The 55,230-nt window shown below is 56.7% G+C and carries 46 protein-coding genes; 30 read left to right on the forward strand and 16 right to left on the reverse strand.

From position 1 onward, the window contains the following. The first annotated feature begins 67 nt into the window (after window positions 1–67). The gene (locus QP982_RS02260) at window positions 68–2,335 is read left to right on the forward strand and encodes a polyribonucleotide nucleotidyltransferase (RefSeq protein WP_070866751.1); all 2,268 of its coding nucleotides are present in this window, start codon (window positions 68–70) and stop codon (window positions 2,333–2,335) included. Window positions 2,336–2,492: 157 nt separating this feature from the next. Next, a complete protein-coding gene (locus QP982_RS02265) occupies window positions 2,493–3,449 on the forward strand; it encodes an aldose 1-epimerase family protein (protein ID WP_016422596.1) in 957 nt (318 codons plus the stop codon). 103 nt (window positions 3,450–3,552) lie between these two features. Here QP982_RS02265 and QP982_RS02270 read toward each other — a convergent pair whose 3' ends face one another. Further along, entirely contained in the window at window positions 3,553–4,941 is a 1,389-nt protein-coding gene (locus tag QP982_RS02270) for an MDR family MFS transporter (protein WP_284870151.1), read from the reverse strand. 264 nt (window positions 4,942–5,205) lie between these two features. Here QP982_RS02270 and dapB point away from each other — a divergent pair, with 264 nt between their 5' ends. From dapB to QP982_RS02325, 11 genes are all read left to right on the forward strand, one after another. Then, a complete protein-coding gene (gene dapB / locus QP982_RS02275) occupies window positions 5,206–5,958 on the forward strand; it encodes a 4-hydroxy-tetrahydrodipicolinate reductase (protein ID WP_070595167.1) in 753 nt (250 codons plus the stop codon). Window positions 5,959–5,978: 20 nt separating this feature from the next. After that, a complete protein-coding gene (gene thyX, locus QP982_RS02280; RefSeq protein ID WP_016422599.1) occupies window positions 5,979–6,731 on the forward strand; it encodes an FAD-dependent thymidylate synthase in 753 nt (250 codons plus the stop codon). A 58-nt stretch (window positions 6,732–6,789) separates the two neighbouring features. Beyond that, on the forward strand, window positions 6,790–7,695 hold the full coding sequence (gene dapA, locus QP982_RS02285; RefSeq protein WP_069358743.1) for a 4-hydroxy-tetrahydrodipicolinate synthase: 906 nt from the start codon (window positions 6,790–6,792) through the stop codon (window positions 7,693–7,695). Continuing rightward, complete coding sequence (locus QP982_RS02290; protein WP_070429435.1) at window positions 7,695–9,776, forward strand: ribonuclease J; 2,082 nt, start codon at window positions 7,695–7,697, stop codon at window positions 9,774–9,776. The genes dapA and QP982_RS02290 overlap by 1 nt, the downstream gene beginning before the upstream one ends. 89 nt (window positions 9,777–9,865) lie before the next feature. After that, window positions 9,866–10,483, forward strand: a complete 618-nt coding sequence (locus QP982_RS02295; RefSeq protein WP_070429436.1) for a TIGR03085 family metal-binding protein — start codon at window positions 9,866–9,868, stop codon at window positions 10,481–10,483. Window positions 10,484–10,588: 105 nt separating this feature from the next. Beyond that, window positions 10,589–13,885, forward strand: a complete 3,297-nt coding sequence (locus QP982_RS02300; protein WP_284870153.1) for a DNA translocase FtsK — start codon at window positions 10,589–10,591, stop codon at window positions 13,883–13,885. 236 nt (window positions 13,886–14,121) lie between these two features. Further along, entirely contained in the window at window positions 14,122–15,255 is a 1,134-nt protein-coding gene (locus QP982_RS02305; protein WP_016422604.1) for a TerC family protein, read from the forward strand. A gap of 31 nt (window positions 15,256–15,286) precedes the next feature. Continuing rightward, window positions 15,287–15,853 carry a CDP-diacylglycerol--glycerol-3-phosphate 3-phosphatidyltransferase gene (gene pgsA / locus QP982_RS02310; protein ID WP_016422605.1) on the forward strand — a complete coding sequence of 189 codons (567 nt, stop codon included), beginning with the start codon at window positions 15,287–15,289 and terminating at the stop codon, window positions 15,851–15,853. Between the two features lie 24 nt (window positions 15,854–15,877). Then, on the forward strand, window positions 15,878–16,420 hold the full coding sequence (locus QP982_RS02315) for a CinA family protein (protein ID WP_016422606.1): 543 nt from the start codon (window positions 15,878–15,880) through the stop codon (window positions 16,418–16,420). 51 nt (window positions 16,421–16,471) lie between these two features. After that, on the forward strand, window positions 16,472–16,906 hold the full coding sequence (locus QP982_RS02320; RefSeq protein ID WP_016422607.1) for a helix-turn-helix domain-containing protein: 435 nt from the start codon (window positions 16,472–16,474) through the stop codon (window positions 16,904–16,906). A gap of 141 nt (window positions 16,907–17,047) precedes the next feature. After that, window positions 17,048–17,875, forward strand: coding sequence for a PspA/IM30 family protein (locus tag QP982_RS02325; protein WP_005509356.1), 828 nt, complete (start codon window positions 17,048–17,050; stop codon window positions 17,873–17,875). A gap of 5 nt (window positions 17,876–17,880) precedes the next feature. On the opposite strand, the gene QP982_RS02330 is transcribed toward QP982_RS02325, so the two are convergent. Genes QP982_RS02330 through QP982_RS02340 form a run of 3 tightly spaced genes read right to left on the reverse strand, consistent with a single transcriptional unit; the run spans window position 17,881 to window position 19,851 of the window. Beyond that, the gene (locus QP982_RS02330; protein ID WP_049170855.1) at window positions 17,881–18,501 is read right to left on the reverse strand and encodes an energy-coupling factor transporter transmembrane component T family protein; all 621 of its coding nucleotides are present in this window, start codon (window positions 18,499–18,501) and stop codon (window positions 17,881–17,883) included. Further along, a complete protein-coding gene (locus QP982_RS02335; RefSeq protein ID WP_284870155.1) occupies window positions 18,498–19,199 on the reverse strand; it encodes an energy-coupling factor ABC transporter ATP-binding protein in 702 nt (233 codons plus the stop codon). Before QP982_RS02335 ends, QP982_RS02330 begins: the two co-directional genes overlap by 4 nt. A 34-nt stretch (window positions 19,200–19,233) precedes the next feature. Further along, window positions 19,234–19,851, reverse strand: coding sequence for a biotin transporter BioY (locus QP982_RS02340; protein ID WP_049170862.1), 618 nt, complete (start codon window positions 19,849–19,851; stop codon window positions 19,234–19,236). An 80-nt stretch (window positions 19,852–19,931) separates the two neighbouring features. On the opposite strand from QP982_RS02340, the gene QP982_RS02345 reads away from it, so the two are divergent. The 5 genes from QP982_RS02345 (at window position 19,932) to QP982_RS02365 (ending at window position 24,633) form a co-directional block, all read left to right on the forward strand. After that, the gene (locus tag QP982_RS02345) at window positions 19,932–20,165 is read left to right on the forward strand and encodes a DUF3046 domain-containing protein (protein WP_005509697.1); all 234 of its coding nucleotides are present in this window, start codon (window positions 19,932–19,934) and stop codon (window positions 20,163–20,165) included. A 316-nt stretch (window positions 20,166–20,481) separates the two neighbouring features. Then, window positions 20,482–21,585, forward strand: coding sequence for a recombinase RecA (recA, locus tag QP982_RS02350; protein ID WP_049170952.1), 1,104 nt, complete (start codon window positions 20,482–20,484; stop codon window positions 21,583–21,585). 43 nt (window positions 21,586–21,628) lie between these two features. Next, complete coding sequence (locus tag QP982_RS02355) at window positions 21,629–22,237, forward strand: regulatory protein RecX (RefSeq protein ID WP_049193012.1); 609 nt, start codon at window positions 21,629–21,631, stop codon at window positions 22,235–22,237. Between the two features lie 106 nt (window positions 22,238–22,343). Continuing rightward, window positions 22,344–23,891 (forward strand): tRNA (N6-isopentenyl adenosine(37)-C2)-methylthiotransferase MiaB, encoded by a 1,548-nt coding sequence (gene miaB / locus QP982_RS02360; protein WP_049170866.1) that lies wholly within the window; start codon window positions 22,344–22,346, stop codon window positions 23,889–23,891. After that, window positions 23,884–24,633 carry an Rv2732c family membrane protein gene (locus QP982_RS02365; protein WP_016422614.1) on the forward strand — a complete coding sequence of 250 codons (750 nt, stop codon included), beginning with the start codon at window positions 23,884–23,886 and terminating at the stop codon, window positions 24,631–24,633. The genes miaB and QP982_RS02365 overlap by 8 nt, the downstream gene beginning before the upstream one ends. Before the next feature lie 164 nt (window positions 24,634–24,797). On the opposite strand, the gene QP982_RS02370 is transcribed toward QP982_RS02365, so the two are convergent. Beyond that, the gene (locus tag QP982_RS02370; protein WP_284870156.1) at window positions 24,798–26,162 is read right to left on the reverse strand and encodes a DUF349 domain-containing protein; all 1,365 of its coding nucleotides are present in this window, start codon (window positions 26,160–26,162) and stop codon (window positions 24,798–24,800) included. A gap of 161 nt (window positions 26,163–26,323) precedes the next feature. Here QP982_RS02370 and QP982_RS02375 point away from each other — a divergent pair, with 161 nt between their 5' ends. The 3 genes from QP982_RS02375 (at window position 26,324) to dapF (ending at window position 28,953) form a co-directional block, all read left to right on the forward strand. Further along, window positions 26,324–27,028: a class III extradiol ring-cleavage dioxygenase family protein gene (locus QP982_RS02375; RefSeq protein ID WP_284870157.1), complete on the forward strand. Its 705-nt coding sequence runs from the start codon at window positions 26,324–26,326 to the stop codon at window positions 27,026–27,028. A 67-nt stretch (window positions 27,029–27,095) separates the two neighbouring features. Next, window positions 27,096–27,998 (forward strand): tRNA (adenosine(37)-N6)-dimethylallyltransferase MiaA, encoded by a 903-nt coding sequence (gene miaA / locus QP982_RS02380; protein WP_070856759.1) that lies wholly within the window; start codon window positions 27,096–27,098, stop codon window positions 27,996–27,998. Window positions 27,999–28,029: 31 nt separating this feature from the next. Next, window positions 28,030–28,953: a diaminopimelate epimerase gene (gene dapF, locus QP982_RS02385; RefSeq protein WP_284870159.1), complete on the forward strand. Its 924-nt coding sequence runs from the start codon at window positions 28,030–28,032 to the stop codon at window positions 28,951–28,953. Window positions 28,954–29,013: 60 nt separating this feature from the next. Here the strand turns inward: dapF and QP982_RS02390 are convergent, their stop codons facing one another. Further along, window positions 29,014–29,793, reverse strand: coding sequence for a hypothetical protein (locus tag QP982_RS02390; RefSeq protein WP_284870160.1), 780 nt, complete (start codon window positions 29,791–29,793; stop codon window positions 29,014–29,016). A 280-nt stretch (window positions 29,794–30,073) separates the two neighbouring features. Between QP982_RS02390 and QP982_RS02395 the strand changes: the two genes are divergently transcribed. From QP982_RS02395 to QP982_RS02415, 5 genes are all read left to right on the forward strand, one after another. After that, a complete protein-coding gene (locus tag QP982_RS02395; protein WP_016422620.1) occupies window positions 30,074–30,331 on the forward strand; it encodes a FeoA family protein in 258 nt (85 codons plus the stop codon). 43 nt (window positions 30,332–30,374) lie between these two features. Next, entirely contained in the window at window positions 30,375–32,360 is a 1,986-nt protein-coding gene (gene feoB, locus QP982_RS02400; RefSeq protein ID WP_284870161.1) for a ferrous iron transport protein B, read from the forward strand. A 102-nt stretch (window positions 32,361–32,462) separates the two neighbouring features. Continuing rightward, window positions 32,463–32,780, forward strand: a complete 318-nt coding sequence (locus QP982_RS02405; RefSeq protein ID WP_141739556.1) for a FeoC-like transcriptional regulator — start codon at window positions 32,463–32,465, stop codon at window positions 32,778–32,780. A gap of 75 nt (window positions 32,781–32,855) precedes the next feature. Beyond that, window positions 32,856–34,463, forward strand: coding sequence for a GTPase HflX (hflX, locus tag QP982_RS02410; RefSeq protein WP_284870162.1), 1,608 nt, complete (start codon window positions 32,856–32,858; stop codon window positions 34,461–34,463). A gap of 116 nt (window positions 34,464–34,579) precedes the next feature. Continuing rightward, on the forward strand, window positions 34,580–35,923 hold the full coding sequence (locus QP982_RS02415; protein WP_224433128.1) for a uracil-xanthine permease family protein: 1,344 nt from the start codon (window positions 34,580–34,582) through the stop codon (window positions 35,921–35,923). A gap of 91 nt (window positions 35,924–36,014) precedes the next feature. Here the strand turns inward: QP982_RS02415 and QP982_RS02420 are convergent, their stop codons facing one another. The 5 genes from QP982_RS02420 to lexA all read right to left on the reverse strand — a co-directional run bounded on the left by QP982_RS02420 (window position 36,015) and on the right by lexA (window position 41,165). Continuing rightward, a complete protein-coding gene (locus QP982_RS02420; protein ID WP_016422625.1) occupies window positions 36,015–36,287 on the reverse strand; it encodes an HPr family phosphocarrier protein in 273 nt (90 codons plus the stop codon). Between the two features lie 140 nt (window positions 36,288–36,427). Beyond that, window positions 36,428–38,587 carry a PTS fructose transporter subunit IIABC gene (locus QP982_RS02425; protein ID WP_016422626.1) on the reverse strand — a complete coding sequence of 720 codons (2,160 nt, stop codon included), beginning with the start codon at window positions 38,585–38,587 and terminating at the stop codon, window positions 36,428–36,430. Window positions 38,588–38,622: 35 nt separating this feature from the next. Then, entirely contained in the window at window positions 38,623–39,594 is a 972-nt protein-coding gene (locus QP982_RS02430) for a 1-phosphofructokinase family hexose kinase (RefSeq protein WP_016422627.1), read from the reverse strand. Next, a complete protein-coding gene (locus tag QP982_RS02435) occupies window positions 39,591–40,370 on the reverse strand; it encodes a DeoR/GlpR family DNA-binding transcription regulator (protein ID WP_284870163.1) in 780 nt (259 codons plus the stop codon). Before QP982_RS02435 ends, QP982_RS02430 begins: the two co-directional genes overlap by 4 nt. A gap of 93 nt (window positions 40,371–40,463) precedes the next feature. Then, window positions 40,464–41,165, reverse strand: coding sequence for a transcriptional repressor LexA (lexA, locus tag QP982_RS02440; RefSeq protein WP_016422629.1), 702 nt, complete (start codon window positions 41,163–41,165; stop codon window positions 40,464–40,466). Window positions 41,166–42,030: 865 nt separating this feature from the next. On the opposite strand from lexA, the gene nrdR reads away from it, so the two are divergent. Continuing rightward, complete coding sequence (gene nrdR, locus QP982_RS02445; RefSeq protein WP_042388651.1) at window positions 42,031–42,513, forward strand: transcriptional regulator NrdR; 483 nt, start codon at window positions 42,031–42,033, stop codon at window positions 42,511–42,513. Here the strand turns inward: nrdR and hrpA are convergent. From hrpA to QP982_RS02460, 3 genes are all read right to left on the reverse strand, one after another. Continuing rightward, window positions 42,510–46,529 carry an ATP-dependent RNA helicase HrpA gene (gene hrpA, locus QP982_RS02450; RefSeq protein ID WP_284870164.1) on the reverse strand — a complete coding sequence of 1,340 codons (4,020 nt, stop codon included), beginning with the start codon at window positions 46,527–46,529 and terminating at the stop codon, window positions 42,510–42,512. The genes nrdR and hrpA overlap by 4 nt on opposite strands. Before the next feature lie 94 nt (window positions 46,530–46,623). Beyond that, window positions 46,624–47,556, reverse strand: a complete 933-nt coding sequence (gene trhO / locus QP982_RS02455) for an oxygen-dependent tRNA uridine(34) hydroxylase TrhO (protein ID WP_016422632.1) — start codon at window positions 47,554–47,556, stop codon at window positions 46,624–46,626. A 61-nt stretch (window positions 47,557–47,617) separates the two neighbouring features. Next, window positions 47,618–49,120 carry a DUF1846 domain-containing protein gene (locus QP982_RS02460; protein WP_016422633.1) on the reverse strand — a complete coding sequence of 501 codons (1,503 nt, stop codon included), beginning with the start codon at window positions 49,118–49,120 and terminating at the stop codon, window positions 47,618–47,620. Window positions 49,121–49,337: 217 nt separating this feature from the next. On the opposite strand from QP982_RS02460, the gene QP982_RS02465 reads away from it, so the two are divergent. Both QP982_RS02465 and QP982_RS02470 read left to right on the forward strand, forming a co-directional pair. Next, the gene (locus QP982_RS02465) at window positions 49,338–51,440 is read left to right on the forward strand and encodes a neutral/alkaline non-lysosomal ceramidase N-terminal domain-containing protein (RefSeq protein ID WP_016422634.1); all 2,103 of its coding nucleotides are present in this window, start codon (window positions 49,338–49,340) and stop codon (window positions 51,438–51,440) included. Window positions 51,441–51,582: 142 nt separating this feature from the next. After that, complete coding sequence (locus QP982_RS02470) at window positions 51,583–52,800, forward strand: hypothetical protein (protein ID WP_284870165.1); 1,218 nt, start codon at window positions 51,583–51,585, stop codon at window positions 52,798–52,800. Between the two features lie 127 nt (window positions 52,801–52,927). Here the strand turns inward: QP982_RS02470 and ahpD are convergent, their stop codons facing one another. Further along, the gene (gene ahpD / locus QP982_RS02475; RefSeq protein WP_016422636.1) at window positions 52,928–53,452 is read right to left on the reverse strand and encodes an alkylhydroperoxidase, AhpD family; all 525 of its coding nucleotides are present in this window, start codon (window positions 53,450–53,452) and stop codon (window positions 52,928–52,930) included. A gap of 5 nt (window positions 53,453–53,457) precedes the next feature. Continuing rightward, on the reverse strand, window positions 53,458–54,054 hold the full coding sequence (locus QP982_RS02480; RefSeq protein ID WP_016422637.1) for a peroxiredoxin: 597 nt from the start codon (window positions 54,052–54,054) through the stop codon (window positions 53,458–53,460). 105 nt (window positions 54,055–54,159) lie between these two features. Between QP982_RS02480 and QP982_RS02485 the strand changes: the two genes are divergently transcribed. Beyond that, the gene (locus QP982_RS02485; RefSeq protein ID WP_049193018.1) at window positions 54,160–55,092 is read left to right on the forward strand and encodes a hydrogen peroxide-inducible genes activator; all 933 of its coding nucleotides are present in this window, start codon (window positions 54,160–54,162) and stop codon (window positions 55,090–55,092) included. Window positions 55,093–55,230: the final 138 nt, after the last annotated feature.

The following is a 55,230-nucleotide window of genomic DNA, read 5'->3' on the forward strand; positions in this document are numbered from 1 at the left end:
ACGAAGTTCATTCGATCTTTTACAGGCGACATCGATGATCGCCGCTATTTCTAGGAGTAAGAAACCTATGGCCAACAGCAAGGCTGTTGAATTTTTCTTTGATGAGGATTTCGGTATTACCGAGGCCGTTGCCACCATCGACAATGGTGATTTCGGCACCCGCACCATTCGCTTTGAAACGGGCCAGCTGGCTCGTCAGGCCGATGGTTCGGTGACCACCTACTTGGACGAGGAGACCATGCTCCTGTCCACCGTCACCGCTTCCAACCAGCCCCGCGAGGGCTTTGATTTCTTTCCGCTGACCGTCGACGTTGAAGAGCGTATGTACGCTGCGGGCAAGATTCCGGGTTCGTTCTTCCGCCGTGAGGGCCGCCCGTCCACCGATGCCATCCTGGCATGTCGTCTGATTGACCGTCCGCTGCGTCCGACCTTCGTCAAGGGCCTTCGCAACGAGGTACAGGTTGTCGTCACCGTCATGTCCTGGGATCCGAAGGACCGTTATGACGTTGTCGCAATCAACGGCGCGTCAGCTGCAACTCAGCTTTCCGGGCTGCCGGTTTCCGGCGCTGTCGGTGGCGTCCGCATCGCGCTCGTTGCTGATGACAAGCACCCAGAGGGTGCATGGGTCGCTTTCCCGACCGAGGAGCAGCACGAGCAGGCTCTGTTCGAGATGGTCGTCGCTGGCCGTATCGTCACCCGCAAGCGTCGCGGCAAGAACGTCGAAGATGTCGCCATCATGATGGTGGAGGCCGGAGCAGGGGAGACCGTCGTCAAGCGTATTGCTGACGGTGCACCGGCGCCGACCGAGGACATCGTCGCCGCTGGCCTCGAGGCAGCAAAGCCGCACATCAAGGTTCTGTGTGAGGCACAGAAGGGTCTGGCTGAGCGCGCAGCGAAGGAAACGCAGGAGTTCCCGCTGTTCCCGGCATACAGCGATGAGATTTTTGACGCAGTCGAGAAGAAGTCCGCTAAGAAGCTGGTCAAGCTGCTCACCATCCCGGGTAAGCAGGAACGAGATGACGCCACCAATGAGTACATGGAGGACGTCGAGGGGCAGCTGCTGGAGCGCTTCGTCTCCGATGATGTCGACGAGCAAGCTGCATCTAAGCAGATTCGCGCTGCATACAACGCAGTGATGAAGCAGATTGTCCGTGAGAAGATTCTCGCTGAGGGCTTCCGCATCGATGGTCGCGGTGTCACCGACATTCGTGACTTGGGCGTTGAGGTCGGCTTGATTCCGCGTGCCCACGGCTCTTCGCTGTTTGAGCGCGGCGAGACCCAGATTCTGGGTGTCACCACTTTGGACATGCTGAAGATGGAGCAGCAGATTGACTCGCTGACTCCTGTTACCTCCAAGCGCTACATCCACCACTACAACTTCCCGCCGTACTCCACCGGCGAGACCGGTCGTGTTGGCTCTCCGAAGCGCCGCGAGATTGGTCACGGGGCACTGGCTGAGCGCGCTCTGCTGCCGGTCGTGCCGTCCCGCGAGGAATTCCCGTACACCATTCGCCAGGTCTCCGAGGCTCTTGGATCCAATGGTTCGACCTCCATGGGCTCGGTCTGTGCTTCGACTCTGTCGCTGTACAACGCCGGTGTGCCGCTGAAGGCTCCGGTTGCCGGTATCGCCATGGGCCTGGTTTCCGGCGAGGTTGACGGTGAGAACCGCTTCGTCGCACTGACCGATATTCTCGGTGCCGAAGACGCATTCGGTGACATGGACTTCAAGGTCGCTGGTACTGCGGACTTCATTACCGCACTGCAGCTGGACACCAAGCTCGACGGTATTCCGTCGAAGGTTCTGGCCGATGCTCTGTCCCAGGCTCGTGATGCACGTCTGGCCATCCTGTCCACCATGGCTGAGGTCATCGAGTCTCCGGACGAGATGAGTGGTCTCGCTCCGAAGATCACCACCGTTAAGGTTCCGGCTTCGAAGATCGGTGAGCTCATCGGTCCGAAGGGCAAGACCATCAACGGCATCACCGAGGAAACCGGTGCTGATATCTCTATCGAGGACGACGGCACCGTATTTGTCTCGGCAACTTCCGGTAAGGCCGCGGACGCTGCAATCGAGCAGATTAATGCCATTGCTAACCCGCAGCTGCCGAAGGTCGGCGAACGCTACCTGGGCACTGTCGTGAAGACTGTCGCTTTCGGTGCTTTCGTCTCCCTGACTCCGGGCCGTGACGGTCTGATCCACATCTCCAAGCTCGGTGGCGACAAGCGCATCGAGAAGGTCGAGGATGTCATCAATGTCGGCGACAAGATTCAGGTCGAAATCGCTGATATCGACAACCGCGGCAAGATCTCGCTGGTTCCGGTCGAAGACGATTAATGCTTGACGACGGAGGATGTGCTGTAGGTAGCCTCCGACAACGCGTGTAGCGATGGCGCGGTTAGGTCACAAATTGACCTAACCGCGCTTTTGTTTTGGGTTAATCTCGGGTTTCGAACGGATTAATTTTCGAACCCACGTGGAAGGTGATTTGCGCATGCAACTTGTCGCGCACGATCATGAATTCATTGACATTGCGGCCGGTGACTATGTCGCAAGTATTTCCCAGTTCGGTGGTGGTCCGAGATCACTGGAGTACTGTGGCCTGCCACTGCTGACTGACTATCCCAAAGGGTTCAATCCACCGTTGTCCGCAGGTACGCTCCTGGCTCCGTGGCCGAACAGGGTCGCTGACGGAGTATTCATCTTTGATGGGGAAGTACATCGGCTAGATATTTCGGAGCCGTCCCGGGCGAATGCTATTCACGGGTTTGTTGCAGATCGCGTTTGGTCTGTGGTCGATTCTGATGACAGCAGCGTCACCTTGGGCGTGGAAGTTGAGCCGCAGCCGGGCTGGCCTTGGGAACTCGGTCTGACCGTGCGTTGGCAAGTCACAGCCTCAGATGGCCTATCGGCGGAGTTCACAGTGCATAATCGCAGCGATAGGGAGTGCCCGTTTGGTCTGGGCTGGCATCCCTATTTAAGCGCGTTGGGCGCTGACTTCGGCAGTTGCACACTGCGGTTGCCCGTTGATAAAAACCTGCCACTGGAGCCAATTCGAAACTTGCCCGCCGGCCCAGCGGTGCCAGCCGAGACGGTGGTTCCCAGCCTTCGAGAGGGAGTATCCCTGGATGGACTGTGGCTGGATCACTGCTTCTTTGCTGCCGAGGAGACAGCGGGGAGTGACTCGCCGCGCCGTCGTGAAGCGCATTTGGTTGGGCCAAATGGCAAGGGTGCTGTGCTCTGGGCCGATGATGAATTCAGGTTTTTCCAGGTCTATGTTGCGGACGCCGGACGACGAGAAGGATTTCCTGGGCACGGGAATGCGATTGCGGTGGAGCCAATGACATGTCCGCCGGATGCGCTACGCTCCGGTACCGGTTTGCTGCGAGTTCAGGCTGGAGAGACAACAACTCTTGCCATGGGACTGCGCGCGGAAACGGGCGGAAAATAGTTTTCCCAGCGCAGAAGAGTGCAGCCCCCTCAATGGAAATCCCGGGCCGGGAGCAAGCCGCCTAGTTTAGGCGGTATTCCCCCCCCCGGTCTTGGGGGGGGGGCTACTGTAATGCAATCTTCTTCCGCTGCGGCTTGAGCAGCGTGGTGAGGAAGATTAGCACCACGGCAAATCCCGCGGCGGTAAACATCGCAATGCTATAGCCACGAATCAAGTCGTCGGCGGCAGGAGCTGCTGCACCAGTGCCGGACAGGCCAGTGGCAATAACAGCTGACAGCGCCACAAACAGTGCGGTACCGACAGCGCCGGCAACCTGCTGTAGCGTGTTCATGATTGCTGAGCCATCCGGGTAGAGGCGCTTCGGAAGATCACCAAGACCGAATGTGAACAGCGGAGTAAACAGCAGCCCCAGGCCAATCTCAAGGACGATGTGGCAGGCGACAATCCACCATAGCGGAGTCGATGCTGAGATGAAGCCGAGCCCGAAAAGACCGAGGGCAAGGACAATGGAGCCGGGAATTGCCAGTGGGCGCGGACCATAGCTGTCAAAGAGCCGGCCGACAGCCGGTCCCATCAGACCCATAACCAGTGGACCAGGCATCACAATCAAACCAATAGTCTTGACGTCGACACCTCGCAGATTGAGGTAGAGCGGCAAAATGATGATCGCACCGAACATCAGCATGAAACCAATGGTCAGAATGATTGTGGACAGCCTAAAGCTCTTTGTGCGGAAGGTTCGAAGATCCAGCAGAGCTCGGTTGTGCGGTGCCAAACGGCGCTGGCGCATGATGAAGAACACCAACAGCACGATGCCGACTGCGCACAGGATTCCGTCGATAAGCGAAAACTCTGCGCCTACGCGGCTCAGCGCGTACACCAGCGGGCCGAATGCGCCGGCACTGAGGAACACCGAGAGGATATCGATGGGCTTCGCGGAGTTTTCCTCAATATTGGGAACGAGGATGACGCCCACTACCAGCACAATTAGGCCGAGCGGCAACATCGTGTCGAAAAGCGCATGCCAATTGTTATTGGCAATCTCCAGAATGAGACCGGAGATGGTCGGTCCGATAGCAGGCGCGACAGCGATGACCACGCTCATTCGTCCCATCATGCGCCCGCGCTCATGCTCCGGTACTACGTTGAGCACCGTGGTCATCAGCAGCGGCAGCAGCACTGCGGTACCGGACGCTTGGACAATGCGTGCGAGCAGAACGATCGCGAAGTTTGGCGCGAAAGCACCGATGAGAGTGCCCACGACGAATAGTCCTTGACTGACCGCGAAAAGAATGCGGAACGGCACTGCCGAAATGAGAAATCCAGTGACCGGAATGACAACTGCCATGGTCAGTAGGAACGATGTTGTCAGCCAGCCTGCGGTAGCTGCGCTGATTCCGAGGTCCGCCTTGACGACGGGAATTGCGACGCTCATGACCGTCTCGTTCAAGATAGCCATGAATGCCGCAGCTAGTAGCACGTAAATGGCCATATAAGCACTTTTGGGCGCATCGGCCTGTGGTGCCTCCGAACTTGGGCTGAGTTCGGAATCTTCAGATTCAGAAACCAATTGAAGTCTCTTTCTATATATCGGTACAGAAATAGGTAATTGTCGAAGATATGGAATCTTAGCGCAACAAAAACCCCGTCGTAAGTCGACAAAAAGGCAAAGCGGACGGGGGCATTGGCACACAAGTTGGCCAACACATTCTAAGGTAAGGGAGAAAGATAAACCCGTTGGGAAAGGACAATAGCTGTGAGCAATATCAAGGTCGGCGTACTTGGCGCCAAGGGCAAGGTAGGGTCCACCATCTGCGAGGCAGTCGAAGCCGCCGACGATTTGGAGCTGGCAGCGGGTCTCGACTCTGGCGATGACCTGAATGAACTTGTCACCGCTGGTGTGCAGACCATTGTTGACTTTACTCAGCCCGACGCTGTGATGGGCAATCTTGAGTTCTGCATTAAGAATGGCATCAACGCCGTCGTGGGTACTACGGGTTTTACCAAGGAGCGCCTCGATCAGGTGCAGCGCTGGCTTGACGACGCCGCCGGTGAGGCCAATGTTCTTATTGCACCGAACTTCGCAATCTCCGCGGTACTGACGATGAAGATGGCGGAGCTAGCCGCTCCGTACTTCGATTCCGCTGAAGTTATCGAAATGCACCATCCTTTTAAAAAGGATGCCCCCTCGGGCACCGCTATCCACACTGCTGAGGCTATTGCCCGTGCTCGCAAGGAAGCAGGCATGGGGGAGCAGCCCGACACCACTGAGCAGACTCTGGATGGTGCTCGCGGCGCCGATGTCGAGGGCATTCCGGTGCACGCAGTCCGTATGACCGGTTCGGTGGCTCACGAGACCGTTATCTTCGGTGCTGAAGGACAGTCGCTTACCATTAAGCAGGACTCCTACTCGCGTACCAGCTTCGTACCGGGCGTACTGCTGGGAGTGCGTAAGATTGAGGATTTTCCGGGTCTGACTGTGGGACTGGAGCCGTTCCTGGGTCTTTAATAGCCGGGAGTTAACTAAAAATGTCTGAAAATGTCACTCTCAAGGCGCAGCTAATCGCCGCGACCAACTTCTTCCCGCCGGAGGACATCGACTTTGATAGCGATGCCGATGGTGGGGAAGCATTGATTGAGTTCTCCGGCAGGGCTTGTTATGAAACGTGGGACAAGCCTAATCCGCGAACTGCGACGAATAGGGGATATCTGCGGCATGTGCTCGAGGTAGGCCACACCTCACTTTTTGAACACGCAAGTGCAAGCATCTATGTTCGTGGCCTGTCGCGCTCGTGTGCACATGAACTCACGCGGCACCGTCACTTTTCCTTTTCGCAGTTGTCGCAGCGGTTTGTGCCGGCCAGTTCCAACAATGTTGTGGTTCCTCCCGCAATTGCGGAGGACCCGGATCTGTTGCGAGTTTTCGAAAGCGCGGTTGATCAGTCCCGTTTCGCCTATGGTGAGTTATTAGACGCACTGGAAGAAAAGTGGGCCGACGAGCCCAACGCTATCTTGCGGCGAAAGCAGGCACGCCAGGCAGCCCGGGCGGTTTTGCCCAATGCCACCGAAACTCGAATCGTGGTTACTGGTAATTTCCGGTCTTGGCGCCACTTCATTTCGATGCGTGCGACCGAGCATGCCGATGCTGAAATTCGGGAGTTGGCAGTGGCATGTCTGCGGGAGCTGCAGCGCTGCGCTCCTGTTGCTTTTGGGGATTTTGAGATCAACACTCTGAAGGATGGGTCGGTCGTCGCGTCGAGTCCTTACGCCTTCGAGGGGTAATCGCACGTACAGTGTGAAGATATAGTCGATTGAGATTTTTAAGAAAAGGTAGTCAACAATGAGCACAGGAATTGCGTCAACTCGCGGTGCTGACATTTTCGGCACTGTCGCCGTAGCTATGGTGACCCCTTTTGATAAGGACGGAAGCCTCGATGTCAAGGCAGGTGTGCAGCTCGCTGGGCACCTTGTAGACGGCGGCTGCGATGCACTCATTCTGGCCGGTACTACTGGCGAGTCGCCTACTACGACCGTTGAGGAGAAGCTTGAGCTTCTCCGAGCTGTCCGCGCAGAGATGGGCGATAAGGTCAAGCTTGTGGCCGGTGCCGGTACCAATGACACGGCCGAGTCTATTGAGCTGGCAAAGGCTTCTGTGGAGGCGGGCGCGGATGCGCTGCTCGTCGTCACGCCGTATTATTCCAAGCCGTCCCAGGAGGGCCTGTACCGCCACTTTACGGCGGTGGCCGACGCAACCGAGGCTCCGGTGTGCCTGTATGACATTCCGCCGCGTTCGGTTATTCCGATTGAAGTTGATACCATTTACCGGTTGGCGGAGCACCCGAGAATCCAGGCTGTTAAGGACGCCAAGGGGGACTTGGGAGCTGCCGCCGGCATTATCGCTAATACTGATTTGGCGTGGTACTCCGGTGACGATGTGCTGAACCTTCCGTGGCTGTCGATTGGCGCCACCGGGTTCATTTCCGTTATTGGACATGCAGCCCCGCAGCTGCTGGCCGAGGTGCGCTCTTGTTTTGACAAGGGTGACCTTGCTGGTGCGCAGGCAGCCCACGCGAAGATGACTCCGCTGTTTGCCGCTCAGGCTGCACTTGGCGGTGTAAGTTTTGCTAAGTCCGCTCTGCGTCTGCAGGGCATTGAGATAGGAGATCCACGCTTGCCGCAAATTGCAGCAAATGACCAGCAGCTTGAGGTGCTTGAAGAAGCTATGCGGAAGGCAGGTGTTCTGTAGTGGCTGAAGGACGCAATCGCGCCCGCAAGGTAACTCGTAAGGCCGGTCCGCCTTCCGAGTCTGACGTGGCTGCAGCAGAGCAGTCCAAGAACTCTGCATCCAAGGGCTCCGACAAAGGTCGAGCTAACTCGAACGGCTCGAAGTCCTCGCAGCGTTCCGGTGATCGTAAGAACGCCGGCAACGCTAAGAAGTCCCAAGGTTCGTCGAATTCTTCCAACCGCGGTTCTCGTGGTGGTCGCGGTGGCCGTGGCGGTAACCGCGGAAATAATTCGCGGGGTGGCCGTGGCGGGCGTGGCGGCAACCGTCGTAACGTAGTGCAGTCGATGCAGGGTGCAGACTTGACGCAACGTCTGCCCGCGCCGCCGAAGGCCCCCAAGGACGGTCTGCGTGTGGTCGCGCTGGGTGGTATTTCCGAAATCGGTCGCAATATGACCGTGTTGGAGTACAAAAACCGACTGATTATCGTCGACTGTGGCGTGCTGTTCCCGAGCTCGGATGAGCCGGGTGTTGATCTGATTCTGCCTGACTTCTCCTACATGGAAGACAAGTGGGATCGCGTGGAAGCTCTCGTGGTCACCCACGGTCACGAGGATCACATCGGTGCTATCCCTTGGTTGCTCAAGCAGCGCGCGGACATCCCGATTATTGCTTCCCGCTTTACCTTGGCACTGATTCAGGCCAAGACACAGGAGCACCGTCAGCGCCCGAAGGTCATCGAGGTCAACGACACCAGCCACATTCAGCGTGGTCCGTTCGATCTGCGTTTCTTCAACGTCAACCACTCGATTCCGGAGTGCCTTGGCATCGTCATTAAGACCGGAGCTGGCATGGTTGTCCACACCGGTGACGTGAAGATGGACCAGACCCCGCCGGACGGAAAGCCGACTGACCTGCCGGCGCTGAGCCGCTACGGTGATGAGGGAATCGACCTCTTCTTGTGTGAGTCCACCAACGCCACAATCCCGGGCTTCTCCGGTTCCGAGGCGGAGTTGGCTCCGACCCTGCGTCGTCTGATTATGGACGCAAAGCAGCGCGTTATCGTTGCGGCTTTCGCGTCGAATGTCTACCGCGTTCAGGCTGTTATCGATGCAGCTGTCAAGGCTGGACGAAAGGTCGCGTTCAACGGCCGCTCCATGATTCGCAACATGCGTATCGCGCAGGAGTTGGGTCTGCTGACCGCGCCAGAGAACACCATCGTGGAGATGAACGAGGCCGCTCGCATGGCGCCCCACAAGGTCGTGCTGGTGACTACCGGTACGCAGGGTGAGCCAATGGCTGCGCTGTCTCGCATGGCCCGTCGTGAGCACCGTCAGATTACCGTCCGTGATGGCGACCTGATTATCCTCAGTTCTTCGCTGGTACCGGGTAACGAAGAGGCGGTCTTCGGCGTTATCAACATGTTGGCCCAGATTGGTGCCACGGTTATCACTGGCAAGGATGCCAAGGTTCACACCTCCGGTCACGGGTTTGCTGGCGAGCTGCTGTTCCTCTACAACGCAGCCCGTCCGTCGAATGTCATGCCAATTCACGGTGAGTGGCGCCACATTCGTGCCAACAAGGAACTGGCTGTGTCCACTGGCGTGAAGCCAGAAAACGTTGTCCTCGCTCAGAACGGTGTGGTTGTCGACCTCGTTGACGGCCGCGCTCGTGTAGTTGGCCAGGTTCCGGTCGGTAACCTCTACGTTGATGGCGTCACCATGGGTGACGTCGACGCTGACGTGCTGGCAGACCGTGCTGAAATGCGTGAAGGTGGTCTTATCACCGTCACAGCCGTCATCGATAACCGCACTGGTCGTCCGTTGGAGAAGCCGCGGGCTCAGGCTCGCGGTTACTCGGACGACGCCAAGGAAGTGCTCGCAACCGTCGAGCAGGTCGTTGACGATACTCTCTTTGACCTGGCTGGCAGTGGCGAGAACAATCCATACCGTATGGCTCAGGAAGTTCGTCGCCGCACCGAGCGCGTCATTAACCAGAAATGGCGTCGCAGTCCGATGGTTGTTCCGACCATCGTGCCGATGTCCTCAGAGGCAGCCGAAGAGGTCACCGATGAGGAAATCAAGGAGTCGCGCGAAAGCATCTAAGTTTCTAGAGCGTCGTTTAGCGTAAGAGCCCGCATCCACCTAAAGCCGTGTGGATGCGGGCTTCTCCGTGCCTGGTCTAGTCTGGAGCTATGACTTTTGCTGAACGGGAACGTGAAGACCTAGCTAATCTACTGCTCAGCGTCGGCCCCGACGCACCGACCTTGTGCGAGGGCTGGACAACCCGGGATTTGGCCAACCACCTTTACATTCGCGAAAACCGTCTGGATGCCGCTGGCGGGATGTTCGTCAAGGCGCTTTCGGAACGCCTCGTTGCTGTTACCGCTGAGGTCAATCGAATGCCCTACGTCGAAGTGGTGGGGAAGTGGGGCAGTGGTGCTCCGCGATGGAATCCAATGAACTGGGCAGACCGCTATGTCAACACTGCGGAGAACTTCGTTCACCACGAGGACGTCCGTCGTGCCCAGGAAGGTTGGACCGTTCGTCAGCTGCCACCCTCCGGAGTTTCAGACCTGTGGCGCCTGGTCACTACTGCCGGCCGTATGATGTTGCGCGGTTCGACCTCGACCGTGGTGCTAATGCGCGACGACGGGGTTGCGGTGACCCTAATCGACAACAGTGCTAAGGGTGCTCCGGTTGTGACTGTCCGCGGAAGCGTCGGGGAACTGGTGTTGTGGCTCTATGGCCGTGACGAGGTACGCGTCACCATCGACGGCGATGAATCGGGCATCAAGCGCAACAGCCTTTAAGATCACGTTCTCAGTTCTGGACAGTCGTGGCAGCCCGCCTGTTAAACAATGACACGCGTGTGACTAATGTGAAAACGATCCGGTGTTAGCTGTAAGGTTATGGTCATGTCTGCGACCAGCCGAACCAGAACTGACAATCGTCGTGGATCTTCCCGCTCTGCGGAGACAGATGCCACGCGGCGATACCCCGTGCACAGTGCCACGGAGGAATTCGAGCGCACTCCTAGCGCCATGTCGTTCGTGGGCAATAGCTTGGCCAGCGCCTGGACTGAAACTGCCCGCGGCGTGGCCGGTCTTGCCCGTCGGGTAGGCGGTCGCAAAAATAAGCGAGATGAAGAGGAGAATATGTCGCGGCGCGAAAGTGACGCCGATTTTTCGACGAAGCCCCGTAGGAAGCGTCGTAAAGCAGCTAGTGGCTATGACGATGTAATTGAACCGCCGGCACCGGCCTCCGTGCCAGCTGACGAGTTCGACGCAGACTTCGATGAGGGTGGCGAACCGGGATCGAAGGATGGCCTCGCACTACTCGTGCTGGCGTTGGCGATTGTGCTCGCTGGCTCGACATGGTTCCACCTGGCAGGGCCAGTGGGGGAGTTCATTGAAACGGCAGTGCGCACGCTCATTGGTATCGGCGCTTTTGTACTTCCGGTGCTGCTCGGTGTTGTTTCCGTATTAATGATGCTGGATGCTATGCCGCGCCGTGAACGTCTGACACCTACCATCACTGGAGCTTCGCTGATCGTGGTGGGGCTGCTCGCAATTGTGCATATCGGCTCGGGTCGTCCTGCGGACTGGCAGGGGCGACGTGCAGCTGGTGGCGCAATTGGTGGTTATATCGGTTCGCCGCTAGCAGCCGGGTTTACCTCGTGGGTCGCCGTGGTTTTGTTGCTGGGTATCGTTTTTTACGGCGCTCTGGTGCTCTCTGGCGCGACGGTGCGCCAGCTTATCGATGCCACTAAGGAATACTTCAACTTTTCCGAGTGGTCTTCGCGTCGTGCCGGCGACGAGCCGGAATCGGACGATCCCTACGGCAATGTCGATGACATGCTGGAACGTCGTGCGAGCTGGGATTCCGATACCGCATATGCCGATGAGGACTTTGACCAGCCGACGCAGCTAATTGAGCGTCGCCCAAGCCACAGCAGCCGCACGCAACATTCCTCGTCTCGTTCGACCGGTCGCCCTGCTTACCGAGCGTCCCGCCGTGGCGCGGATAGCCGTATATCCGCACCCGAACCCGCGCCTTACGACGAACCGGATACTGACGGTAACCTCTACGATCTTTTGGACGAAGAGCCGCAGAGGAACCGACAGGCTCCGCGACATGCCCGTCAGGTTGAGGATGTCGACTACGATTCGGCAAAGACCACAGTGTTCGATGTCCGGAATGGGGCACCGCACTCCAATCGAGTTTCCCCAGTGGAGCCGGCGTTTCCGGCAGCTGAGTACGTGGAGGAAGCTCAGTCGGATGCAGTACATCGCGACACCGCTGAGACAGAATCGACTATTCCAGCTGTCGGGGGCACGAACTACCACGCTGTCGACGAGGATTATGACGAGTACTCCGAGTACCCGACGCAGGAGGCTGCTGCAGCTAATAACAGCGAACGGAATTGTGTTTCCGATTCCCGAGCTCCGAAACAGCCCGCTGTTCAACCTGAGGCCGTAGAGCCGGCGAGCGCGCCGCAGGGCGAGTCGTCTGTCGATGATTCGCGGGATGCAGTGTCTGAGGCTACCCGCCGCACAATGGATGCCATTGCCGCTCGTTCTGGTATCGATGCCTCTAAGATTCCGGCCACAACTCCGAAGTCTGAATTGGAAAAGGATGCCGAGGGTACTTCCGGTTCGTCGGCACGCACGCCGGAATCTGACTACCACCTGCCATCGACTAATTTGTTGATTCCAGGTGAGCGTCCCAAGACACGTACGGCGACGAACGACCGCATGATTGAGGCGATTACTGAAGTATTCGCAGAATTCAAGGTCGATGCTGCGGTGACTGGTTTCTCTCGCGGTCCGACGGTGACTCGCTACGAGGTCGAGCTTGGCCCGGGCGTGAAGGTCTCGAAGATCACGAACCTGCAGTCCAACATTGCCTACGCGGTAGCGACCGACAATGTCCGCTTACTGACTCCGATTCCGGGAAAGTCGGCCGTTGGTATCGAGGTGCCGAACAACGACCGTGAGATGGTTCGGCTTGCCGACGTACTCAACGCGCCCAAGACCGTTGCGAACGATGACCCGATGCTGATCGGTCTCGGTAAGGATATTGAGGGCGAGTTTATCTCGCACTCCATCCAGAAAATGCCGCACCTTCTCGTTGCCGGTTCGACCGGTTCGGGTAAGTCCGCGTTCGTAAATTCGATGTTGGTTTCGCTGCTGACTCGTGCGACCCCGGAGGATGTCCGCCTGATTCTGGTGGACCCGAAGATGGTCGAGCTGACTCCATATGAGGGGATTCCTCACCTGATTACGCCAATCATCACTCAGCCGAAGAAGGCCGCGGCGGCTCTGCAGTGGCTGGTTGAAGAGATGGAACAGCGCTACATGGACATGAAGGCCGCCCGCGTCCGTCACATCAAGGACTTCAACCGTAAGGTCAAGTCCGGTGAGATTACGACCCCACTTGGCTCGGAGCGCGAGTACCGTCCGTACCCGTACATTGTCTGTGTCGTTGACGAGTTGGCAGACCTGATGATGACCGCACCCCGCGATATCGAAGATGCGATTGTGCGCATCACGCAAAAGGCCCGTGCTGCCGGTATCCACTTGGTGCTGGCTACGCAGCGTCCGTCTGTGGATGTGGTCACCGGCTTGATTAAGACGAACGTGCCATCGAGACTGGCATTCGCTACCTCGTCGCTCACGGACTCCCGCGTCATTCTTGACCAGGGCGGTGCTGAAAAGCTCATTGGTATGGGCGATGGCCTGTTCATCCCACAGGGTGCAGGCAAGCCGCGACGTCTTCAGGGGGCCTTCGTCACAGACGAAGAGATTCAGGCAGTAGTCGATGCAGCTAAGGCGCAGGCCGAGCCGGATTACACCGAGGGTGTCACGGAGGATAAGAGTGCTGAGGCTGAGCGCAACATTGACCCCGATATCGGAGATGACCTGGAAGATTTGCTTCAGGCAGTCGAGCTGGTGGTCACCGCACAGCACGGATCGACCTCGATGTTGCAGCGCAAGATGCGAGTCGGTTTCGCCAAGGCCGGTCGACTGATGGATCTGATGGAAACTCGCGGAGTGGTTGGACCGTCAGAGGGATCTAAGGCACGTGAGGTGCTGGTCAAACCAGAGGAGCTCGAAACCATTAAGTGGATGATCAAGGGCGCAAACCCGGAGGATGCTCCTAAGGAAGAAGTAAACGTAGTCGACGCTGATCCGAATCAGTCTATGGCGTAGGACGACCCAGCCTTACCGCCGTTTCTGATTGCGTGTATAGTCGGCACACGTGGAGGGGAGTATCCCCGGTAAAAGTGGATGTTTTCCGCTAGCCCGTGACGGTTATCGTCAGCACGGATTGGACGCACAGACTCGTCTTGCGCACATCGAATCCCGGTGCCGTCACTTTTGCCACTATGGCAGAAGCAGGAGAGACCTCCGGTTCATGTTCGCACGACCGGAGGTCTTTTTTTAATATGCATGTCCCCGCATTGGTATGGATTATCACCATTGTGGTCGTCATGGGTTTTATCGCCTTTGACTTCTATGCACACGTTCGCACGCCGCATAACCCAACTATGAAGGAAGCCGGCATCTGGACCGCTTTCTACGTAGTCTTGGCATTAATTTTCGGCGGAATGGTGTGGTTGTTATGGGATCACCACCGAGGCATTGAGTTTCTATCGGGCTATATCACCGAAAAGGCGCTCAGCGTAGACAATCTATTTGTCTTTGCACTCATCATCGGCGCATTCAAGATTCCGCGCCAGTACCAACAAAAGGTTTTGCTGTTCGGTATTGCGATGGCGCTGGTATTCAGAGGCCTGTTCATTTGGGCTGGTGCGGCAGTTATTGCCAAGTGGTCTGACGTTTTCTACCTGTTTGCAATCTTCCTGATTTACACGGCTATCAAGACGGTGTACGACGAAGCCGTCGATAAGCCGGAACCCGATCCGTCGGATATGAAGCTGATTCAATGGCTGCGTCGAATCGTCCCAATTTCGGACCATTACAACAAGGACAAGCTGACCGTTAAGGAAAACGGCAAGCGTTACTTGACTCCACTTGCCATCGCGCTGGTGTCCATCGGTTTTATCGATGTGATGTTTGCGTTTGACTCTATCCCGGCTATCTACGGCCTGACGGATGAGGCATATATCGTCTTTACTGCAAATGCCCTTGCTCTCATGGGGTTGCGACAGATGTACTTCCTGCTCGACGGTCTGCTGGATCGCTTGGTGTACCTGGCTTATGGCCTGGGTGTCATCCTGGCCTTTATTGGTGTGAAGTTGCTGTTGCACGCACTGCATGAAAACAACCTGCCGTTTATCAACAGCGGTGAGAACGTGTCGGTGCCTGAAGTATCGACCTGGGCGTCGCTGGCGGTCATCGTCATCGTTCTGGTGGTGACTGTCCTGGCATCGTGGCTCAAGAGCAAGCGTGATGAAAACATGGGTGCGATTGCCCTTCCGCGTGTTCACCACGATGATGATGGAAGCCGCGATGGCCTCGGCTCTCACGCCTCCTCTACTTCTGTCAGTGAGGGGTCAACGTCGGCCGGAAGCGAAACTAACGGTTCACACACCGGTAAGAACGAGCCTGGGCGTTAATCGAACACGATTGTGAGATAAGGTAACAACTGTGACTGCTCCAAGTGCTGATACAAGCCGTGTTTCCAACTGGAACTTGCCCAATTTCCTGACCGTGCTTCGCATCCTCGGAGTACCGGTGTTCCTGTGGGTACTTCTTCAGGAGGGCGGCGAAGCCACCAATTGGCGCTGGTGGTCGTTTGTCGTATTCGCGCTTCTGATGGCGACTGACAAGTTGGACGGGCACCTCGCACGTAGCCGTAACCTCATTACCGACTTTGGCAAGATTGCCGATCCGATTGCCGATAAGGCTCTAATGCTGGCTGCGCTGATTGGTATGAACATCATCGACATTCTGCCGTGGTGGGTGACTGTCATCATCGTGATTCGCGAAGGTGGCATCACCATCTGGCGTATGTTCGCCCTGCGTCAGGGGCGTGTTGTTCCGGCTTCTCGGGGCGGCAAGATAAAGACGGTCCTGCAGTCTGTAGCAGTGGGGCTCTTCCTGATGCCAGTGGACTGGTTGTTCTGGCCGTCCTGGATTGTGATGGTTGCCGCCATTGTCGTCACCGTCGGTACTGGTATCCAGTACATTGTGGATGCGCGAAAGGTCTCGTAGAGAAATTAAGTGGAGGGTAAAGCTGTGAACACAGTCGAACGCCTCGCCCAGAGCGACGAAAACGCTGACGGTGTCGATGGCGTTTCGCTTCAACTCGTCCAAACGCTTACGGCTCGTGGCGAGACTTTTGCAGCCGCAGAATCACTTACCGCAGGTCTTCTCTGCGCTACAGTTGCCTCCGTACCGGGAGCCTCCGCCGTTCTCCGCGGTGGCGTGGTCACTTACGCCACTGACACGAAGGCGTTGCTTGCCGACGTGCCAAAGGATGCTTTGGCCGCATATGGCCCCGTGTCCGAGTTGACGGCCCGGTATATGGCACTTGGAGTGGCAAATAAAGCAGTGGCGGACTGGGGGATTTCGCTAACTGGCGTTGCTGGTCCAGCGATGCAGGATGGGCACCCAGTAGGTGAAGTCTGGTGTGGTCTGAAACCGCCGGGAGTTTCGTACCTTGATGGGGTAACTGCTGTTAGGTTGCCGGTGAATAAAGAGGGGTCGCGCGCGGAGATTCGTCGTCAAGCAGTGGTATTGGCGTTAGAACTGTTGTTGCAGAATCTCGACGGTGAGTAGAATTTTTGAAAATTGGGAACAGGTCGGCCTTCTAAAGCGTTAGAGAAAGTGATGACCAACAATACTGCACTTATGACCATTCGCTACCCAGAGGTAGATAGCGCTGCCGCTTTCGAAGCTTCCATGGATGCCACAGCACCGTCGGCGCGGGTGGCTGTAGGGGAGCAGCCTGGATCGGTTGCAAAGTTAACGGCACAGGATTTGGCGGAACGGGGAGAATCCCGTGAGCCACTCCTGCGAGAGGCACTGGGGGAGACGCTGCGTGATATCCGTTCGCGCAGTGGACAGACGCTGCGTGAGCTTTCTGAAAATGCGGCTATTAGCCCTGGTTATTTGTCTGAGCTTGAGCGTGGACGGAAAGAAGTCTCATCTGAGCTGCTGGCGTCGGTATGCGCGGCGCTTGGTGTGACGGTGTCGGATTTGATGATGGAAGCAGCCACAGCGATGGCCCTGCATTCGGCGAGCCCAGAATTGGCAGCGATGTAGAAATTGGTTGCGGCGGTGGAATTTCATTCCATTGCTCCGGTACTTAGCACCCGAAGACGCTCGGCTTTAGTTAAGATTGGGTGCGCGATAAGCACAGACCTGCTTTGAGGTAGTTGCAATAAGAAAGGTGTATGGGACGCTATGGCTAATCCATTTGTAAAGCTGTGGAATTACTTGATGGCCGCTTTTGATTCCAAGATTGAGGAAAACGCTGATCCGAAGGTGCAGATTCAGCAGGCTATCGAGGATGCCCAGCGGCAGCACCAGGAACTATCGCAGCAGGCAGCGGCGGTGATTGGTAATCAGCGCCAGCTGGAAATGCGCCTTAACCGTCAGCTCGCTGAGATTGAGAAGCTGCAGGGGAACACTCGTCAGGCATTGCAGCTCGCTGACAAGGCTCGTGCTGAGGGGGATACTGCCAAGGCTACGGAGTATGAGAACGCAGCTGAGGCTTTCGCAGCTCAGTTGGTTACTGCTGAGCAGTCGGTAGAAGATTTGAAGGCTCTGCACGATCAGTCGCTGCAGCAGGCGGCTCAGGCTAAGAAGGCCGTCGAGCGTAATTCCATGCAGCTGCAGCAGAAGGTCGCGGAGCGCGCAAAGCTCCTCAGCCAGCTGGAGCAAGCAAAGATGCAGGAGAAAGTCTCTGAGTCCCTGCAGTCGATGAATCAGATTTCTTCGGGGGCTACACCTAATCTGGATCAGGTTCGTGACAAGATTGAGCGTCGTTACGCTAACGCTCTTGGTCAGGCCGAGCTAGCTCAGAACTCGGTTCAGGGGCGTATGGCTGAGGTAGAGGCCGCAGGCGTTCAGCTTGCTGGGCACTCTCGCCTGGAGCAAATCCGCGCAGAAATGAACGGTGGCAACGAGCTCTCTGGTGGCGAGGCTCAGAAGTCCATCGAGGGAAGCGCTGCCTCCAACGTTGACCCTGCTGTTGCTGAGCGCATGCGCCAGCTGCGTGAGGGCAATTAATTCTCCTACTCACCTTCACCACGTGCGATTAGCGAATCACCCATTGCCTTCGAGCGATTAATGGTTCGGATGACCACAGGTACGCCGAAGGCAATGATTGAGCCGGCAGCCCCTCGTGCTTTTCGAGCCTCCAGTACCTCGGCAGCGGCCATAACCTGAAGCGGAATCATACGCAGCGTCAGCGATAGTGCGAGCGCGATGGTGTCGACTGGTAGGCCGAAACGGGCGAACGGCTGCATCGCAGTGGTCAAAGTATCCATGATGTCGCTGACGCGGGTCGTCAGCGTTAGCAATATTGCCGCTGCGATTGCGGCGAGAAGCGCGAGGAAGGTCGTCAGCGCTTGCTCACCCCCGGCGCGCCACCACAGGAGAAGCGAAAGCAGCGCCAAAATGACTACGGCTCCACGGAGCTGTCGGAAAGCAACCATTGGTGGCACCTTGGCCACCGCATAAGCGAGGGTGACAATTGCCAGGGCAATCGCCCCGCCTAGCCAGGTATCCACGAGAATCCCGGTGAGCAATAAAAATGCGATGACAATGATGAGTTTGGGGGCCGTCGGGAGCCTGTGCACAGGCGACTTATGGTTTAGGTAAAGCCCTAACGGGACATCGGCTGGATGAATCATGAGCGGCCTTCTTCCGCACGAGTCATATCGCTGACGTATCGGTCAATAACTTCCTTCGGCGCACCGTCGTCGACGATTTCTCCTGCGCTTACACGGATAACTCGGTCGAAGTCCATAAGAAAATCCAGATCATGAGTGACCACGATAATTTGCTGCTCAAGCTGGGCGAAAATACTCCGAATGTGGAGACGATTGCGCAAGTCGAGGAGCGTAGTGGGCTCATCGGCAATAATGGTCGTGGGATTAAGAATTAACACTGCCGCCAGCGCCAGTAGCTGTTTTTGTCCACCCGAGAGCAAGTGTGGCGAGGCGTCAGCATGATCGGCAAGCCCAAACCGCTCGAGGGCTTCCTGCACCAGCTGGTTGCGCTCATCCTTTGGTAGTTTTCGCTTGCGTAGTGAAAAGGCAATGTCCTCTGCGACTGTAGGCATCACAATTTGATTATCCGCATCAGAAAAGATGAAGCCGACATTCTTGCGAATTGCCTTTGCCTGCTTTGCGACATTCATGCCCTCATACTTGACCGTGCCACCAGTGACCGGGCCCAGGCCGTTAATGAGTCGCACCAGCGTGGACTTACCGCCACCGTTTTCGCCGATAATGCCAATGCGCTTCTCTGTGAGAGTTAGCGTGGTCGGCTTCAGTATCTGGCGTCCCGAATAGGTTGCGGAAGCGCGGTCAAAAGCGATGGTGGGCATAGTGCGACTCGAGACCCTTTCTAATTCTGTGGGGTTAATTGCCCGAGGTGGCTGCTTCCTTAACCAAACGACTTTGCTTACGGTTGGCAGCGTCGGGAAGCAAATCAGGGAAAGCCTGCAGTACTGCAGTAGCAATAAGCGCGGCTACGACAACCTTTGCCACGTCGCCTGGGATAAACGGGACGTTGGTAATCAGTGCGTCGGTGAAGCTAAGTCCCATACGCCAAGCCAATCCGACAGATCCGAAGAAGTACTGTAGTAGAACTCCAACGAGGCCCGCGCCGATGAAGACGCTGATTCGTGAAACTTTCGCCCGTGGTGCTTGCTGGGCAATCGCGCCGATTGCGAAACCTGCAATTAAGTAGCCGACAATGTAGCCCACGGTAGGGCCGGGAAGTGCGGCGAGAAGTGGTTTCCAGCCCGCCATGTTTGGGACGCCCACGAGACCAACAGCCAGGAACAGGGTAGTGGCGAGGCCACCGCGTTTGAATCCGAGAATCATCCCGGCCAGTGCGATGCCCATGTTCTGTAGCACGATTGGCACGCCGAGGCCGCCAACGGGAATGGCAATGCCGCCGAGCACGATGATCAGTGCTGCGAAAGCAGCGATAAGAGTGAGGTCATACACCTTGGAATTATTCACAGCTCTCATCTTAAACCCATGGGTTGAGCACTGTTCAGGCAGGGGAGCGGGGATTAGGTTATGAAAAGAGGGTGGCCAGGTAGGTATCAGTGACAGGTATCTTGTACGTTGGTCTCATGCGATTGGCCGATTTTCACAACTTCGTCAACCACGAATTTGGGCCTCAGCACGGCCCGTGGCTGTTGCATTCCCACGTACTGATGGAATATGGAAAAACTCCCGCGGAATTGCTCGAGGACGGGGTCGAACCTCGGGATATCTGGTGGGCGCTGTGTAGGGAACACGATATTCCCGAAGACCGCTGGTACGGTCCTGACGAATAGGTTCCGGCGTAGACGACGGTGAATGCTTGCCGACGGCTCTTGCGTGTCGTTGCCATTCGAACAGGGTTTCGCATATTATCGAAAGTGCTGATGAAGTCAATCCGTCTGATTCGGTATAACTTCCGGGTGTAACCGGCAGTAGAGGTGTCGCGGACCAATTTGGAACCGGAACGGCTAGTTTCGCGCCTAATTAAGTGTGAGCGAAGTTTCTGTTTTGGATGAAAATCGGGAGACACATTCTCTGAGTACGGCTCCAGAACCCGATACCGTACGCGACAATGACCGCGACAATGACAATGAGGAAGAACAACGAACTATGGCTCGTAAGAAGGCTACGGCTTCGAACCAGGGCAATGATCGCCTGAAGGCGCTCGATGTAGCTCTGGCGAATATTGAGAAGGACTTTGGTAAGGGTGCAGTTATGCGCCTGGGGGACGACAATCGTCCTCCAATTCAGGTTATTCCCTCCGGCAATATCGCTATCGACGTGGCCTTGGGCCTGGGCGGGTTCCCGCGTGGTCGTATCGTAGAAATCTATGGTCCAGAATCCTCGGGTAAGACCACAGTCGCACTGCATGCTATTGCAGAGGCGCAGCGGCAGGGCGGTATTGCCGCATTTATTGATGCGGAGCATGCGCTGGATCCGGTTTATGCGCGCAAGCTTGGAGTAGATACGGACAACCTTCTGGTATCCCAACCAGATACCGGTGAGCAGGCACTTGAGATCACAGATATGTTGGTGCGTTCCGGTGCTATTGACATCATTGTGGTTGACTCGGTGGCCGCGTTGACTCCGAAGGCTGAAATCGACGGTGAAATGGGCGATTCCCACGTTGGTCTGCAGGCGCGGTTGATGAGTCAGGCGCTGCGCAAGATGACGGGTGCGCTGTCCCACACCGGTACCACTGCCATCTTCATTAACCAGCTGCGTGAAAAGATTGGCGTCATGTTCGGCTCTCCTGAGACCACCACGGGTGGTAAAGCACTGAAGTTCTACGCTTCCGTTCGCTGTGACGTACGCCGAATTCAGACGTTGAAGGATGGCCAGGATGCGGTGGGTAACCGCACGCGCTTGAAGGTAGTCAAGAACAAGGTGTCGCCGCCGTTCAAGCAGGCAGAGTTTGACATCATCTACGGCGAGGGCATTTCGCGTGAGGGCTCGTTGATTGACATGGGCGTTGATAACGGCATTGTCAAGAAGTCCGGTTCGTGGTTTACCTACGAGGGCGATCAGTTGGGGCAGGGCAAGGAAAAGGCTCGTATGCACCTGCGCGAGAATCCAGAAATTGCCCAGGAAATCGAAGTCAAGATCAAGAAGAAGCTCGGCGTCGGGGAATTCGCGGAGGTCGAGGACGAGACCGATATCGATGCCCCTGTCGATGTCGTGCCGGACATCGACTTCGATGATTTGGAAGACTAGCTAGCTCGAGGCGTAGTGCCGCGACACACGAAAAGTGAGGACCGTGGAGGATCGTAACGGCCGCGATGTGCGGGAGACTATCGAAAAGCTTGCTCAGCAAATTGCGGAAGCTGACGGTAGTTCGCTCTACGATGCGGGTCGTGAGGAATCCAAGGCCCCGATTCGTGCTAAGGCACTGCGCTTGCTCGATCAGCGAATGCGTTCCCGCAAGGAACTCGTAGAAAGGCTCGAGGCAGTCGAGGAGTTTCCAACCTCGATGATTGAAGAAGTCGTTGATGACCTGACCCGAAGTGGATTGGTCAACGACGAGCTTTTCGCATCCGAATGGGTGCGGCAGCGCTTTGCCAGTCGCGGCAAGTCGAAGATGGTTTTGAACCGGGAGCTGCAGGAAAAGGGCATTGATGTTTCACTTCGTGCAGATGCGTTGGAGCAGATTACGCACAACGCGGAAGAAGAAGTCGCCCGGAAGCTAGCGGCGAAGAAAGCGGCCACTATTAAAACAGTGGCACCTGACTTCAACTCCAAGCAAAAGGATTTACGCAAAGTCGTCGGTGTGCTGGCGCGGCGTGGTTTCCCCTCTGAATTGTCCATGAGCATTGCTCGGGATCAGTTAGAAGAGCGATACCGGGAACTCGAAGAGGACACAGATTAGCGCCGGTGCCACCGCACGCCGGATTAGCACGCCGGCTGCGGACCCGTCAGGTTTAAAGGGGTCGCTGATTGGGGAAATGGGCCATAAACAGCTAACCTAAACTGCCGTGACTACCCCTTCTTTGAACTCTCAGCAGCAGTCTTCGCCTCGCACATATGAGGTACGTACGTTCGGTTGTCAGATGAACGTCCATGACTCGGAACGACTGTCTGGCTTGCTGGAAGAAAACGGTTATGTAGCGGCTGCAGAAGGCGATAATCCTGATCTGGTCGTTTTCAACACCTGTGCCGTTCGAGAGAATGCGGACAATCGCCTTTATGGCACGTTGGGACAGCTCAAACCAGTCAAGGATGCTCACCCAGGCATGCAGATTGCCGTCGGTGGCTGCTTGGCCCAGAAGGATAAGGACGTCGTCGTAAAGAAGGCCCCATGGGTGGACGTTGTCTTCGGTACGCATAACTTGGGTTCGTTGCCAGCACTGTTGGAACGCGCCGCTCATAATGACCGGGCTGAAGTCGAGATTAAGGACGCACTGGAAGAATTTCCCTCGGTGCTGCCGGCCAAGCGTGAATCCACTTACGCAGGTTGGGTGAGTATCTCCGTAGGCTGCAACAACACGTGCACCTTCTGCATCGTCCCCAGTTTGCGTGGTAAGGAACGCGATCGTCGTCCAGGCGAGATTCTCGCTGAGGTGCAGGCACTCGTGGAGCAGGGCGTTACTGACGTCACCCTCCTTGGACAGAATGTCAACGCCTATGGTGTTAACTTCGCCGACCCTGACATGGAACGCGACCGCTCGGCTTTTTCCAAGTTGCTGCGCGCCTGCGGCCAGATTGAGGGGTTGGAGCGCGTGCGCTTTACGTCTCCGCACCCAGCTGAGTTCACCGATGATGTCATCGACGCCATGGCGGAGACACCGAACGTGGTTCATCAGCTACACATGCCACTACAGTCCGGTTCCGACCGAGTGCTGAAAGACATGCGCCGTTCCTACCGCACCAAGAAATTCCTGGGAATTCTGGAGAAGGTTAGGGAAAAAATGCCGGATGCCGCCATTACCACTGACATTATTGTCGGTTTCCCAGGCGAGACTGAAGAGGACTTCCAGCAAACTCTCGACGTGGTGGAAAAGGCTCGTTTTAGCTCGGCGTTCACCTTCCAATACTCGCCCCGCCCGGGAACTCCGGCGGCAACCATGGCGGATCAGGTTCCACCACAGGTTGTGAAGGAACGCTATGGTCGGCTGCTAGCGCTTCAGGAGCGTATTTCCGAGGAAGAAAACGCTAAGCTAGTCGGCCGGGAAGTCGAGCTGCTGGTCAGCCAGTCCGATGGCCGTAAGAATGCGGAGACTCATCGCATGTCTGGTCGTAGTCGGGATGGCCGCCTGGTGCACTTCAGCCCGTCGGAAAGCGAACCAGGCATCGTCGACCGCAAGATTCGCCCAGGTGATTACGTGACAGTACGCGTGACCGACTCCGCACCGCACTTCCTCATTGCTGACTCCGGTGTGCTCACACACCGCCGCACTAAGGCGGGGGATAATGTAGAGGTCGGCCAGACTCCGACGACCGCGCCGATCGGAGTTGGTCTGGGCTTGCCAAAGATTGGGCGCCCGGAGAAAACGAGTGTAAGTGAGGGATGCGGCTGTGAGTAGTGACAAGGCTTCGCCGGAAAGTGATATGGAATCCACTAGCGAGCAGTCGGTGGAATCCGCGCAGGCGTTGCGGGTTCAGGAGCGCAAGGCCGCTGGCGAGCTGGATCTCGGCCGTGCGGTGATTCCGATGATGGTTGCCGTCATCGGCCTCATTACGAGTTTCTTCCTTCCGCACTCGGGCGTTGTTTTGGGCTTTGATGTGTTGCTGGATACGGATGTTGCGCATCAGTACTTCACGACTCGACCGGAGCGAATTTACTCCATTCTCGTGGTGGTAGGTGTCTTGCTAGCTATTGCCACGCTGATTACGCGGACGACGATTCTCGCATTCGTCACCTGGTTTTTTGCCTGTATTCAGATGGTCTACTCAGTCTTCGCTGGTTGGATGCGTCAGTCTCGTCCACAGGAACTGGCCGGCGAGGGTATTTCCTTCGGCCTGATGCTCGGTATTTTCTGCAGTTTTCTACTGGCCATCTCCGTGACTTTCATCGCTTTCCGACGTAGTAAGGAGCAGCTCGCAATCGCGACGAAACGTCGCAAGCACGCTGACACCGATCCGGTACTGCGCGCGCAGCAGGTTTACCTGCGGGCGGGCCTGACCCCGAATACGACTACGGATGTTGAGGTCGTCGACGACCGCCGTGAACGCGCTCGCCGACGCAATCGTGTCCAGCAGGGCAGTAGCGCGGATAATGTCTCTCAGCAGACCGGCGAAAAGGACGAACAGGTCAGCGACGAGTAGTGAGACTTTTTAACTAGCGCAGTAAGTATGGGGCTCTCTTCCATTCCGGAAGAGAGCCCCTTACTTTTAACCATCGACGCGTTGCCAGCGCGTAGCTGAGCCAGGATTCTGTTGCGGACGCCGGAGAGCGAGAACCTGCTTCCCCGACACACAACTAGCTTTTGTTAGAGCTCCTTGAGAGTCGCCGCGGCCTGCTCTGCCCACTGTCGCCACTGTTTGGCCTGCTCCCGAGCCTTGGCGGCCTGAGAAGCCTTGCCCTTTGCCTCGAGTTCGGCGGCTTTCTGTTCAAACTCCGCTGCGCGGTCGGCGAACTGCTGGACGCGAGCCTGTGCTTCGGGGTCGGTGCGGCGCCACTGCGAATCGGCAGCATCGGAGACGCGCTTTTCCAGTGCGCCAATGCGGTTTTCATACTCACGCACACGACCACGCGGCACGAAGCCGATGGCCTCCCATTTCTCTTGCAACTGACGAAGTTCGCTGCGAGCGTGCTCGAGGCCCTTGGAGGGATCAATGCGGTCTTCGTATTCAGCCAGTAGTGCGTCCTTGGCCGCGGCGTTTTCCTCGAACTCCTTGTCTCGAGCTTCGTTGACCGCGTTGCGAGCACCAAAGAACTCATCCTGGGCGGCCTTGAACTGCGCCCACAGCTTGTCATCGACCTCGCGTGGCGCTCGACCAGCGGCCTTCCACTCTGCCATCAGGTCACGGAAGGCAGCAGCGGTGCCACCCCAATCAGTGGAGGTCTTCAGGGCCTCAGCTCGCTCAATGATGTCCTCCTTAACGCGGCGAGCAGCCGCACGGTTGCGGTCCAGCTCCGCAAAATGGGCACCGCGGCGGCGGTTGAAAGAATCACGCGCGCGGGAGTAACGGCGCCAGAGCTGATCATCAGTTTTGCGGTCGATGCCGCGAATCTGCTTCCACTCCGTGAGAATTTCGCGGATACGGTCGCCGGCGGCCTTCCACTCGGTGGAGTTCTCTGCGAGCTCCTCGGCCTCTGCGGCGAGCTCTTCCTTACGTGCGATGGCGTTCTTACGGCGCTCTGCCTTGTCGTGAGCGACTTTTTCCTCTGCGACGTGGGAGGTGGCAATGACCTCTGCAAGGCGCTTATCCAGCGCATCGATATCGCCGAGGACTGCGGCGGTGGAAAGGCTCTCACGCAGTTCAACTGCGTTGTGGGAAATGGTCTTTGCCTCCTGCGGGTGGGAGACTACACGAGATTCCAGTAGCTCGACCTCGGTGGCCAGATCCTCATAGCGCTTGCCGTAGTGGGCATAACCCTCTTCTACGGTGCCGGCCTGCCAGGAACCAATATTGCGCTCGCCGGCGCTGGTGGTCAGCCAAACAGTGCCGTCTTTATCAATGCGGCCAAACTTCTTTGGATCATTGTGGACGGCATGTGCCACAGCGGCCGACCCCGCAAGCGCTTGAGTGGTTCCAGGGGCCTTACGATGAGCCGGCATTGCGCCTGGTCGAGGTCCGGGACGTGGACCCGGACGTGGACCTGGCTTAGGGGAATTGCTGGTACCGGTCATAGTGGGTAAACCTCTTCCAATCTTCATGCAGAACTGCCGCGCGACGCGGCTGCCATCAAACACTTACGGTATGTGCTCGAGTATCCCAAAAATTTTGGCACAGCGCGCGTAACACCGCCGGAATAAGGCATCGACTAGCCCCTCACGGTAGCGTTGAGGACGTGAATTCGCGTTTGCCTCGGCTTGTTATCGTTCCGCGTGCGCTCCTCATCGTCGAGGAGCTGGGTGGGTTTGCAGCTATCTCCACGGAATTGCGCCGTCAAACCCGTGAAACTGTTGCGACGCTGTGGACAGATGACGAACCCGGGGACCCCGGCGCGGTCGCCATTATCACTGGCAGAATGCAGGTGAAGTCCCCGCATCAGAACAGCGCACCCGGCAGTTTCTCCCCGTATGGGGTTGATGTCACGGTGTCCGGCGGAACCGAATTACCTGAGCTGCTGGGGCGCTGGCTTATCGAAGACTACGCACGACGGAATTCTGAAGGACACACTGGCCGCGTCATTCAGGCAACGTGCTTCGAGTCTATCGACGAGGCACTCGCTGCCGGTCACACGCGTCTGCTTGTGCTTGTCGACGGCGCATTCGGCCTTGCGGACGATTCCCCGGTCGGCGTAATTGAGGGTGCAGCGGAGGTTGATGCGCTGTGCAGTCTGATTGCTGGGCAGGACTGCTCCACCGCTAACGTGGAAAATGTTGTGTTTCCAGCTCCCGGCGCGTACGCAGCCGAGTTATGGCAGCAGCTGAGTAAAGCTGCTGAAAGCTGGATGGGGGCTGGAATGACCGTCGTGAAGCGTTCTTACTATGACGGGGCGCCTTATGGCATCGGTTACCACGTGGCCAGCTGGCAGTGTGTTGCGGAGTAAGAGCTCGCGTTTTTAGTTTTTGTGCAGGAGTGTGAACTGGGTCGTGACGGCTTTGGAGAGTGAGAGCTTGCCGGTGCCGATTGCTGTGGTGGGGCCAACGGCATCGGGAAAGTCGGATTTGGGGCTGGTACTTGCGGAGCAGCTTGGCGGTGAGGTCGTCAATGTTGATTCGATGCAGCTGTATCGAGGAATGGATATCGGAACAGCAAAGCTGTCGGTGGATCAGCGGCGGGGGATTCCGCACCACCAACTCGATGTTCTGAACGTGACGCAGCCGGCGAGTGTGGCGACGTATCAGCGTGAGGCGGTCGCGGATGTTGAGGCCATTCGCGCGCGGGGGAAAGTCCCGATCCTTGTCGGCGGGTCGATGATGTATGTGCAGGCGTTGGTGGACGACTGGCAGTTCCCGCCTACGGACCCTGAGGTACGTGCGAAATGGGAGGCAGTGCAGGACGAGATCGGTCCGGCGGCGTTGCATGATCGGCTGGCAGAGATTGATCCGGATGCGGCGGCGATTATTGAGACCAACGACCCGCGACGCACCGTCCGAGCCTTGGAGGTTATCGAGCTGACAGGCAAGCCGTTTGCAGCCTCGAAACCGTCAATTGATAACCCGCCGCGGTGGAATACGCGCATATTGGGATTGCGGACGCAGGCGGAATGGCTAAATCCGCGGATTGAACAGCGCACGCGGGGCATGTTTGCCGCTGGTCTGGTGGAGGAAACTGAGAGTTTGATGGCGCAAGGGTTGCGCGAAGGTGTGACCGCTAGTCGTGCGATCGGCTATGCACAGGTGCTGGACCACTTCGATGGGGTTTACGACCTGGATACGGCTTGTGAACGCACGATTACTGGTACGCGCAGGTATGTGCGACGTCAGCGCTCCTGGTTCAACCGTGATCATCGAATCACGTGGCTAGACGCTGCCGGTGACGTGCCGGGACAGGCTTTTTCTGCGCTTGGGCTTTAGCCGGTTCGGCTGTCCCGCTAGCATCGAGGACATGGTTTCATTTGCCAAAGGCCACGGTACGCAAAACGATTTTTTGATTTTTCCAGATGATTTGGTGTCGATTGAATTGACCGAATCACTGGTCGCAGCAGTGTGCGATCGACAACGTGGTCTTGGCGCTGACGGCGTCCTGCGGGTTGCCCGTGCGGGGAAACTCGTCGATGCCGGTGTTTTGGCGGCATTGCCGGAGGGCGTTAAAGCCGACGATTGGTTTATGGACTACCGCAATAGTGACGGTTCTATTGCCGAGATGTGCGGGAATGGTGTCCGCGTCTTTGCACACTATATTGCCGCGATTCACAGCCCGGACAGTGTCGTCGACGGAACTTTGCGGGTGGGCACTCGAGCAGGGCTGCGCGCTGTTTCGATTGATGAGCACAGCCGCAGGCACGCGGTCGTTGGGGTGGATATGGGCCAGCCGGAAGTCCTCGGCCTCGCTACTGCGTTCATTGGTTCGGGCAACAATGCCCAGAAATTCGCCGGGATTGGTGTCGACGTGGGAAATCCGCATTTGGCCTGCGTCATGCCTGGCCTAAATGCCGCCGCTCTGGCGGAGCTGGAATTGGAAGCGGCGGGTAGTGTCGCGAAGCCAGTGCGTGCCGACGAAGCCATGTTCCCGAACGGCCTCAATGTGGAAATTGTCACCCCGCTGGATGCCTGTGATTCGGTGTCCATGCGAGTAATTGAACGTGGAGTTGGTGAGACCCGCTCGTGTGGCACCGGTACGGTTGCGGCAGCTATTGCCGCGCTGGCCGATGCCGGCCGGACTGAGGGGGCTGTGACAGTCAAGGTGCCTGGCGGTGTGGTGACTGTGGATGTCCACAAGGCCAGCAATGCGGATGGGGACTTCTCGGCGACCTTGACCGGGCCGAGCGTGATTCACACGCTCGGCGATATTGAGCTGGAAGCCCTGTGACTGGTAGCTAGTGCAGCAGGAGCCCTAGCGGGGTAGTGGAAGCGGTGGGGAGTTAGCGGACTAGTGTCCGCCGCAGCCACCGTCGCCACAACCACAGCCGCCATCGCCACAGCCGCCTCCGCAACCTTGAGGCGGAATGATCTCACCGGTCAGTGAGAAAGTGCCGGAGACGACCATACCTGGCTGGGGAGCTTCGTCGCCGCCGGGGACAAGTACGTCCATGGGGGTCGGCAGAGCAAGGTTGAGCACCCAGAACTTCTTGCCGGTCAGCTCATTGACATGCTTGCGGGAGTTATTGATAACACCAGCCAGTTTGACGGTTGCGCTAGGCGATGCCTTGCCGACCTGATCTCCGACAATTGCCTTAGCACCTTCGAAGTCCAATGTTGTCGGGGTTGTCCCAGTGCGCTTTTCGTACTCCTCAGCGGATGCGTCGAGGGTGAAATCAGTTGCCAGAGCTGATAGCGCGACATGCTCAAAAGTCTGAGTTCCGGCATCAACAATCATTGGCCCCTGTGACAGCAGGCAGGTAGCGACCTCGATGACCTTGTCAAAGTTATCCGAGGAGGGATCATCCTCGACGATTTCCACGAGCGCCAAGACATCGTCCACGCTGGATACATGGGCAGTGACGGTCGGGCTGCCCGCGAAGCCGGCGTAGGTAGAAAATGGTTCAACACTCAGGATGTGCAGACGCGCACCAGAGGAATCTTCGAAACGGACCAGCTGGCCACCGCGGACCTCGCCGATGACCGACAGATTGTCACTGGCAATCGCGGCTTCCATCGCGTCTCGCCAGCTGGGGTAGTCCATGCCAATGCTTCGCAAGTCAGTAGTCATACTTTTCGATGATACTTCCCATATCTTCATCTGCGAACTAACGAATCGCACGTGAGCACATTGTGCTCTGGGGTACCTAGAACCATTCCTCCACGCCGCGGCAACTATTCGGATGGGACTAACAATTCTGCCACGCTAAATAGGCAAATATTAAGTGTGGCATAAATAACTTTCCTTAGGTGTGCCCGGTTTATTCCATTTAGGCATGCCTAAGAGTAAGCTCATCTCCGTAAACACGATTTGCTTAGCTTAATTCTTATCTATATAAGCGAGGTTTCTCATGCTCGGATTGCGGTCTCGAAAACAGTCGGATGACATTCAGTCGCTTGCCGACGTCCCGGTGGGGGTAACCGTCACTCTGGGAGCGTCGCATGTGGATGAGCGCCTGTGCCGCAGGCTTTCGCAACTGGGGCTTCGCCCTGGAATGAGTGTCACTGTGGGACGGAGCACCAGCGGCGGTGGGCGAATCGTCCATGCTGGCGCAACGCGCTACGCCATCGATGCCAGCACGCTGCACAAGATGTCCGTCGTGGGTTAGGTCCCCTACATCTCTTTTCTCACCTCCCTCCTGAAAGTAAACAATGACAACACCTACGGATTCCTCAACGCGAAAATTCGCATCCACGCCCAGCTGCCATGCATGCAGTGGCGGAGCACCAGCAAAGGATGGTGCACCTGTTGTCGCAGTAGTCGGCGCACCGAACTCCGGTAAGTCAACACTGTTCAATAGTTTGACTGGTGCGAAAGCGCAGATGGGCAATTGGCCTGGTACGACCGTAGAGGTCAGCCGCGGCGCGTGGAAGACCGATGCCGCTGAGTACGATGTCATCGATTTCCCGGGTGCCTACTCGCTGGATGCCATGAGTCCGGACGAAGAGCTCACTCGCGAGATGCTCATCGAGAAACCGGAAGAAGAACGCCCGGATCTCGTCGTTGTCGTTGTCGACGCCACGGCACTGGGCCGTGGTCTCTACATGGCCGCGGAATTGGCGGAACAGCCCCAGCGCATCGTTCTGGCTCTGACCAAACTAGATGTTGCCAAGGCCAAGGGCATCGATGTGAATCCGGACGCATTGCAGTCAGCTATGGGGATGCCGGTGGTGGCGCTGGATCCCCGTCGTAAAGCGGGAATGGCGCGGTTGGCCGACGCGGTAGCAGCGGCTCTGGACGGATGTAGTTCGGTGTCGTCACCGATTCGCCAGGTCGATGGTGAATCGATTGAACGCCTGGACGACGCACGCTTTGCCGCGATTGATGCGGCGGTTGCGGCATCTACGGGCGGGGTAGAAGATCGCCAGACTTTCTCCGACCGCATTGATAACGTGGTTCTCCATCCGGTACTCGGACCGATTGTGTTCCTGGCAGTTATGTGGGCAGTCTTCCAAATCACGACGACGGTAGCAGCACCGTTGCAGGACGGTTTGGAAACCCTTATTACCGGTAATTTCGCAGATTTGGTTACCCGTGGATTAGAAGCGGTGGGATGGGATCATCCGATTGTCACCGGGCTGCTTGTAAACGGCATCATCGGTGGTGTCGGCATGGTGCTGACCTTCGTTCCGCTAATGGCACTCATGTTCCTGTGCCTCGCAGTACTCGAGGATTCAGGGTATATGGCGCGTGCAGCCGTGGTGGCGGACCGTGTCATGCGTGCAATTGGTCTTCCGGGTAAGGCATTTATTCCGCTCATCGTCGGCTTTGGCTGTAATGTGCCAGCAATCTCGGCAACACGTGTGCTGAGTAATCCGCGCCACCGCATTTTGACGGCTCTACTGGTTCCGTTTACCTCCTGCTCGGCGCGCCTGACCGTGTATGTCATGTTGGGTGCGGTGTTCTTTCCGGAACACGCGGGCACAGTCGTCTTCGCTATGTACGTGATCTCGATTCTGCTGATCGTTCTGACCGGCCTTGCACTGCGTAAGACCTTGTGGCGCACCATGCCGTCGGAACCGCTGGTCATTGACCTGCCAACCTACCAGCTTCCGACCGCACGGCTGGCACTATCTGTGATGTGGATGCGTCTGAAGGGATTCCTGCAGACCGCTAGTGGAATCATCGTCAGCACCGTCATCGTCGTATGGCTACTGATGTCTATTCCGGTTGTCTCCGGGCACTCCTTTGCCGATGAAGACCTGGCACCGCAGGACTCCGCATACGGTGCAGTCAGCGAAACTATTGCTCCTGTGTTTAACCCGGCAGGATTCGGTACATGGTCTCTGACAGGTCCGTTGGTGACGGGCTTTGTGGCCAAGGAAGCCGTCATTTCTACCTGGGCACAGACCTATGCAGTGGAGGACGTCACCGACTCCAATTCGAGCGAACAGGCCTCCAGCCCGCTCGCGGAGAATATTCGACGTGACTTTGACAATGCATCCGATGGACACGGATTGGCAGCAGTCTGGGCCTATATGATCTTCCTGCTGGCTTACACACCGTGCGTGGCTACGCTCGCGGCACAACGTCGAGAGATCGGCTTGAAGTGGACGGGCTTCGGTTTGCTAGCGCAGCTGGTCGTTGCATGGGCACTGGCCGTGATTGTTTTCCAAGGGTTGAAGCTGTTCCTGTAAAGCCTCGTTGATTCCTAGTAGCTTCGGCAAAGCTACTAAGTCACACTTGCGAACTAGAAATCAGATCCAACAAGAATCGCGATACGGAAAGGAGCTATCGCCGTGGGACTCTTTAGAGCCAGGAAGAATACGACGGTTACTCGTCGGCCTTCAGAAGCCGTTCAGGATGCAATTGCGCAGGGCATTAGCTCTCGACGCAAGATTTGCGAAATCACCGGCCTGCAGCGAGCAACGGTAGACCTCATCCTTGACCGAATGGAACACACCGGCCAACTGCGCCGGGAATCCCTCGGTGGCATGTGCCCAGGCGGAGGTTGTTCCAACTGTGGAATGTCCGACAGTGGTACGTGTGCTGGCGGTAGTTCTAATAGTGGTCCGGTCGCACTGGTTCTGACACGCAGGCCACCTTCTGCAGCCTAAGTCTTGAGCTTCGGCTCGGTATTCTCCGCACACAATGCGGAGAATTTGGCTTGTCATGCGACAATAGCAGCTAGTATGACGAATTTTTCCAACAACTTTGATGAGGTCAGCGACGAAACGTCGCAGCAAGCTCGCACCTCGCACGAGATGGACGATTTTTTCATCGACGCTAACGATGCTGGCGAAAACGCCGATAGTGCCTCCGGGGATGCGTTCGCAACGAACGTCGGCACGCAAGGGGAACCTACCGTCGGTGATTTGGATTTGGAGGCGCGTTCCTCTCTGCGCCGGCTGACCAGGTCAGTAGCACATACTGAATCCGAAGAGGTGATGGTCGAGTACCGTCAGCTCCGACTGGAGCGCGTTGTGCTGCTCGGTGTCTGGACATCCGGGACCCTGCAGGAAGCCGAAGTGGCGATGGAGGAGCTCGCCGCACTGGCAGAGACTGCAGGTTCGGAAGTTTTAGAGATGGTGCTGCAGCGTCGTGATAAGCCGGACCCTGGTACTTACGTGGGATCTGGCAAGCTCAACGAGCTTCGCGATATTGTCGCCTCTACCGGCGCAGATACAGTTATCTGCGACGGTGAGCTGTCACCTGGCCAATTGGTGGCGCTGGAGGACCGGCTTGACGCCAAGGTAATTGACCGCACCATGCTGATTTTGGATATCTTTGCTCAGCACGCGAAGTCCAAAGAGGGCAAGGCGCAGGTCTCGCTGGCACAAATGCAGTACCTGTACACGCGTCTGCGCGGCTGGGGCGGCAACCTATCGCGTCAGGCTGGCGGTCGCGCGGGCTCCAACGGCGGCGTGGGTCTGCGTGGTCCGGGCGAAACTAAGATCGAAACCGATCGTCAGCGACTACGCCAAGATATGGCGCGGATTCGCAAGGAATTGGCCGGCATGAAGACTGCGCGCGAGATTAAGCGCGCACGTCGTAAGGCTGGACACCTGCCGCGCGTGGCAATTGTCGGCTACACCAACGCGGGTAAATCTTCGTTGCTCAACGCACTGACAGGCGCTGGTGTGCTGGTGGAAGACGCGCTGTTTGCAACGCTGGATCCGACGACTCGTCGCACCAAGCTTCGCGACGGTCGCACGGTGATTATGACCGATACGGTCGGATTTGTTCGCCACTTGCCGACGCAGCTCATTGAAGCTTTTCGCTCGACCTTGGAAGAGGTGCTCGAAGCCGACGTCATCATGCACGTCGTAGACTCCTCTGACCCATTCCCGCTGGAGCAGATTAAGGCTGTCAACAAAGTCATCAACGAAATCGCGGAGGAAGAAAAGGCCGAGATTCCGCCCGAGCTGTTGGTAGTCAACAAGGTGGACAAGGCCGATGGCATTACCCTGGCGCAACTGCGCCACCAGCTCGATGATGCGGTCTTTGTCTCTGCGCGAACGGGTGAGGGGATTGGTGAACTGGAGACCCGACTCGAGCTTGCTCTCAATGAGTTGGAGTCTCACGTCCATATGTTGATTCCCTATGACAAGGGCAATATTGTCTCCATGCTCCACGAAGATGCGACCGTGCTGTCGGAGACATGGACAGAGCAAGGCACCCAGATGGATGTGCGTTTGCCCACTAGCCTCGCGGATGAACTGTCGGCATACCGCATCGAACCTGCAGCGGATCCTCACTTCACGGCGGATGCGAATGAGGATAGTAGCAACGACGCCTAGTCGGAAAAGGGAGAGCGGAGTTGGAATAGGGAGAGCGACAAAGAGCTCCGGCAGTCCTGGGTTTAATGCGGTATCCGTGGCGTGATCTGCGGTGGGCATCCACTAGCATTACAACCATGAATTCTACTTCTGACGCGGAGACCCAACAGGGAACCTCCGCAAATCCGCCTGCTGAAAACGCCGAACGTGGCCGTCTTTTCGGTTGGGATATTCACGGTGACGGTCGGAAGATTGCACCGGGAGCCGTGGTGGCTCCCAACGAACGCCTCGATTGGCCTCGTACAATTGGCATTGGCGCACAGCACGTCATTGCCATGTTTGGTGCAACTCTTCTGGTGCCGCTGTTGACTGGTTTCCCAGTCAATACCACACTGCTGTTCTCGGGTATCGGCACGATTGTCTTCCTGCTAATCACCCGAAACCGCTTGCCCTCTTACCTGGGCTCGTCGTTTGCCTTCATCGCACCACTGACCGCGACACAGGCGCAGGGTATTGGTGTTCAGCTCGGTGTCGTGCTCTGCGCCGGCATCGCGCTCATGCTCGTTGGCTGCGTTGTAAAGTTCGCCGGCAAGCGTGTCCTCGATGCAGTGATGCCACCTGCAGTAACCGGTGCCATCGTCGCTCTCATCGGACTTAACCTGGCGCCTGCCGCCACGGAGAACTTCGCCACTCAGCCGTTGGTCGCATTTGTCACGATGGCATCCATTGTCTTCGCAACCGTCGCTGGCCGCGGTATGGTCAGCCGTCTGGGTGTCCTTATCGGCGTACTAATCGGCTGGGTCTTCGCCGCTGCCACTGGAAATCTCTCGCCCGAGGCTACAGAAACTGTCGGCAATGCCGCCTGGATTGGTCTGCCCGCATTCCACGCGCCGGAGTTCCACTTCAATGCGATGCTGATTGGTCTGCCCGTCATCGTAGTACTCATCGCAGAGAATGTCGGTCACGTCAAGGCTGTTGCTGCCATGACCGGCCGAAACCTCGATGACATCGCTGGCGATGCTCTTATTGCAGACGGTCTAGCCACCACCATCGCCGGTTCAGCTGGTGGTTCTGGTACCACTACCTACGCTGAAAATATCGGTGTTATGGCCGCTACCCGTGTCTATTCGACCGCAGCTTACTGGGTGGCAGCTTTCACCGCCATTGCACTGGCTTTCATTCCAAAGTTCGGCGCACTCATCTTGACCATTCCTACCGGCGTGCTCGGTGGGGCAACGATGGTGCTCTACGGCCTAATCGGTTTGCTCGGTGTGCGCATCTGGATGGACGAAAAGGTCGACTTCAACAACCCGGTTAATCTCACCGCTGCCGCTACCGCGCTGATCGCGGGTATCGGCAACCTCACCCTCGACATTGGTTCGCTGACGCTGGAGGGTATTGCTTGGGGGTCGGTCGGCATTATTATCGGCTATCCAATTTTGAACTGGCTCTACAACCGCATCGGCGAGAACCGCTCGTAGGCCACCCGTCCAGGGCAGAATCTCGCACGAATGCTTAACGACGGAACCACGTGACCGTTGCCACAATGTTTCGTCGTTAAGCTGATTGCTTTTAATCGCTCAGATCTTGGGCGATGAGTTCGGCGATTTTCTCTACCGCAACCGCGTTGCTACTGGTCACAGTGACTTCATCGCCGAATTCGGCACCGAGTGCCATGAGCATCAACGAGGATGAAGCATCGGCCGGTTCGTTGTCGGGCTCGTCTGAGTCAAGGAGCTCGACCAGAATTTCTTCCTGAAAACGGGAGGCACGCTCAGCGATGACCGTTGCAGGGCGGGCATGAATACCCACCTTGGAGCCGACGTGGACATGTTGAGTAACCATGCGAGCGGCATCCTGCCTTTCTGCTTCTCGATTTCCTCGATGCCATTTCTGAGCTTAATAGGTTGCCCGGATGGGTTGGGGAATGTTTGCTGAAAATCGTAGAAATGCTCGTTGGGATAAACCAGCCGGTGCGGTAAAAACTACGCTTCCGCTGAAACGTCCGCTTCTAGGTTTTGATTATCGGTGCTGACTTGCCGCGGCCACAGGCTTTTAGCTGCCACAACGAGAATTGCTGCCACTATGCTGCCCAAGACGATTGCAGTAAGCCATGCGACAGGGTTGTCGATTGCAAACAGCACAAAAATACCTCCGTGCGGAACACGTGTGGCCGCACCCAAAGCCATTGAGGTGCCACCGGTGACGGCACCGCCAATCACAATCGGCGGAATCACACGTAGCGGATCTGCGGCGGCGAAGGGAATTACTCCCTCTGAAATGAAGGCCGCACCGAGCACCCAGCCCGCTTTGCCGTTTTGACGCTCCGCCGAACTGAACAGCTTTGGTCGGAGCACAACTGCCAGAGATGTAGCCAATGGAGGTACCATGCCCGCCGCCATCACAGCGGCCATGACCTTCCATGATGCGGGATCTGCTGAGGCGATGTTTGCGACGGCAAAAAGATAAGCAGCCTTGTTGATCATTCCGCCCATATCCACGCACATCATTGCGCCGAGAAGACCACCGAACAGGAACGCCGCCGTCGTATCCAGTGATTGCAGCCACTGCTGCAGAGCCGTCATCAGCCAAGCCAGCGGCATCCCGAGCAGCAGGTACATGGTGAGCCCAACGGCCATAGCTCCGAGCATAGGAATCACGACAACCGGCATCAGCGGTCGCAGCCAGTCCGGGACTTTCATCCTCAACAGTAGGGCTACAACTAGTCCCGCCAGGATGCCTGTCACCAGGCCCCCAAGGAAGCCGGCGCCAACCGTGACCGCGATGGCACCGCCAATAAAGCCTGGTGCAATGCCGGCTCTGCCAGCCATGCCAAAGGCGATATAAGCACTCATTACAGCCACAATGACCTGCATGCCGTGGTTGCCAATGGCAAAAAGCGCCGAGCCGAGATACAGCCACAGCCCACTACGATCAATTAGCACGGTGCCGAGATCTTTTGTCGGCACAGCAATCGGGGCATCGAGTCCGATAATCTCCGGCAGCCGCAAATCCCTAGTCACGGCGTCAGCTACTACACCAACCTGATGACCGCCGACGAGGAATCCCAGCGCAATCAACAACCCCGATGCGGCCACGAACGGCACCATATAGCTGACACCGGTCATAATGGCATCACGAACCCAGTGTCCGAAGGCTTTGTCACCGCCTAAGGATGATTTATGTGCCCCCACCTTGGTAGTTGCTTGTACCCTCTCAGATGAAGGGTCCGCGCCGGTAGTACCGGTTTGCGGACCGGCCTCCTTGTCGTGGTCATCCTTAGGTTGCGGCGCCTTTCGGTCGTAGGCGCGAACCCGTGATTGTTCTGCTTTTGCCTTCGCTTGTTCAATAACCGCAGTAGGTTCATTGACTGCCTTACGAATTGGCACTTTGACCTGTGGTTTATCGCTGAAGCGCTTAAGCCCCGTAACCCCAATATCGGCTGCGATTACTAGCACGTCGGCCCGGGCAATTGCCTCTGCGGGGGCTTCCTGGGTTCCTGCCGAGCCCTGCGTCTCTACAGTTAGTGTGACATCAGACATGCTTTCTGCCGCGCCAGTAAGCGCTTCGGCTGCCAAATAAGTGTGTGCGATGCCCGTGGGGCAGGCCGTGATGGCGACGATATTGGTCTTCGCCGGAGGTTTTTTCGCTTTCCGACGAGGCGCTTTGGTGACGTGCTCGCTAATGATCCGGGCAGTCTCTTCATCGCTTTCAGCACCGCGAAGAGCTGCGCGAAACCCCTTATCGCGAAGTGCTTTTGCGAGTGCGGCCAGAATATCGACGTGGACATCGCTGTTACTAGATGGGACACCAATGAAAAAGAGCAGGTCCGCCGGCCCATCTGGTGTGGTGAATTCTGTAGCGCTGGTTAAGCGGGCAAACATCAGGGTCGGCTTCGACCAGTCCTCATGGCGGCAGTGGGGGATGGCTATCCCTCCCGACAGACCTGTCGGGGCCTTCTCTTCGCGTTCGAGGGCTGCTGCGACGATGCCGTTGCTGTCGGTGGCGCGGCCGGTCTCTACAGCTTTAGCGATGAGATAGTTAAGGATCTTCTCCTTTTGCGGACCGATATCTAGGTCAAGGAACACTGTCGACTCATCGGCTAGGTCTGATGCAATAGCGGAAAAATCTGCCGAAGAAGACATGGTTTTCTAATGCTCCTTATCTAGGCATCGAAAAGCTAAGTGTCGAGCTGCCATAACCGGCCGGCCTCGGGGTGAACCTGTTCTGGATAGGGGATGGTCGTACCGGGAAGACTGGTTGCCGCCGCCCCATAAGCTACGGCGGTGGTTAGTGCATCTTGGTAGCTATCACCGCGTTCGCGGGACATAACGTAGCCGGCCAAAGCACAGTCTCCAGCACCGACCGTCGACTGAGCGACTATCGAGGGGGAGGTAGCAGCGAAACAACCGCCTGACTTCACTGAAAGCACCGCCCCTGCTTCGCCGAGAGTGGCCAGGACTTCGGAAACGCCAAGCTCGTTCAGCGCACGAGCAGCCTGCGCTACGGGAAGATAGTTCCCTTCGGCTGCAGCGGCCTCAAGTTCTTCGCCGTCCTGATCAATGATTTGACCAAGTTCGTAGGCGTTCGGCTTCATCAAAAAAGGTCGCACCTTTGGAAATGCGCGAACGACCTCAGTCAGTGGGCCGTCGCTCGTATCCATAGCAACACGAATATTCGGGTTGACCGAATACACCGCCTCGGTGCATTGAACGTAAAAATCCCTGGGGACACCAGGGGGCAAAGAACCTGCGAAAACTACCCACGTGGCGTGTTTAGCATGGTGGATAAGTTTCTCCAGGACACGCCTACGGTGCGCTTTCGTCAATGTCATGCCAGGGGAATTGAGCTTGGTGGTCGTCCCATCTGGCTCTGCGAGTGTGAGATTAACGCGGGCTTCGTTAGTCGTGTTGATGGCTTCATGGGGTATGCCAGAGACTTCCAACAGGCGCGTGAATTTTCCGGAGTCCGATGCCGGGTAGAGCGCGAGCGTCTTTTCTCCGGCGTAGTGCAACGCCTTGGACACATTAATTCCCTTGCCACCAGCCATGTCCTCAGCCATTGGTAGGCGGAACACGCCACCTCGCTTGAGCTCCGTATCGAGTCGAGCAAGTCGATCGATTGACGGATTTACAGTCAAGGTCAGGATCATGAAGCAACCACAACCTCGACACCTTGCTCCCTGAGATCGTTGACGAACTGTTCCGGGGCAGAGGAATCTGTAATCACGACGTCGATATCTTCCAATGCTGCAAAGCTGACGAGAAAGTCGCGGCCAAGTTTCGTCGAGTCCGCCATAACGATGACCTTGCGCGCATTCGTAATCATCGCGCGCTTTACCGCCGCTTCCTGCGGATCAGCAGTAGAAAGACCGTGGTCAATTGTCAAGGCATTAGAACCAATGAAAGCGACATCGGCACGCATAACCGCGAGAGTGCGGAGTGCCGTATCGCCAGCAACCGCCTGAGTAATGACGCGAACTTGGCCGCCAAGGAGTTGAAGCTCAATGCGGTTCGATCCTGCGAGTGTGATGGCGTTGGGAAGAGAGTTTGTGACAACCGACCAACGGCGGTTATCAGGGGAGTGGACCATCAGCTCTGCAAGAGCCTCGGTGGTAGTTCCAGCATCGAGAAAAATTCCACCACCAGAGTCAGGCAGAAAATCCGCAGCACAGCGGGCAATAGAGAGCTTCGCGACCTTTTGCGCGTTCTTTCGAGCGGCAACTGAAAACTCAACAGTCTGAAAAGAACGAGTAGCCACAGCGCCACCGTGTACGCGGTGAACTGCGCCCTCTGCATCCAACTGAGCTAGGTCACGGCGAATCGTCTCTGCTGTGACATCGAAAGCTTCCGCAAGATCAGCGACCGTCACGCGCCCTTCGACTGCTGTCAAAGACGCAATCTTCCGGCGGCGTTCCTCTGCGTACATTCCCCGCTCCTTAGCTGTTAAGAAATTTCAGCTTTACTATCTGTTCCCAGTATGCCCGTTTATGTCTGTTTCGGGCAACGAAAATGTGGGAAATTAGAGGCTGCGTAGGACGCTGACAATCTTGCCGAGGATTTTGGCGTGCTCCGCGGGGAGTGGGTCAAAGGCGCGATTATGGGGCATGAGCCACTTGCCAGCAGCGTCTTCGTGCCATTCCTTGACTGTTGCTTCATCTTCAAACAGGGCTGCAACGAAATCTCCCTGTTCGACCACGTCTTGGGAACGGACTACCACCCAGTCTCCGTCGAGAATGCCCGCGTCAACCATGGAATCACCCACGACCTTGAGTAGGTATAGCTGACCAGAGCCCGTAATCTCCATCGGAAGTGCCATGTGACTTTCCACATGCTGCTCCGCCAAAATAGGGTTGCCAGCCGCAATCTGTCCAACGATAGGAACGAAGATTGGCTCTGGCATGTCCTCTGGCATCTCGGGAGTTTGGGTGGTGCCAGTAGCCTTTGGCCCAGGCTTTACCGGAGTGAAAGTGCCAGCGGAGGACTTCGAATCCCTTACGTTTACCGCGCGGGGTTTGTGTGGGTCGCGGCGGAGAAAGCCCTTCTTCTCCAACTCCTTGAGTTGGTATGCCACCGACGAGGTGGAATTCAAGCCCACAGCATCCCCAATTTCTCGAATGCTCGGTGGGTATCCGCGAAGTACGACGGCATCCGAAATGACGTCAAGAATCCGACGCTGCCGATCGGTGAGTGTTTTAGGGTTAGCTTTCTTCTTTTGAGCCATGGAACATCCCTTCTCAAACTCTTTCGAATGAATCATAACTCAAAACTGTTCGAATCGTCGAGCATCGAACACTGTGCGCCCTTGAATTCTTTAGAAAACGTGTACATTATCCGTGCTCGGAGGCGGTGATGATGTCGAAAATCGAAAATAAATCCGGATAGCAGTAGACAATATTCGAACATGGTGTTATAAATCGAACATGACAAGTTACTCGAACAGTCGTTTGATGAAAGGGTCTAGACGGATTCTCCGCATCCGCCCTTGGACATAGTCTCCACAGCGTCGGGAAACGGTCGTACAACTCTTATTCTCTCCAGGCCGGCAACGGTGGGAGAGTCAACGTTGGAAAGGGAGAAAACATGATGTCTACGGTTTCAACCGCACTTGGTGTTAGCAGCACATCTGATATTGACTTTTCTCAAGTTTCCGAGCTCCCTGCTCGGACGACACGGAAAGCCCCGTTGGTGTGGGGTGAACGTAGTGCGTCTTGCACACAGCACATCGTTCGGCCCGGTCAGCGTGCACGTATTGCACAGCGCAATCGAAATGGGGCTTCATCGGCGCGAATGCGGAGGGACAGGTCGCGGCCCAGTCATGTCTCGGTCAACTACGGGCGTCCGTCTCTATCCGTTAGCAGGGCGCAGCAGTCCAATCGTAGTGATGTATCCGCAGGCACTAACCTGACTCGCCTGATGGCGGTATGGGCTCTAGGGCTTGGTGCTTTCTTCGGAATTGTCGGCAGCATGGTCTTTGAACAAGGGCAAAATGAGGCAGTCGAAAGCACCTTTACGTCCACGTACGCTTCGTACTCCGCACAATAATCATTCCGGTTTCCTGCGTTGGGGTGGGACGTAGACTGGAGACTGTGTATTGCCAGTTTTGTCATCATGATCAGACACGAGTCTTGGACTCACGGTTAATAGATAACGGTATGGGGATTCGTCGCCGGAGAGAATGCCTGAATTGCGGTAAACGTTTTTCTACGATTGAACGCTCGCAGCTGATGGTCGTTAAACGGGATGGAATCCCTGAGGAGTTCAACCGTGAAAAGGTCATCCAGGGTGTTCGACGTGCGTGCCAGGGGCGCGAAGTATCAGAGTCTCAGCTGAAGAAACTTGCACAAAAAGTGGAGGAGAGCCTCCGCGAGAAAGGCACGCCCCGGGTGGACTCAAACGATATTGGCCTTGCCATCCTTGAGCCGCTCAAAGAACTGGACGAAGTTGGCTATCTCCGCTTCGCTTCGGTGTACAAGTCCTTTTCCTCCGCGGACGATTTCGCGCAAGAGATTGCCAGCATGCGGAAGGGGAAAGGGCCGCAGGCTAATGGCAACGAGGTTAAAAAGAACTAACGCAGTTTATCCACACGTTTCTTTATTCGAGTCAGGGATACGCTCTGGGCGGTACCCAGCCGTTGTGCGAAAAGGCTGACGCGCAGCTCTTGAATGAGCCACTGAATATCCCGTACCTCGGCGGAATTCGAACGTGCCTTAGGTAGCTGCTGAAGCTTTGCCGCCAAGTAATCGCGTGCCTCAGTCACCTCATCTTCACGTTCGGCATCACGGTCCGGGTCACGGTTCATTTCCTCAAGTCGAATCTCCATTGCTTGGAGATAACGTGGCAAATGTCGTAGGTGCTGCCAACCGTGCCTTGCCACAGCGCCCTTAGGGAACATGAACTCCAGCTGGCGACGCATATCGTCAATAGCATCGCCTTCCCACTTGTTTAGCTGATTTACCACCGAGACATAACGAGGCATTGCCTGGGCAACGCCGACGACCAATTGGCGCACCTCTGAGGCGACTCCAGAACGAACGTGTTCGAGTAGTTTGTCGAATTCCTTCGGATCGCGGACCGGGCCGCCGGCAGCCATCATACGGTCGCGAATCACTGCGACACGGCAGTCCTCGACAAGCCCATCGGCGCCCCCATGTGGCCATGCGTCCACGCCAACACGTTGCTGGAGTGGAAGCCCCTTAGTCATTTGTGCACCATTTACTGGGCAATCCCGCAATAGCATTGTCAAGTTTGTGGTCGCCAACGTCGCCTCAGCCTGAGCCTTAGTTGGTTTGACCTCAATGGCCACGCCATCCTTGGTGGTCACCAGCGTCGGATACATCGTGACGGACTGACCGTCGACATTACTTTTGACCGTTAATGAGACGGCGCCCAAGTTCTCTGAAGTCCACTTTTTCACAGCTTCGCGTGCTGCAGACTTCGAACGTTTCGACACAGCAGTTGAGACCGTCGAGGCATGCTTGTCTCGAAGCGCAGCAAGATCTCGGCTCTGATCGACGATCTTTCCATGGCGGTCGACCACTGCGTAGTTAAAGCGCAAGTGTGCTGGCAGCTTCGAAGGGGCAAAGTCTGCACCATTGATGCCCGAGCCTCCGAGTCGTCGTAAAGCATCGGCAAAAACATCGACGAAGCGGCCTGAGTACGGAGTCATCGTCTCCAGCGCGCGGCGTGCGAAATCCGGGGCGGGGACAACGGACTTCCGCAGTGCCTTCGGCAGAGTGCGAATGTAGGCTTCCGCGAGCTCAGCGCGAAGACCTGGTACCTGCCAGTCGAAGCCATCTTCACGCAGACCTGCAAGAAGAGGCACGGGGACACGGAGAGTCACACCGTCATCAGGGGCGCCCGGTTCGAATTTATAGGACAGAGAGAAATCGACCGAGCCCTGCTGCCACATTTCGGGGAAGGCGTTGTCGTCGATGTCGCCGGCTTCGGGGTTGAGCAGCTTATTGGGATCAAAGTCCAGTAGATTTGGCTGCTTGGGCTTAGTTTTCTTCCACCAGCGGTCAAAATTGGTGGCCGTGGTGATAGAGGCGGGCAGCTTGGAGTCGTAGAACGCGTAGAGCACGTCGTCATCGACGACAATGCCGCGGGAACGCTGCTTTTCCTCGATCTTCTCGGCTTCGGCAAGTTTGTCTTGATTGTTCTTAAAGAACTCGTGATGTGTGTTCCATTCGCCGTCGACAAGCGCAGAGCGAATGAAGATCGAGCGGGCGGCGTCGGCATTGACTCGGTGATAAGGCATCAAACGGTCAACCACCACGGGCACGCCGTAGAGCGTCGACTTCTGGTAAGCCATCGCTGCACCGCGCTTAGTAGACCAGTGAGGCTTTGAGTACTGGTGCTTGAGCAGATGAGGGGCTACCTTCTCTAGCCACTGCGGCTGAATCGTGCCGACGTTGCGCGCAAAAGTGCGCGAGGTCTCGACGATTTCCGCAGCCATCACCCAGCGAGGCGGCTTCTTTGCCAACGCGGACGAGGGGTGAATGAGGAACTTAGTGTTGCGGGTGCCAGTAAATTCCTTGCCCTCGCCCTCGCGCGTACCAATCATCGATAACAGACCCGGTAACAGTGACTTTGCCACCTCGTCGGGATTGTCGACACCGTTGGTTGAGCTGCGGGCCGAAAGATGCCAGCCCAGCTCGGCCGTTGCCTGGTGGAGCTGACGCACCAAGTCCTGCCACTCGCGAACGCGCAGATAGTGGAGGTACTCGCGCTTGCACATCTTGCGGAATTGGTTACCGCTAAGCTCGCGACGCTTTTCCTCCAGGTACTCCCAGAGCTTCAGTAGGGAGTTGAAGTCGCTGGTGGTGTCCTTAAAACGGGCATGTAGCTGATCTGCCTGAGCTTGGAACTCCAGTGGACGTTCGCGCACATCCTGCAGAGACAAAGCGGCGACAATGACGGTTACCGCCCCAAGAGTGGTGTTCTCGTACCCTTCGACCAGCATGCGGGCAAGACGCGGGTCGACTGGGATACGGGCAATTTGTCGGCCGATGTCCGTCAGCTCGGGGGCATCAGACCCCGACGTGGTGGTAATAGCCTGAAGCTCTGTGAGCAGGTTAATGCCATCGCGGATTGCTTTGTGCTCTGGTGGCTGGACAAAGGGGAAGTCCTCAATCGCGCCAAGCCGCAGTGAAATCATTTGCAGTACAACCGAAGCGAGATTGGTGCGCAGAATCTCCGGATCCGTAAACTCGGGGCGCGAGAGAAAATCCTCTTCGCTGTAGAGACGAATCGCCACACCATCAGCTACACGGCCACAGCGTCCAGAGCGCTGATTCGCGGATGCCTGGCTGATGTCCTCAACTGGCAGGCGCTGCACCTTCGTGCGGGTGGAGTAGCGGGAAATGCGTGCGGTACCAGTATCGACGACATACTCGATACCAGGGACCGTCAGCGACGTTTCCGCAATGTTGGTCGCCAGCACAATGCGACGCCCGGAATGCGGAGTGAAGATCCGATGCTGCTCTGCATTAGATAGCCGACCGAATAGTGGAACGGCTTCTACACCTTTCCAGTGTTTGCCCTCGATGGCTTCGGCAGCTTCTCGGATCTCTCGCTCACCCGAAAAGAACACCAGGATATCGCCGTCGCCAAGCCGCATGAGCTCTTCACACGCTGCGATAACACCATCGATCTGCTCGATGGCGACTTCCTTTTCTTGCCCATTTTTCGCAACAACGGTCCGCACCAGCGGGCGATAGCGGATTTCCACCGGGTAGGTGCGCCCCGACACCTCGATGATGGGCGCAGGGTGCTTGTCGTCAGGCGCGAAATGACGAGCGAACCGTTCCGGATCGATCGTCGCCGAAGTGATAATGATTTTCAGATCTGGGCGCTGCGGCAGAATATGCTTTAAATATCCCAGCAGGAAGTCGATGTTGAGGCTGCGTTCGTGCGCCTCATCGATGATGATGGTGTCGTACTCGCGCAGCAGTCGGTCGCGGCCAATTTCGGCCAGTAGGATACCGTCGGTCATCAGTTTGATGCAGGTATCCTTGCCCACGCGGTCATCAAAACGCACTGCATAGCCGACGTGCTGTCCAATCTTTTCGCCCAGTTCATGGGCGATGCGCTCCGCGACGGAACGCGCCGCAATACGACGTGGCTGAGTGTGACCAATCTTGCCCCGCACGCCACGTCCCAGTTCGAGGCATATCTTCGGGATCTGCGTAGTCTTACCAGAGCCAGTCTCACCAGCAATAATGACGACCTGGTTGTTTTCAATTGCCTCTGCAATGTCGTCGCGGCGCGCGGACACCGGCAACTGGGCAGGGTAGGTGATGCGAGGAATCGCTTTACGACGATTTTCTAACCGCTCCAGCGCAAAGTCGAGGTCTGCAGAGATTGCAGACAGCGCCTTCGGCGCGGATGCTCGCTTTAGCCGGCGTCGGAAGGACTGAGCCTCCCGAATCGGCAATTGATCAGCGAGCTGGTAGAGCTCCTTTTTACGCGTGTCCTTAGCAGGTTTGCCAGAGCGCTGTGGCCTGGCGGAATTGCGGTGGCCGGAGTGGTGGTTTCCCGACTGGGCACGTGGAGCTGGTTTATCAGAACGGCTAGGAGTACTCATGGTTGCCTACTAGATTAGCCGCGTCTGGGGAGACAACCCACATCTGTGCTGATTAAGAGGTGCTCGAGATAGTCCGATGGCAGCAGGGAGCGTCCTACTTTGCCGCCGCTAGCTCTTCGGCAACTTCCTTGCAGTCCTCGCGCCCACAGTGCTGTGTCTCGGTGTGCTCCCAGCAATCATCGCAAATAAGCACCTGACGACGGCAGGTATCTTCGTTGATGCAGTTCTGGAAGGTGTTTGTGGGCTTGCCGCAGTGGACGCAGTGCCCGAGCTGTACGTAGTCCTCGTCTTCGATGCCATCGCCAAACTCCATATGCATGCGCTTGTCGAAGACATAGAGGGAGCCTTCCCACAGCCCCTTATTGCCAAACTTTTCGCCGTAGCGCACAATACCGCCGTCGATTTGGTAGACCTCTTCGAAACCGCGGTTCTTCATTAGTGCGGAGAGGATCTCGCAGCGGATGCCGCCGGTGCAGTAGGAGATAACCGGCTTGTCCTTCATCCAGTCGTACTTACCGGATTCCAGTTCGTCGATGAAGTCGTGCGTGGTCTTTACGTCCGGGACGACAGCGTTTTTAAACTTGCCAATCTCGGCTTCCATTGCGTTGCGGCCATCGAAGAAGATGACATCGTCGCCGCGTTCCTCGACCAGTTTATTGACCTCTTCCGGCTTCAAATGTGTGCCGCCGCCAATGACACCATCGACATCGACTTTCAGCTCACCCGGAGCACCGAAAGCGACGATTTCGTCGCGAACCCTGACGGAGAGTTTTGGAAAGTCATCAGCGCCGCCTTCGCTCCACTTGAACTGCATGGAGTGAAAAGCGGGGTACTGCTTGGTTTTCTTGATGTACTTCTTGCAGGCATCGAGATCACCGCCGACGGTGCCATTGATGCCGTGCTCGGACACCAGAATGCGGCCCTTGAGCCCTAACGACTCGCAAAGATCGCGCTGCCACAGCATGATGGCACGCGGATCGGACAGTGGGGCGAACTGGTAGTACAGAAGAATCTTGCTGATGCTCACGGGGACTATTCTAGTCTGCTCTCTCAGTTATCCTATTTTCGGCGTGAGCTGCTGGTATGGCTTAGTGCTTCTGATAGAGAGCCTTCTTCTGGTACTTAGGCTCCGAAGTCACTAGGACACCTAGGTTGCGGAAAATTGTTTCGTCCACGCTGCCCAGAATGGTGGTGGTGTGGACATCGCAGTTTCGAAGGTTCTTCAGCTCGGCGAGGGCTGCGCGGGCGTCGTCGCTGGTGGCCGCAGACACGGAAAGGGCGATAAGAACCTCGTCGGTATGCAAGCGGGGGTTGCGGCTGCCCAGGTGATGCGTCTTAAGCGTTTGAATTGGCTCAATGGCAGCTGGGGAGAGCAAGTGCAAGTCCGGGTCGATATTGGCGAGCTTCTTGAGAGCGTTGAGGAGCATTGCTGCTGAGCATCCGAGTAGTTCAGAAGTCTTGCCCGTGATGATTGTGCCATCGTGCAATTCGATTGCGCTGCCCGGTGCCCCGGTAGATTTCTCAACTTCAAGAGCTGGTGCGACGACTCGGCGGGCGGCTGTCGACACGTTGGCCTTGCTCATAATCATGGCAATGCGCTGTGAGACTTCGTCGTCTGCGCTGTTCTTGTGTTCGTCGACAAGAGCCTTGTAGTAACGGCGAACGATTTCCTGGTTGGATGCCTCTCGGCACACTTCGTCATCGTCGATACAGTAACCGGCCATATTGACGCCCATGTCGGTCGGTGACTTGTACGGCGACTCGCCCGCGAGCTTCTCCAACAGAGTGCGCAGCAGTGGGAAGACCTCGACATCACGGTTATAGCTGGTGACCTTGGTGTCATAGGCGGCCAAATGAAAAGGGTCGATGAGATTGATGTCATCGAGATCAGCTGTTGCCGCCTCGTAGGCCAGATTTACCGGGTGTTCGAGTGCCAGGTTCCAGATAGGGAAGGTCTCAAACTTTGCGTAACCGGAACGAATTCCGTGTTTGTGATCGTGATAAATCTGCGATAGACAGGTCGCCAGCTTTCCAGAGCCCGGGCCCGGCGCTGTAACAACGACCAAGTCCCGCGACGTTTGCGCCCATTCATTCAGCCCGAAGCCGGCTTCACTGACAATTTTCTCCGTGTTTGTCGGGTAGCCCTCGATATTGCGATGGCGGATTACGCTCAATCCGAGTCGCTGCAGGCGCTCAATGAAGTTCTTTGCCAGGGTGTTGTCGTCGGAAAGCTGCGTGACGACGACGCTGTCGACTAGAAACCCGCGTTCACGAAAGACATCGACGAGGCGCAGCACATCGTCTTCGTAAGTGATGTCGAGGTCAGCGCGGACCTTGTGGCGCTCCAGATCCTTGGCATTGATGCACACCATGATTTCCAGATCGTCCTTGAGACGATCGAGCATAGCGATTTTATTGTCAGGTGTGAAGCCGGGGAGAACACGCGAGGCATGCATGTCATCAAATAGCTTGCCGCCCATCTCGAGGTAGAGCTTGCCGCCTTCACCTGCGATGTCTGCGCGCCGCTTCTTAATATGAGCGGATTGCATTTCGATGTACTTTTCGCGGTTAAAACCGACAGCCTGAGCCATGGTGCCCTTTCTGAAGTCGTGTCTGCGGGGGAGCGCGCTAAAGCTTGCGAAATTCTACTGTGTCCATGGTAGTGATACCGCCTTGCGAATGTCGTATCGGTTACTGCTGTCGCGGGGGGAATTTTGGGAACTTTGGCTTATTAGGCCCCGCGTAGGGGATTGTCTGATTAAAGTCCAACATATTGATATTCAAAAAGAAATATGAAGAGGATGTGACATGCTCGATCCCCAGATGGCATCATCGTCGAATTCGGCAGAACCAACCGCACGCGCCCCGTACCAAGTGGGCAGGCGAGGCTTCCTCGTCGGAGCAACTGCCGTGTCAGCTGCGAGTATGATGCCTGCCGTAAATGGTGCATCAAAGGCAAACGCCGCTCCTGCAAACGGGGCTTCTGCCGCCGCGGGGAATTCGACCACCACTTTGAATGTCGGTCGAGGAATGGCTGACATGACAGGCGAGCCACTCGGCGCTGGCATGAACGGGTATGCGGTCATGGACCAGACCACCTCGGGTCTGCGTCTTCGCCAGATGGCGCGTGCATTCATCTTCGGTGATGACAACGACAACCGTGTCGTCCACGTCACCGCAGATATGGGGCTCATGTTCCAGTCCATCCAGATGGAAGTTCTGCGGCGACTGCGAGCTCTCTTCGGAGACCTCTACCACGAGGGCAACGTGCTTATCTGCGCATCTCATACGCATGTCGCGCCGGGTGGTACATCGGGCCATCTTATGGTCGACCTGACTACTCTCGGTTTCCGTCCCGTCACTTTCGAAGCTGTGGTCGTCGGTGTGGTCAAGGCTATTGAACGTGCACACGCTGATTACCAGCCGTCGACTATCCACCTGACCAAGGGGATTGCCAAGGATGCGGGTGTTAACCGCTCCCTGGAGGCATTCAGGCGTAACCCCGAGGAAGAACAGCGTCTTTTCCCCGACGGAGTCAACCCGGAAAGCCATACACTGCACGTGAGTCGCGGTGGTCGCGAAGTCGGATTCATTAACTGGTATGGAATTCATCCGACCACCTTCGGCCCCGAGCACACCATCATCGACGGCGACAACAAGGGCTATGCAGCATGGAAGGTTGAGGTCGACCGCGGGGTTACCCACCGTGAGCCGGCCGATGCCCCCTTTGTCGCCGCATTTACCATGTCGTGCCCGGGTGACATCAGCCCGAACATGGGGCTCGTGCCAAATTCGGGTCCCGGCAACGGAGACGAAGCAGAGTCCGCCCGCATTCTCGGTCAGCGTCAGATTGACGCTACCCAGGGTCAGACCATTGCACTGCCAGGAGGCGGAATCTCTACCGTCCACAAGTGGGTCAACCTCGGCGATGTCGACATTGACGGCCAATTCACGCCCGACGGCCAGCCGCACCGCACTGGACCTGCAATCCTCGGTGCGGCCTTCGCAGCCAGTAGCCAGGAGGACGGCGGCGGCGAACCAGCCCTAGGTTTCAACGAGGGCCAGCGTGGAGGCACACCGTGGGTACGTCAGCTCAATAACGTCGTACTCCCGAAAAATATCGGGGAGATTCAGGGCGAGAAAGAATGCCTGCTGCCAGTGGGCTACATCGATGGTCTTCTCCAGCAGACCCACATGTTCTCCATCACCCGCATCGGTGGCTTCACCTTGATTACCAACGGCCTTGAACCCACCACGATGTCGGGTTACCGCATGCGTCAGCACGTCGCCGATGTCCTCGGCGTTCCAATCGACACTGTCATCTGCCAGGGCTACACCAACAGCTATGGACACTACGTCGTTACCCCAGAGGAATACGATCAGCAGGACTACGAGGGCGGCGCAACGGCTTTCGGCAAGTACACGCTCAGTGCGATGATCTCCATCTATCACGATCTCGCCCACGCGCTTGCCGACGGCATGGCTGTCGACCCGGGCAGTGCTGCAGGTGATCTCACTGGCATCATCCCGCCGTCGCCAGCAGGAGGAAAGACTATCGATTCCGTACCAATGGGCAAGAATTTTGGTGACGTGCTCGAATCGACTGCAAGCGTCACGGTAGGGCAGCAGGCCGTTGCCCAATTCGTCGCGGCAAATCCGAATAACGACTTGCGACTGGAAGACGGCTACCTACTCATCAAGAATGACCGCGGTGAGATCGTTTCTGACGACTGGGACCAGGCAACTGTCATTGAATTTGCCAAGGACGGTAATTACACCACCGCCAAGGTCACTTGGGAGACCGGAGGAGTCGCGCCGGGCAAGTATGACATCATCGTGCGTGGTAGCGCGTTGGGTGCCGGTGATTCGCTGAACGAGTTCGAGGGAGTCGCCGCGGTGGAGCTCGTGTAAGAACGTCCAATTAAACACGTCCATGCGCACAATGTGACTTATACTTCGGCCTTTAAAAACTCATCAAGGGCTTGTCTCACGTATAGTCCGTTGTGCGCGTTATTTGTATGTATCCGTCAATTTGGCAGGAGCAATTTGCTTCATGAATACCTCAAACGATCCATATAGCAACAACGATTCTTACGGTGACGGCAGCCGGGACAATGAGTCCAATAACTATGACTCCCAGAGTCACGGTTTTCCCAACAATGGTTCGCAGGACTACAACCCTTACGGGTTCGATTCGGACGCACAACATGGCCCGCGTGGACCAGAGGATTCGCCACAGTGGAATCAGACTTACGGCCGTGAACAGGCTTATGGCGAAATTCCTTCTTATGGAACTGGCGAGTCGCGCGATAGTTACGGCGGGCAACCCTATGGTGCGGACTCGAGCTACTGGCAGCACCAGTCCAGCGGGGCTTCTGCAGCCGGTGCACTTGCTCCCGGAGTCAACATGCCAGGTGGCAATGAGCCACCGGTGAAGCCTGTGGCACAGGGGCCGACGAAGGTCGACATTGGAAGTGCCTTTTCCGCGGCGTTTCGTAGTCTAAATAGCAATTTTGCTTCTTGGCTTGGCGTCATGCTGACGTTCTTCGCCGTACTAGTCGCCCTGATTGTTGGCGCAGCGGCAATTCTCTTTGCCTCTGGTGACTTCGATCCGGAATTTGAGCCGAACTATCCAGGCGATGTTCCGTTTGAGGATCTAGGGTCAATGTTCGCGACTGTCGGCGCGATGGCACTCCTATTTGCCGTGGGCATGTTCGCGATGCAGGCATTTATGTTGCGCGGTGCATTCGACGCTGTCGATGGGCGAGTGCCGAACTACGGTACTTTCTTCCGTGTAAACAGGTGGGGGTCTCTTATCGGTGTCTACATTGTCACGTTCCTGGTGGGACTGCTCGCCATGCTGCCGGGGATGGTGCTCTTCATCGCTGGAGCATCCCTGTCCGCCAATGGCAGTGAAGCTGCCGCGGCGATGATTCCACTGGGCTACTTGGTTTTGTTGTTGACGTCGATTTTCATCATGCCAATTACAGCGACTATGCCACTACTTGTTTTCGATGGTCGAGCAACTGCGCTTGAGGCGCCGGTTGTCGCTTGGCGCCTGGTAAAGCCCCAATATTGGACGATGCTTGTTGCATTCATTCTGACGTCGATTGTTTCTTCCGCAGGTGCGATGCTCTTCTATATTGGCATCCTGTACACAATGCCGCTGGCTATGCTGGTTCAGGTGCACATCTACCGCCAGCTCATCGGTGGCCGGCGAGTTATTAATGACGCGCAGGAAAATCCGGGCTATTACCCTCCGCAGCACTAGCCAAAAACGAACAAGAAAAAGCGCCCAAGGAACCGGTACAAATTGGTTCCTTGGGCGCTATTTCGTCAGCAGGTAATTCTGCGGGGGAGCGTTCGGCTATCAAAAGCCGAACCTATGCTCCGAATATTTAGCGGGTAGCCTCGGCGAAGACAGCCTGTGCAACACCAGAGACGGTGCCTGCAATCTTCACAGCTTCCCAGACCTGCTCCTTGGTCAGACCAGCATCGCGGACGACCTTTGCGTGAGAAGTCACGCAAGCTTCACAGCCGTTGATGGCAGAAACTGCCAGAGACCACAGCTCGAAGTCTTCCTTCTCGACACCCGGATTGGAGATGATGTTCATGCGCAGGCCGAACTTGACCTGTGCGTAGTCATCACCGAGCATGTGGCGAGTGCGGTAAGCAACGTTGTTCATGCCCATAACGGTGGCCGCACCAAGCGCAGACTCGAAAGCCTCGTCAGACAGGTGCTCCTTGGCTTCCTCAGCGATCTCGGAGAAAACGGTCTCGTTGCGGGTGGCAGCAGCGGATGCAAGCAGGGTACCCCACAGCTGCTGCTCGGAGAGTTCCGTAGAACGGGTGAGAGTGCCAAGGTTCAGCTTCATGTCCTTGGCGTACTCCGGTAGACCGGAACGAAGGTTATCGATGCTCATATGAGTTACTTCAGCTCCTGCTTCAGAACGTCCATCTTGTCGATGTTCTTGGTCGGGTCATTCTTCTGCCAGTTACATGCGCAGACCTCTTCAGACTGAAGAGCGTCGAGAACACGCAGAACCTCGTCAACGTTACGACCGACAGCGTCCGGGGTAACGGAAACGAACTGAATGATGCCGTCCGGGTCAATGATGAAGGTTGCGCGGTCTGCAACACCGTCAGCGTTCTCGACGCCGAGTGCACGCATCAGGTCATGGCGGATGTCGGAGAACATCGGGAACGGGATGTCCAGCAGTTCCTCGTGGGTTGCACGCCAGTTGAAGTGGGAGAACTCGTTGTCGCCAGAGCCACCGAGAATAACGGTGTCACGGTCCTCGAATTCCTCATTCAGCTTGCCGAATGCAGCAATCTCAGTCGGGCAGACAAAGGTGAAGTCCTTCGGGTAGAAGAAGACGACCTTCCACTTACCCTCGTAGGACTCATTGGTTACCTGCTCGAAGTAGTCATCCGGAGAAGAAGCGTTTGCATCACGCAGGTTGCCGCCCTTCAGAGCGGTCAGAGAAAACTCGGGGAACTTGTCGCCAACAGTCAAAATTGCCATGGAATCCTCCTGAATGTATTCCTTTTGGGGTCACACACCATTATGCCTATGGATTCCCGAACCGTCAAGAGGAAAAAGTTAATAAGCTCGTGTAGGCTTATAGGTATGCGTAATAGAGATTATCGGCCCACTTTGCCTCAGTTACGTGCCTTTGTCGCGATTGCCGATACCGGTCACTTCGGTCAAGCCGCTGCCCGCCTCGGCATTTCACAGCCCAGCCTGTCACAAGCGCTTTCCACCCTTGAGCAGGGACTGGGGGTGCAGCTTGTAGAGCGTTCGACTCGCCGAGTGCTGGTGACGCCACTCGGTCGCGGTCTGATTCCATATGCCCGCCAAGCATCTGAAATTGTTGACGAGATCGTTGCTCGCGCCTCTGGCCGTACAGATGATTTGTCCGGACCACTATCCATTGGTGTTATCCCTACGGTTGCTCCATACGTGCTGCCCAACTTCCTCCAGTTGGTTCGTGACGAGCTGCCAGATCTAAAGCCTAGGATCGTCGAAGAGCCGACCGAGCGCCTCATCGAATCACTTCGCTCCGGCACCATTGATGCAGCCATCATGGCACTGCCGTCCGATGTGCCTTCCTTTGAAGAGATCTACCTCTACGACGAAGAGTTCTACATCGTCGTGCCAGAGGATCATCCGCTGGCAGGTAAGGAAGAGGTAAAGCTTGAGGCAATCAGAGACTTGGACTTGCTTCTGCTTGACGACGGTCATTGCCTGCGCGACCAAGTGTTGGATATTTGTCGCAAGGTCGATGCTGTTCACGGCGAGACCTCCAGCTTGGAAACACGGGCGGCTTCTCTATCGACCGTCGTGCAGTGTGTTGCCGGTGGGTTGGGGCAGTCGCTTGTACCGGAATCGGCTGTCAAGATTGAGGCCGACCGTCCCGGCCTGGCTGTTGCGCGATTCGAAGGTCCGGCACGGCCGGGACGCACCATTGGGCTGGTTCACCGGGCATCATCGGTACGCGGCGGCGAGTTCAATCGAATTGCCGAACTGGTACGGCAAGCATACATAGACGCTGTTGCCTAAAGCTCTCTTGGCGCATGCCGCAGTAGCGTACGAAATAAGCAAAAACCGGGCTGGCAGTTCCGGGTTAAGTGACAAAAAGTGTGTCTGATTTTCAGCCTATTTGCTGGTCAGGCCGCATAAAACGGGCTTATATAAGGT

The organism is Corynebacterium sp. MSK019 (assembly GCF_030232425.1).
Lineage (GTDB): Bacteria > Actinomycetota > Actinomycetes > Mycobacteriales > Mycobacteriaceae > Corynebacterium > Corynebacterium jeikeium_D.

What these genes read in the sequence shown, in the direction of transcription:
- QP982_RS02260 (WP_070866751.1), top strand. Translation starts at nt 68, where the DNA reads ATGGCCAACAGCAAGGCTGTTGAATTTTTCTTTGATGAGGATTTCGGT.
- QP982_RS02265 (WP_016422596.1), top strand. Translation starts at nt 2,493, where the DNA reads ATGCAACTTGTCGCGCACGATCATGAATTCATTGACATTGCGGCCGGT.
- QP982_RS02270 (WP_284870151.1), bottom strand. Translation starts at nt 4,941, where the DNA reads ATGGCCATTTACGTGCTACTAGCTGCGGCATTCATGGCTATCTTGAAC.
- thyX (WP_016422599.1), top strand. Translation starts at nt 5,979, where the DNA reads ATGTCTGAAAATGTCACTCTCAAGGCGCAGCTAATCGCCGCGACCAAC.
- dapA (WP_069358743.1), top strand. Translation starts at nt 6,790, where the DNA reads ATGAGCACAGGAATTGCGTCAACTCGCGGTGCTGACATTTTCGGCACT.
- QP982_RS02295 (WP_070429436.1), top strand. Translation starts at nt 9,866, where the DNA reads ATGACTTTTGCTGAACGGGAACGTGAAGACCTAGCTAATCTACTGCTC.
- QP982_RS02300 (WP_284870153.1), top strand. Translation starts at nt 10,589, where the DNA reads ATGTCTGCGACCAGCCGAACCAGAACTGACAATCGTCGTGGATCTTCC.
- QP982_RS02305 (WP_016422604.1), top strand. Translation starts at nt 14,122, where the DNA reads ATGCATGTCCCCGCATTGGTATGGATTATCACCATTGTGGTCGTCATG.
- QP982_RS02320 (WP_016422607.1), top strand. Translation starts at nt 16,472, where the DNA reads ATGACCAACAATACTGCACTTATGACCATTCGCTACCCAGAGGTAGAT.
- QP982_RS02325 (WP_005509356.1), top strand. Translation starts at nt 17,048, where the DNA reads ATGGCTAATCCATTTGTAAAGCTGTGGAATTACTTGATGGCCGCTTTT.
- QP982_RS02330 (WP_049170855.1), bottom strand. Translation starts at nt 18,501, where the DNA reads ATGATTCATCCAGCCGATGTCCCGTTAGGGCTTTACCTAAACCATAAG.
- QP982_RS02335 (WP_284870155.1), bottom strand. Translation starts at nt 19,199, where the DNA reads ATGCCCACCATCGCTTTTGACCGCGCTTCCGCAACCTATTCGGGACGC.
- QP982_RS02340 (WP_049170862.1), bottom strand. Translation starts at nt 19,851, where the DNA reads ATGAGAGCTGTGAATAATTCCAAGGTGTATGACCTCACTCTTATCGCT.
- recA (WP_049170952.1), top strand. Translation starts at nt 20,482, where the DNA reads ATGGCTCGTAAGAAGGCTACGGCTTCGAACCAGGGCAATGATCGCCTG.
- QP982_RS02370 (WP_284870156.1), bottom strand. Translation starts at nt 26,162, where the DNA reads ATGACCGGTACCAGCAATTCCCCTAAGCCAGGTCCACGTCCGGGTCCA.
- dapF (WP_284870159.1), top strand. Translation starts at nt 28,030, where the DNA reads ATGGTTTCATTTGCCAAAGGCCACGGTACGCAAAACGATTTTTTGATT.
- QP982_RS02390 (WP_284870160.1), bottom strand. Translation starts at nt 29,793, where the DNA reads ATGACTACTGACTTGCGAAGCATTGGCATGGACTACCCCAGCTGGCGA.
- QP982_RS02395 (WP_016422620.1), top strand. Translation starts at nt 30,074, where the DNA reads ATGCTCGGATTGCGGTCTCGAAAACAGTCGGATGACATTCAGTCGCTT.
- feoB (WP_284870161.1), top strand. Translation starts at nt 30,375, where the DNA reads ATGACAACACCTACGGATTCCTCAACGCGAAAATTCGCATCCACGCCC.
- hflX (WP_284870162.1), top strand. Translation starts at nt 32,856, where the DNA reads ATGACGAATTTTTCCAACAACTTTGATGAGGTCAGCGACGAAACGTCG.
- QP982_RS02415 (WP_224433128.1), top strand. Translation starts at nt 34,580, where the DNA reads ATGAATTCTACTTCTGACGCGGAGACCCAACAGGGAACCTCCGCAAAT.
- QP982_RS02420 (WP_016422625.1), bottom strand. Translation starts at nt 36,287, where the DNA reads ATGGTTACTCAACATGTCCACGTCGGCTCCAAGGTGGGTATTCATGCC.
- QP982_RS02425 (WP_016422626.1), bottom strand. Translation starts at nt 38,587, where the DNA reads ATGTCTTCTTCGGCAGATTTTTCCGCTATTGCATCAGACCTAGCCGAT.
- QP982_RS02430 (WP_016422627.1), bottom strand. Translation starts at nt 39,594, where the DNA reads ATGATCCTGACCTTGACTGTAAATCCGTCAATCGATCGACTTGCTCGA.
- QP982_RS02435 (WP_284870163.1), bottom strand. Translation starts at nt 40,370, where the DNA reads ATGTACGCAGAGGAACGCCGCCGGAAGATTGCGTCTTTGACAGCAGTC.
- lexA (WP_016422629.1), bottom strand. Translation starts at nt 41,165, where the DNA reads ATGGCTCAAAAGAAGAAAGCTAACCCTAAAACACTCACCGATCGGCAG.
- hrpA (WP_284870164.1), bottom strand. Translation starts at nt 46,529, where the DNA reads ATGAGTACTCCTAGCCGTTCTGATAAACCAGCTCCACGTGCCCAGTCG.
- QP982_RS02460 (WP_016422633.1), bottom strand. Translation starts at nt 49,120, where the DNA reads ATGGCTCAGGCTGTCGGTTTTAACCGCGAAAAGTACATCGAAATGCAA.
- QP982_RS02465 (WP_016422634.1), top strand. Translation starts at nt 49,338, where the DNA reads ATGCTCGATCCCCAGATGGCATCATCGTCGAATTCGGCAGAACCAACC.
- QP982_RS02470 (WP_284870165.1), top strand. Translation starts at nt 51,583, where the DNA reads ATGAATACCTCAAACGATCCATATAGCAACAACGATTCTTACGGTGAC.
- ahpD (WP_016422636.1), bottom strand. Translation starts at nt 53,452, where the DNA reads ATGAGCATCGATAACCTTCGTTCCGGTCTACCGGAGTACGCCAAGGAC.
- QP982_RS02480 (WP_016422637.1), bottom strand. Translation starts at nt 54,054, where the DNA reads ATGGCAATTTTGACTGTTGGCGACAAGTTCCCCGAGTTTTCTCTGACC.
- QP982_RS02485 (WP_049193018.1), top strand. Translation starts at nt 54,160, where the DNA reads ATGCGTAATAGAGATTATCGGCCCACTTTGCCTCAGTTACGTGCCTTT.